General features: G+C 74.9%; 46 protein-coding genes and 2 pseudogenes (2 of these 48 cut by a window edge). 23 read left to right on the top strand and 25 right to left on the bottom strand.

Translation table 11 applies throughout. From position 1 onward, the window contains the following. Window positions 1–65, bottom strand: partial view of an aminoglycoside phosphotransferase family protein gene (locus HCC30_RS24735; protein ID WP_169444984.1) — the 5' end (the start) only. Its footprint begins 1126 nt before the window's first position; 65 of the gene's 1191 nt are visible here — the first part of the coding sequence; its start codon is at window positions 63–65; its stop codon lies off the left edge, out of view. A gap of 315 nt (window positions 66–380) precedes the next feature. Here HCC30_RS24735 and HCC30_RS24730 point away from each other — a divergent pair, with 315 nt between their 5' ends. Next, on the top strand, window positions 381–1919 hold the full coding sequence (locus HCC30_RS24730; RefSeq protein ID WP_169444983.1) for a hypothetical protein: 1539 nt from the start codon (window positions 381–383) through the stop codon (window positions 1917–1919). A gap of 77 nt (window positions 1920–1996) precedes the next feature. On the opposite strand, the gene HCC30_RS24725 is transcribed toward HCC30_RS24730, so the two are convergent. Beyond that, window positions 1997–3532 (bottom strand): SpoIIE family protein phosphatase, encoded by a 1536-nt coding sequence (locus tag HCC30_RS24725; RefSeq protein WP_169444982.1) that lies wholly within the window; start codon window positions 3530–3532, stop codon window positions 1997–1999. Window positions 3533–3874: 342 nt separating this feature from the next. Here HCC30_RS24725 and HCC30_RS24720 point away from each other — a divergent pair, with 342 nt between their 5' ends. From HCC30_RS24720 to HCC30_RS24705, 4 genes are all read left to right on the top strand, one after another. Next, entirely contained in the window at window positions 3875–5353 is a 1479-nt protein-coding gene (locus HCC30_RS24720; RefSeq protein WP_169444981.1) for a HEAT repeat domain-containing protein, read from the top strand. 64 nt (window positions 5354–5417) lie between these two features. After that, window positions 5418–9041, top strand: coding sequence for a hydantoinase B/oxoprolinase family protein (locus HCC30_RS24715; RefSeq protein WP_169444980.1), 3624 nt, complete (start codon window positions 5418–5420; stop codon window positions 9039–9041). Beyond that, entirely contained in the window at window positions 9038–9556 is a 519-nt protein-coding gene (locus HCC30_RS24710) for a GNAT family N-acetyltransferase (RefSeq protein ID WP_169444979.1), read from the top strand. Before HCC30_RS24715 ends, HCC30_RS24710 begins: the two co-directional genes overlap by 4 nt. Window positions 9557–9613: 57 nt before the next feature. Next, window positions 9614–10471 (top strand): alpha/beta hydrolase, encoded by an 858-nt coding sequence (locus tag HCC30_RS24705; RefSeq protein WP_169444978.1) that lies wholly within the window; start codon window positions 9614–9616, stop codon window positions 10469–10471. Between the two features lie 7 nt (window positions 10472–10478). Here the strand turns inward: HCC30_RS24705 and HCC30_RS24700 are convergent, their stop codons facing one another. Next, complete coding sequence (locus tag HCC30_RS24700) at window positions 10479–10766, bottom strand: hypothetical protein (protein ID WP_169444977.1); 288 nt, start codon at window positions 10764–10766, stop codon at window positions 10479–10481. 295 nt (window positions 10767–11061) lie between these two features. Here HCC30_RS24700 and HCC30_RS24695 point away from each other — a divergent pair, with 295 nt between their 5' ends. The 3 genes from HCC30_RS24695 (at window position 11062) to HCC30_RS24685 (ending at window position 18473) form a co-directional block, all read left to right on the top strand. Further along, window positions 11062–12582 (top strand): hypothetical protein, encoded by a 1521-nt coding sequence (locus HCC30_RS24695; RefSeq protein ID WP_346776790.1) that lies wholly within the window; start codon window positions 11062–11064, stop codon window positions 12580–12582. Window positions 12583–12820: 238 nt separating this feature from the next. Beyond that, window positions 12821–13639 (top strand): hypothetical protein, encoded by an 819-nt coding sequence (locus HCC30_RS24690; RefSeq protein WP_169445005.1) that lies wholly within the window; start codon window positions 12821–12823, stop codon window positions 13637–13639. A gap of 37 nt (window positions 13640–13676) precedes the next feature. Continuing rightward, complete coding sequence (locus HCC30_RS24685; protein ID WP_169444976.1) at window positions 13677–18473, top strand: hypothetical protein; 4797 nt, start codon at window positions 13677–13679, stop codon at window positions 18471–18473. A gap of 127 nt (window positions 18474–18600) precedes the next feature. On the opposite strand, the pseudogene HCC30_RS28820 reads toward HCC30_RS24685, so the two are convergent. Further along, window positions 18601–18858 (bottom strand): annotated as a pseudogene (locus HCC30_RS28820) (hypothetical protein); the annotation flags it as partial. Window positions 18859–19093: 235 nt separating this feature from the next. On the opposite strand from HCC30_RS28820, the gene HCC30_RS24675 reads away from it, so the two are divergent. The 4 genes from HCC30_RS24675 to HCC30_RS24660 all read left to right on the top strand — a co-directional run bounded on the left by HCC30_RS24675 (window position 19094) and on the right by HCC30_RS24660 (window position 23471). Then, complete coding sequence (locus HCC30_RS24675; protein ID WP_169444975.1) at window positions 19094–21943, top strand: nitrate- and nitrite sensing domain-containing protein; 2850 nt, start codon at window positions 19094–19096, stop codon at window positions 21941–21943. Continuing rightward, a complete protein-coding gene (locus HCC30_RS24670; RefSeq protein WP_169444974.1) occupies window positions 21940–22371 on the top strand; it encodes a roadblock/LC7 domain-containing protein in 432 nt (143 codons plus the stop codon). The genes HCC30_RS24675 and HCC30_RS24670 overlap by 4 nt, the downstream gene beginning before the upstream one ends. A gap of 76 nt (window positions 22372–22447) precedes the next feature. Beyond that, window positions 22448–22870 carry a DUF742 domain-containing protein gene (locus HCC30_RS24665; protein WP_169444973.1) on the top strand — a complete coding sequence of 141 codons (423 nt, stop codon included), beginning with the start codon at window positions 22448–22450 and terminating at the stop codon, window positions 22868–22870. Continuing rightward, window positions 22851–23471 carry an ATP/GTP-binding protein gene (locus HCC30_RS24660; RefSeq protein WP_169444972.1) on the top strand — a complete coding sequence of 207 codons (621 nt, stop codon included), beginning with the start codon at window positions 22851–22853 and terminating at the stop codon, window positions 23469–23471. The genes HCC30_RS24665 and HCC30_RS24660 overlap by 20 nt, the downstream gene beginning before the upstream one ends. 55 nt (window positions 23472–23526) lie before the next feature. Here the strand turns inward: HCC30_RS24660 and glpK are convergent, their stop codons facing one another. The 4 genes from glpK to HCC30_RS24640 all read right to left on the bottom strand — a co-directional run bounded on the left by glpK (window position 23527) and on the right by HCC30_RS24640 (window position 29683). Further along, window positions 23527–25062: a glycerol kinase GlpK gene (gene glpK, locus HCC30_RS24655; protein ID WP_169444971.1), complete on the bottom strand. Its 1536-nt coding sequence runs from the start codon at window positions 25060–25062 to the stop codon at window positions 23527–23529. 56 nt (window positions 25063–25118) lie between these two features. After that, a complete protein-coding gene (locus HCC30_RS24650) occupies window positions 25119–25853 on the bottom strand; it encodes an MIP/aquaporin family protein (protein WP_169444970.1) in 735 nt (244 codons plus the stop codon). 194 nt (window positions 25854–26047) lie between these two features. Further along, a complete protein-coding gene (locus tag HCC30_RS24645) occupies window positions 26048–27859 on the bottom strand; it encodes an EAL domain-containing protein (protein ID WP_169444969.1) in 1812 nt (603 codons plus the stop codon). Between the two features lie 102 nt (window positions 27860–27961). Next, window positions 27962–29683 (bottom strand): IclR family transcriptional regulator C-terminal domain-containing protein, encoded by a 1722-nt coding sequence (locus tag HCC30_RS24640; RefSeq protein ID WP_169444968.1) that lies wholly within the window; start codon window positions 29681–29683, stop codon window positions 27962–27964. Window positions 29684–29852: 169 nt separating this feature from the next. On the opposite strand from HCC30_RS24640, the gene HCC30_RS24635 reads away from it, so the two are divergent. Both HCC30_RS24635 and HCC30_RS24630 read left to right on the top strand, forming a co-directional pair. Further along, window positions 29853–31028, top strand: coding sequence for a 4-hydroxybenzoate 3-monooxygenase (locus HCC30_RS24635; protein ID WP_169444967.1), 1176 nt, complete (start codon window positions 29853–29855; stop codon window positions 31026–31028). A gap of 44 nt (window positions 31029–31072) precedes the next feature. Then, on the top strand, window positions 31073–32440 hold the full coding sequence (locus HCC30_RS24630; RefSeq protein ID WP_169444966.1) for an MFS transporter: 1368 nt from the start codon (window positions 31073–31075) through the stop codon (window positions 32438–32440). Window positions 32441–32462: 22 nt separating this feature from the next. Here HCC30_RS24630 and pip read toward each other — a convergent pair whose 3' ends face one another. After that, window positions 32463–33419: a prolyl aminopeptidase gene (gene pip, locus HCC30_RS24625; protein ID WP_169444965.1), complete on the bottom strand. Its 957-nt coding sequence runs from the start codon at window positions 33417–33419 to the stop codon at window positions 32463–32465. Window positions 33420–33531: 112 nt separating this feature from the next. Between pip and HCC30_RS24620 the strand changes: the two genes are divergently transcribed. Beyond that, window positions 33532–34887 (top strand): histidine kinase, encoded by a 1356-nt coding sequence (locus tag HCC30_RS24620; RefSeq protein ID WP_169444964.1) that lies wholly within the window; start codon window positions 33532–33534, stop codon window positions 34885–34887. A 17-nt stretch (window positions 34888–34904) separates the two neighbouring features. Here the strand turns inward: HCC30_RS24620 and HCC30_RS24615 are convergent, their stop codons facing one another. From HCC30_RS24615 to HCC30_RS24595, 5 genes are all read right to left on the bottom strand, one after another. Continuing rightward, entirely contained in the window at window positions 34905–35690 is a 786-nt protein-coding gene (locus HCC30_RS24615; protein WP_169444963.1) for a DUF899 domain-containing protein, read from the bottom strand. Window positions 35691–35788: 98 nt separating this feature from the next. Further along, complete coding sequence (locus tag HCC30_RS24610; protein ID WP_169444962.1) at window positions 35789–36622, bottom strand: sugar phosphate isomerase/epimerase family protein; 834 nt, start codon at window positions 36620–36622, stop codon at window positions 35789–35791. Next, entirely contained in the window at window positions 36619–37788 is a 1170-nt protein-coding gene (locus HCC30_RS24605; RefSeq protein ID WP_346776789.1) for a dihydrodipicolinate synthase family protein, read from the bottom strand. The genes HCC30_RS24610 and HCC30_RS24605 overlap by 4 nt, the downstream gene beginning before the upstream one ends. After that, window positions 37785–38936 carry a Gfo/Idh/MocA family oxidoreductase gene (locus HCC30_RS24600; protein ID WP_169444961.1) on the bottom strand — a complete coding sequence of 384 codons (1152 nt, stop codon included), beginning with the start codon at window positions 38934–38936 and terminating at the stop codon, window positions 37785–37787. Before HCC30_RS24600 ends, HCC30_RS24605 begins: the two co-directional genes overlap by 4 nt. A 76-nt stretch (window positions 38937–39012) precedes the next feature. Beyond that, window positions 39013–39630, bottom strand: a complete 618-nt coding sequence (locus HCC30_RS24595) for a TetR/AcrR family transcriptional regulator (protein WP_169444960.1) — start codon at window positions 39628–39630, stop codon at window positions 39013–39015. A 132-nt stretch (window positions 39631–39762) separates the two neighbouring features. Here HCC30_RS24595 and HCC30_RS24590 point away from each other — a divergent pair, with 132 nt between their 5' ends. Then, window positions 39763–40680, top strand: coding sequence for an alpha/beta fold hydrolase (locus tag HCC30_RS24590; RefSeq protein ID WP_169444959.1), 918 nt, complete (start codon window positions 39763–39765; stop codon window positions 40678–40680). Window positions 40681–40687: 7 nt separating this feature from the next. Here HCC30_RS24590 and HCC30_RS24585 read toward each other — a convergent pair whose 3' ends face one another. Further along, window positions 40688–42148, bottom strand: coding sequence for an aldehyde dehydrogenase family protein (locus HCC30_RS24585; RefSeq protein WP_169444958.1), 1461 nt, complete (start codon window positions 42146–42148; stop codon window positions 40688–40690). Window positions 42149–42491: 343 nt separating this feature from the next. Here HCC30_RS24585 and HCC30_RS24580 point away from each other — a divergent pair, with 343 nt between their 5' ends. Continuing rightward, window positions 42492–42653, top strand: coding sequence for a hypothetical protein (locus HCC30_RS24580; RefSeq protein WP_169444957.1), 162 nt, complete (start codon window positions 42492–42494; stop codon window positions 42651–42653). A gap of 10 nt (window positions 42654–42663) precedes the next feature. Here the strand turns inward: HCC30_RS24580 and HCC30_RS24575 are convergent, their stop codons facing one another. The 5 genes from HCC30_RS24575 to HCC30_RS24555 all read right to left on the bottom strand — a co-directional run bounded on the left by HCC30_RS24575 (window position 42664) and on the right by HCC30_RS24555 (window position 46643). Beyond that, complete coding sequence (locus HCC30_RS24575) at window positions 42664–43152, bottom strand: hypothetical protein (protein ID WP_169444956.1); 489 nt, start codon at window positions 43150–43152, stop codon at window positions 42664–42666. A gap of 43 nt (window positions 43153–43195) precedes the next feature. Beyond that, window positions 43196–43543 carry a transcriptional regulator gene (locus tag HCC30_RS24570; RefSeq protein WP_346776788.1) on the bottom strand — a complete coding sequence of 116 codons (348 nt, stop codon included), beginning with the start codon at window positions 43541–43543 and terminating at the stop codon, window positions 43196–43198. After that, on the bottom strand, window positions 43540–44064 hold the full coding sequence (locus tag HCC30_RS24565; RefSeq protein WP_169444955.1) for a hypothetical protein: 525 nt from the start codon (window positions 44062–44064) through the stop codon (window positions 43540–43542). Before HCC30_RS24565 ends, HCC30_RS24570 begins: the two co-directional genes overlap by 4 nt. A gap of 110 nt (window positions 44065–44174) precedes the next feature. Then, window positions 44175–45404: a GDSL-type esterase/lipase family protein gene (locus tag HCC30_RS24560; RefSeq protein WP_169444954.1), complete on the bottom strand. Its 1230-nt coding sequence runs from the start codon at window positions 45402–45404 to the stop codon at window positions 44175–44177. A gap of 57 nt (window positions 45405–45461) precedes the next feature. Beyond that, window positions 45462–46643 (bottom strand): epoxide hydrolase family protein, encoded by a 1182-nt coding sequence (locus HCC30_RS24555; protein ID WP_169444953.1) that lies wholly within the window; start codon window positions 46641–46643, stop codon window positions 45462–45464. 96 nt (window positions 46644–46739) lie between these two features. Between HCC30_RS24555 and HCC30_RS24550 the strand changes: the two genes are divergently transcribed. Next, entirely contained in the window at window positions 46740–47315 is a 576-nt protein-coding gene (locus HCC30_RS24550) for a CGNR zinc finger domain-containing protein (RefSeq protein WP_169444952.1), read from the top strand. A gap of 111 nt (window positions 47316–47426) precedes the next feature. On the opposite strand, the gene HCC30_RS24545 is transcribed toward HCC30_RS24550, so the two are convergent. After that, on the bottom strand, window positions 47427–48881 hold the full coding sequence (locus HCC30_RS24545) for a glyceraldehyde-3-phosphate dehydrogenase (protein WP_169444951.1): 1455 nt from the start codon (window positions 48879–48881) through the stop codon (window positions 47427–47429). A 171-nt stretch (window positions 48882–49052) separates the two neighbouring features. Between HCC30_RS24545 and HCC30_RS24540 the strand changes: the two genes are divergently transcribed. Then, on the top strand, window positions 49053–49274 hold the full coding sequence (locus HCC30_RS24540) for a DUF6011 domain-containing protein (protein ID WP_169444950.1): 222 nt from the start codon (window positions 49053–49055) through the stop codon (window positions 49272–49274). Between the two features lie 19 nt (window positions 49275–49293). Here the strand turns inward: HCC30_RS24540 and HCC30_RS24535 are convergent, their stop codons facing one another. The 4 genes from HCC30_RS24535 to HCC30_RS24525 form a co-directional block, all read right to left on the bottom strand. Further along, a complete protein-coding gene (locus HCC30_RS24535) occupies window positions 49294–51894 on the bottom strand; it encodes an ATP-dependent Clp protease ATP-binding subunit (protein WP_169445002.1) in 2601 nt (866 codons plus the stop codon). Window positions 51895–52115: 221 nt separating this feature from the next. Further along, complete coding sequence (locus HCC30_RS29075; RefSeq protein ID WP_277348042.1) at window positions 52116–52241, bottom strand: hypothetical protein; 126 nt, start codon at window positions 52239–52241, stop codon at window positions 52116–52118. Between the two features lie 18 nt (window positions 52242–52259). Further along, window positions 52260–52589 (bottom strand): plasmid stabilization protein, encoded by a 330-nt coding sequence (locus tag HCC30_RS24530; protein ID WP_169444949.1) that lies wholly within the window; start codon window positions 52587–52589, stop codon window positions 52260–52262. An 83-nt stretch (window positions 52590–52672) separates the two neighbouring features. After that, window positions 52673–53866 carry a sensor histidine kinase gene (locus HCC30_RS24525; RefSeq protein ID WP_169444948.1) on the bottom strand — a complete coding sequence of 398 codons (1194 nt, stop codon included), beginning with the start codon at window positions 53864–53866 and terminating at the stop codon, window positions 52673–52675. A gap of 179 nt (window positions 53867–54045) precedes the next feature. On the opposite strand from HCC30_RS24525, the gene HCC30_RS24520 reads away from it, so the two are divergent. The 4 genes and pseudogenes from HCC30_RS24520 to HCC30_RS24505 all read left to right on the top strand — a co-directional run. After that, entirely contained in the window at window positions 54046–54276 is a 231-nt protein-coding gene (locus HCC30_RS24520) for a hypothetical protein (RefSeq protein WP_169444947.1), read from the top strand. Next, a complete protein-coding gene (locus HCC30_RS24515) occupies window positions 54273–54977 on the top strand; it encodes a hypothetical protein (RefSeq protein ID WP_169444946.1) in 705 nt (234 codons plus the stop codon). Before HCC30_RS24520 ends, HCC30_RS24515 begins: the two co-directional genes overlap by 4 nt. 68 nt (window positions 54978–55045) lie before the next feature. Continuing rightward, window positions 55046–55588, top strand: a complete 543-nt coding sequence (locus tag HCC30_RS24510; RefSeq protein ID WP_169444945.1) for a TetR family transcriptional regulator — start codon at window positions 55046–55048, stop codon at window positions 55586–55588. A 26-nt stretch (window positions 55589–55614) separates the two neighbouring features. Further along, window positions 55615–57209 (top strand): annotated as a pseudogene (locus HCC30_RS24505) (MMPL family transporter); it runs 573 nt beyond the window's last position.

Raw genomic sequence — 57209 nt, 5'->3', positions numbered from 1 at the left:
CCGCCGTAGGGCTGCGCGCGGCGCTGCCGGGGCGCTGCGGACACGGGGGACGTTGCTGGATACATGGGCGAGCAGGATCCCTTCGTGCGCCGACGGGTTGGTGCGCTCCCCGGCCCGGCGGGGCCGGGACCGGTGCGGCGGACGAGCACCCTGGGGAGTGCGGTGCCGTACCGGGCCCGGCCGCCCGTACCGTCGCCGCTCCCGCACGCGGAAGGTGCGGAGCGAGCGGTTCCGGTCCGGGCCGGGGTGGCGCGTTCCTACAGGACACCCCGGCGCGGGTGGCACACCACTTGGCGAACCCTGGCGAACCCTGGCGAATGCTCGCAGGCCCCTTCGCGGGACGGTTAGTGTCAACTCAGCCGAGAACCTGGGGGCTTGACGTGACCAAGGGACCCAACACCCGCCTCGCGGACCTCTTCGGCCTCGCCGGCTGGTCCAAGGGCGAGCTCGCGCGGCTGGTCAACAAGCAGGCGGCGGCCATGGGCCATCCGCAGCTGTCGACCGACACCTCGCGTGTGCGGCGCTGGATCGACATGGGGGAGAGCCCCCGTGATCCGGTGCCGAAGGTGCTGGCCGCCCTGTTCACCGAGCGACTCGGCCGTGTCGTGACCATCGAGGACCTCGGGTTCGGCAAGGCAGGGCGCACCGGGAGACGGCAGTCCGGAAGCGACGGACTCCCATGGGCGCCCGAGCAGACCGCCGCGGTCCTCACCGAATTCACGGGAATGGACCTCATGCTCAACCGACGCGGCTTGGTGGGCGCGGGTGCCGCGCTCACCGCGGGATCAGCACTCACCGCTGCCATGTACGACTGGCTCAGGACGGAACCCTCGTCCCGGCTCGCGCTCCCCCACGACGGCGCCGTGCACACCGACCAGGCGGCCTACGACCTGTACGAGGCGGCCCCCGTGGGCACCCAGGAGGTCGAGGCGCTGGAGCGCTCGGTCGAGGTGTTCCGCGCCTGGGACGCCGCACGCGGCGGCGGCCTCCAGCGCAAGGCCGTGGTGGGCCAGCTCAACGAGGTGGGCGGCATGCTCGCCTACGACCACCCCGGCCACCTCCAGCGCCGCCTGTGGGGCGTCGCGGCGAACCTCGCGGTGCTGGCCGGCTGGATGTCGCACGACGTGGGCATGGAGCCCACCGCGCAGAAGTACTTCATCATCGCCGCGCACGCGGCCCGCGAGGGCGGGGACCGGCCCCGCGCGGGCGAGGCCCTCTCCCGGGCCGCCCGCCAGATGGTGCACCTGGGCCGCCCGGACGACGCCCTGGACCTGATGAAGCTGGCCCGCTCGGGGTCCGGGGAGGAGACCCTGCCGCGCACCCGCGCCATGCTGCACACCATCGAGGCGTGGGCCCAGGCCACGAAGGGCGACGGCCGTCGCATGCGGCGCACCCTCGGCGAGGCCGAGGAGCTGTTCGCCTCGGACAACGGCGACGTCCCGCCGCCGAGTTGGATGCAGATGTTCGACGAGGCCGACCTGCACGGCATGCAGGCCCTGGCCTTCCGCACCCTCGCCGAACACGACCCGAAGGCGGCGCCCACGGCCGAGCACCACGCCAAGCGGGCCCTGGACCTGCGGGGCGACGGACGGCAGCGGTCGAACATCTTCGACTACATCTCGCTGGCCTCCGCCTGCTTCATCGCCGACGACCCCGAACAGGCCGACCGCTACGCGCGGATGGCGCTGCTCGCCATCGGCGAGAACTCCTCGCACCGCACCTGGGACCGGCTCCGCGAGATGTACCGGCTGACGGGCCAGTACGCGGGCTACTCGAAGATCGAGGACCTGCGGCAGGAGATCCAGGCCGCCCTGCCCCGCTCACCGCGCACCTCGGCGGAACGCCAGGTGCCCCCGGGCATCCCGCGGGGGGCCAGGTCCACCAAGGGCGTACCCCGGGGCGGCCTCCGCTCGGTCTGACCGGCGGGGCGGCCTCGGGCCCCGACGACGCGTGCCGGCAAGGGCGTTCGCGTGCGCGCGCCCGCTTCCGCCGTACCTCAGTCGTCGCTGACGCGGGCGACGAGGACGCAGGCGTCGTCCTCGCGCGGCTGGTCGCCGAACACCTCGACGATCGCGCGGACGCACTCCTGCGCCGTGCGGGCCGAGGAGAAGCGGGGGGCGAGCCGCAGCAGGTGCGCCGCACCGGACTGCGGTTCGTCGCCCGCGCGCGGGGCCAGCCCGTCGGTGTGCAGTACGAGGATGTCGCCGGGCTCCAGCCGCTCGGTGCACTCCCCGTAGGAGGACCCCGAGGTCACGCCCAGCAGCACGCCCTCCGGGGGCCGCAGCGCGTGCCCCCCGCCGCCGCGGAACACCAGCGGCGCGGGGTGGCCCGCCTGCGCCCAGGTCAGGGTGCGGCCGCGGGGCTCGTACCGGCAGCACAGCGCGCTGCCGAGGGCGGGCTGGGCCGCCGAGTCGAGCATCTGGTTGAGGTGGCCCATCAGCGTGCCGGGCGCGATCCCGGCGACGGCCATCCCGCGCACCGCGCCCAGCAGCATCGCCATCCCGGAGGTGGCGGCGACGCCGTGCCCGGTGAGGTCACCGGCCGACAACAGGGTGCCGCCGTCGGGGAGTTCGAGCGCGTCGTACCAGTCGCCGCCGATCAGCGGGCTGGTGGTGGAGGGGAGGTAGTGCGCGGCGACGTCGAGCGCGCCGGTGGCGGGGCCGCCGTCCCCGGACGCCTCGGAGAGCCGCAACGAGCCGCGCCAGGGCGGGAGCACCGTCTCCTGCAGCTCGACCGCGACGCGGTGCTCCGTGCGCGCGAGGTGTTCCTCGCGCTCCACCGAGTCGCGGGTCTCGTGCACCGTGCTCTCGCTGCTGCGCAGCGCGCTGACGTCCCGGACGACGGCCCACATGGAGGCGGTGGCGCCGTCGGCGTCGAGCAGCGGTTCGCCGATCATGTGCAGTCCGCGCTCGGTGCCGTCCGGGCGGACGATGCGGAACTCCTGGTCCACGGGCCTGCCGTCGACCAGGCAGTCGGTGACGGCGGCGGCCAGCCGGGGCTGGTCCTCGGGCAGCACCCAGGAGGGCAGTTCGTCGAGGGTGAGCGGGCCGTCCTCCGGGGTCCGGCCGAAGATCGCGTACAGCTCCTCCGACCACGAGACCCGGTCGGTGAGGAAGTCCCAGTCGGCGCTGCCGACCCGGCCCGCGCGCGAGGTGCCCGCGGGCGCGGTACCGGCGGGGGAGAGCGGCGGGAGGCCGTCGGCGAGGGGGCCGTACGCGGCGCGCTCGCCGCCCTCCGCGCCCGGGGCGCAGGCGCCGGGCAGCGGGGCGTACGGCGCGGCGGGCACGCCCTCGCGCAGCTGGTCGAGGTGACCGCCGAGGTTGTCGAGGTGGCGCGCGGCGAGGTCGCAGAGGGCGCGCTGCCAGCGCGTCCGCGAACCGCCCGCGCCCTCTTCGTACGCGTCCGCGACGTCGTCGGGGCGTACCGCGTCGAGGTCGCCGCGGAGGCGGCGGGCCTGCGTGATGAGGGCGTCCAGCGTGCCGCGGTCGGGCGGGCAGGGCACTGAACGGTCCGCATGGAGGTGGGACGGCATGACAGTCTCCGATACGGGATGAGGACTTCATAGACTGTTGCACAGCGTGCGAGCGCCCGTAAGGGATTTGGCAACACACGATCCGGTGGTGCTGCGGTCATATGCCCCGGGCCCTTCGGCGGGCATCCGGAGCGGCGAGCTCCGCAGCCGCCCCGAGGGGTGGCTTCCCGTTCACTTCCCGGTAGGCTCCCAGGGCCCGCTGCCAGGCTCGATCCCGCACCCGCACCGACCCCCGTACGGCCGGAGGAATGCCGGGAGCAGAAGCGGGGACAACGGCAAAGAATGCTGGTCAGCGGAAAATCCCGTTGCCAGTCGAAGACCCCGCACCGGATGCTGACCCTTATGTTCGTCGATTCCGTCGATCCAGACATAGCGCCCAGCGGCACCCTGCTCGGCCTCCTTCAGCGAGGCCGCGGCGACGGTACGCTGCACGCCCTGGCGGCGCCCCGCACCGAAGCGCTCGCCGCGCTTCGTCAGTGCGTCCTGCACGACCCGCGCCGCGACTGGCAGCTGGAGCACCGCTCCCTCTACTACGCGCGGCTGCAAGTCGAGCTCGACGCCGGCCTCGACGCCTTCGAGCAGCACCTCTTCCATCCCGACGACTGTCCCGTCGACGACGGGACCTCCTGTGCCGACTCCGGCACCGAGACCCGCACCGGCCTGTGCCTCTCCGTCCTCGGCCACCTCGTCGGGTACGGCGACGAGGAGGCCCTGCGCCTGCTCCGCCGGTACGCCGCCGCCGGCGCCAACTGGCAGTGGGCGCTGGACGAACTCGCCGTCCGCGACGACGACGAGGGCCTGCGTCCCCTCGGCCCCGCCGTCCTCGCCCGCTTCCCGCACACCCCCGAGGGCGACACGGCCCTCGCCGCCGCCGCGCGTGACGCCTTCGAGCCCCGGCCCTGGCGGCTGTGGGCCGAGGACCCGCAGCGCCCCCGGCAGGCCGAACGGCTGCGCCGCGTCCGCGAACAGGGCTGCTTCGACCGCTGGCAGCGCCAGCTCAGCACCCCCGGGCCGCGCCCCGGCTGGAGCGTCCCCGAGATCCTCGACTGGGCCCAGGACGGGTACGAGGCGCACCCGCCGCAGCACCGCGAGGCCCCCGCGGCCCGCTGCCTCGCCGCCGTCGCCGGGCCGGGGGACCGCCCGCAGCTGCTCGCCGCCGCCCGCGGCCTGCGCGAGGGCGCCCGTGCCGCCGCCGTCCGCCACCTCGCCGAACGCGGCGACCCGGCGGCGCTCGACCTGATCCGCGAGGCCGCCGCCGACCCGTGCGAAAGCGTCGCCCGCTCCGCCTGCGCCTCCTTCGGCCGGATGCGCTCCGCCGCCGCGCTCGACCGGGCCCGGCAGTGGTGCGCCGTGCCGGAAGGCACCCTTCCGGCGGGACTGGCGGCCGCGGCCGCCGAGATGCTCGCCTGCTGCGGCGGACCGGCCGACGCCGAGGCCGTGCTGCACGCGCTGCGGGACACCGTCCGCCGCGAGGGCCCCGACAGCGACCGGCTGCGCCCGCTCGTCGACGGCGCCGGACGGCTGCGGATCGGCTGCGCCGCGCCCGTGCTGCGGCACGTCTACCGGGAGACCGCCTCCTCCCAGCTGCGCGGCCGCGCGGCCGGCGCGCTCGCCGCCACCGACCCGTCCTTCGCCGCCGGATTCGCCGTCGAGTGCCTGTGGGACTGCGAGGAGACGACCCGCGAGGTGGCCGCCGAACACGCGGCCACCGGGGACGAACGCGTCGTCGAACGGCTCCGCAGGCTCGCCACCGACCCGGCCGAGGAAGAGGGCGTGCAGAGCGCCGTGCGTGGCAGGCTCAGCCCCGACGGCGGACGCTGACCCTACGGGCCGGGCTCCTCCGGACCGGGGGAGTCCGGCGCGTAGGACCGCGGAGGTGGTGGCCGTGAGCGGACGCTGGGAGTTCTGGGTCGACCGGGGCGGCACCTTCACCGATGTCGTGGGCACATGCCCCGAGGGCGGTCTCGTCACCGGCAAGCTCCTCTCGCACGACCCGGAGCGGTACCGGGACGCGGCCGTCGAGGGCATCCGGCGGATGCTCGGCTGCCGCCCCGGCGAACCCGTCCCCGGCGAGCGGATCGGCGTCGTCAGGATGGGCACCACCGTCGCCACCAACGCCCTGCTCGAACGGAAGGGCGAGCCCACCGTCCTGGTCACCACCCGCGGCTTCCGGGACGCGCTGCGCATCGCCTACCAGAACCGGCCCCGCCTCTTCGACCGGCACATCCGGCTCCCCGAGGCGCTGTACGACCGGGTGATCGAGGTGCCCGAACGGCTCGCCGCCGACGGCGGCGTGGTCCGGCCCCTCGACGCCGAGGCGCTCGCCGCCTCCCTCGCCGCGGCGCACCGGGACGGCTTCCGCAGCGCCGCGATCGTCCTGCTACACGCCTACCGGCACCCCGTGCACGAGCTTCAGGCCGCCCGGCTCGCCGAGGAGGCCGGCTTCCCCCAGGTCAGCTGCTCGCACGAGGTCAGCCCGCTGATCAAGCTGGTGCCCCGCGGCGACACCACCGTCGTCGACGCCTACCTCTCGCCCGTGCTGCGCCGCTACGTCGACGAGATCGCCGGTGAACTGCGCGGTGTGCGGCTGATGTTCCTGCAGTCCAACGGCGGGCTGCGGGAGGCCGGGCACTTCCGCGGCAAGGACGCCGTGCTCTCCGGGCCGGCCGGCGGCGTCGTCGGCATGGCCCGCAGCTGCGCCGAGGCCGGCCACCACCGCGTCATCGGCTTCGACATGGGCGGCACCTCCACCGACGTCTCGCACTACGCGGGCGAGCTGGAGCGGGTGTTCGGCACGCAGGTGGCCGGGGTGCGGATGCGCGCGCCCATGATGGACATCCACACCGTCGCCGCGGGCGGCGGCTCCGTCCTGCACTACGACGGCGCCCGCTACCGCGTCGGCCCCGACTCGGCCGGCGCCGACCCCGGGCCCGCCTGCTACCGGCGCGGCGGCCCGCTCACCGTCACCGACGCCAACGTGCTGCTCGGCCGCGTCCAACCCGCCCACTTCCCGGCCGTGTTCGGCCCCGGAGGCGACCTGCCGCTGGACACCGAGGCCGTACGGGAGGGCTTCACCGCGCTCGCCGCGCGCACCGCCGACGGGCGCACGCCCGAGGAGGCCGCCGCCGGGTTCCTCCGGATCGCCGTGCTGAACATGGCCAACGCGGTCAAGAAGATCTCCGTGCAGCGCGGCCACGACGTCACCCGGTACGCGCTCGCCGGCTTCGGCGGCGCCGGCGGGCAGCACGCCTGCGCCGTCGCCGACGCGCTCGGCATCGGCACCGTCGTCGTGCCGCCGCTCGCCGGGGTGCTCTCCGCCTACGGCATCGGCGTCGCCGACGCCACGGCGCTGCGCGAACAGTCCGTCGAGGCCGCCCTCACCGAGGAGACCCTCGCGGAGGTGACCCGCCTCTGCGCCCGGCTGGAGCGCCGCACCCGCGAGGAGCTGCGCGCCGACGGCCTCCCCGACGCGGCCGTCACCACCGCCTCCCGGCTCCAGCTGCGCTACGCCGGCACCGACGCGGTCCTCACCGTCCCGCTGGGCGAACGGGACGCCATGGCAGCGGAGTTCGCCGACGGGCACCGCGCCCGGTACGGCTTCACCATGGACCGGCCGCTCGTCGTCGCCACCGCCGTCGCCGAGGCCACCGGCCGGGCCGGACGGCACAGCGCCCCCGCCGTCCCCGGGCCCCCGCGCACGGGCCCGGCGGTACCGGCCGACCGGGTGCGGATGTACGCGGACGGCCGGATGCGCGAGACCCCGCTCCACCGGCGCGACGCGCTGCGCCCCGGCGACACCGTCACCGGGCCCGCGATCGTCGCCGAGGCCGACGCCACCACCGTCGTCGAACCCGGCTGGCGTGCCCTCGCCGGACCGCGCGGGCACCTGGTCCTGGAGCGGGTGCGGCCCCGCACCGGCGGACCGGCCGCGGGCACGCGGGTGGACCCGGTGCGCCTGGAGATCTTCAACAACCTCTTCATGGCCGTCGCCGAGCAGATGGGGGCCCGGCTGGAGAGCACCGCGCAGTCGGTCAACATCAAGGAGCGGATGGACTTCTCCTGCGCCCTCTTCGACGCCCGGGGCAACCTCGTCGCCAACGCGCCGCACATCCCCGTCCACCTCGGCTCCATGGGCGACACCGTCAAGGAGGTCCTCCGCCGCAACCGGGACGCGCACGGGCGCTGCACGCTCCGGCCCGGCGACGTGCGCGCCGTCAACGACCCGTACCACGGCGGCACCCACCTGCCCGACGTCACCGTCGTCACCCCGGTCTTCGGGCCCGGCGGCGAGGAACTGCGCTTCCTGGTCGCCTCGCGCGGGCACCACGCCGAGATCGGCGGCATCACGCCGGGGTCGATGCCCGCCTTCAGCCGCACCGTCGAGGAGGAGGGCGTCCTCTTCGACGACTGGCCGCTGGTGACCGGGGGCCGCTTCCGCGAGGAGGAGACCCGCGCCCTGCTCACCGGCGCCCGGTACCCCTCCCGCGACCCGGAGACGAACCTCGCCGACCTGCGCGCCCAGATCGCCGCGAACGAGAAGGGCATCGCCGAACTGCGCGCCATGACCGACCAGTTCGGCCCGGACGTCGTCCGCGCCTACATGGGTCACGTGCAGGACAACGCCGAGGAGTCCGTCCGCCGCATCATCCCCCGCCTCCGCGACGGCTCCTGCCGCTACGAGACCGACAGCGGCGCGGTGATCCGGGTGGCCGTCACCGTCGACCGCGAACGGCGCGGCGCCGTCCTCGACTTCACCGGCACCTCGCCGCAGAGCGAGGCCAACGACAACGCGCCCGCCTCCGTCGTCACGGCCGCCGTGCTGTACGTCTTCCGCAGCCTCGTCGCCGAGGACATCCCGCTCAACAGCGGCTGCCTGACCCCGCTCGACATCCGCATCCCCGAGGGCAGCATGCTCGCCCCCGTCCACCCGGCCGCGACCGTCGCCGGGAACGTCGAGACCTCGCAGGCCGTCACCGGGGCGCTGTACGCGGCGCTCGGCGTGCAGGCCGAGGGCTCCGGCACGATGAACAACCTCAGCTTCGGCAACGACCGCGTCCAGTACTACGAGACCGTCGCCAGCGGCTCCGGCGCGGGCGAGGACTTCGACGGGGCCGACGCCGTCCAGACCCACATGACCAACTCCCGCCTCACCGACCCCGAGGTCCTCGAACTCCGGTACCCGGTACGCGTCGAGGACTTCCGTGTCCGGCGCGGCAGCGGCGGCGCCGGGGCGCACCGCGGCGGCGACGGCGTGGAGCGCCGGCTGCGCTTCCTGGAACCGGTCACCGTGGCCCTGCTCGGCAACCACCGCCGCGTCCCCCCGTACGGCATAGCGGGCGGCGGGCCCGGGGCGCTCGCCGTCAACACCGTGGAACGCGCGGACGGCCGCCGGGAGGAGCTCGCGGGCCGCGCCACCGCCGAACTCGCCGCCGGTGACGTGCTGATCGTGCGTACCCCGGGCGGCGGCGGGTACGGAACCCCGGGACGGCGAGCGGAGGGAGACCCGTGACAGCGGGAGAGCAGACGGCGACGACGCGTCCGGCGCGGGAGTCCGACCACGGCACCATCGTCGCCTGCGTACAGCGGTGGTGGGGCGACTCGCGCACCCCCGAACAGGCCAGGGAGCTCTCGCTGTTGCTGCCCCGGCTCTTCCTCCAGTTCTTCGCCGGCACCAGCCTGGTCCGCGAGGACGGCACCGGCGTCCGCGCCTTCCTCGTCGGCTTCGACTCGGCGGACGACCCGGAGGTCGCCTACATCCACTTCGTCGGCGTCGACCCGGAACTGCGCGGCCTGGGCGTGGGCCGTGAGTTGTACGAGGCGTTCCTGGGCCGCGCGGCCCGGGCCGGACGCCGGGAGGTTCGGGCCGTCACCTCGCCGGGGAACCACGGCTCCGTCGCCTTCCACCGCGCGATGGGCTTCCAACCGGTGCCCGGGGACCGGGAGTCGGCCGAGGGGCTGCCGCTGCACAGCGACTACGACGGGCCCGGCCAGCACCGCGTGTGCTTCCGCAGGCGGCTCGGCTAGGCTCACCCCGGCCGCGCGGACTCCCGCCGGCCCGGGGCACGCACACGGGGGAGACACATGCCGCAGCCGACCTACGTCCTGGTCCACGGGGCCTTCGCGAACTCCTTCTCCTTCGCGCCGCTCCAGGCCGAACTGGGCCTCCTCGGCCACCGGTCCGTCGCCGTCGACCTGCCGGGACACGGCTTCCGGGCCACCTACCTGCGCGCCTACCAGTCCCCGCAGGACCCGGAGGGCCTCGCCGCCGAGCCCGGTGCCATCAAGGGCGTCACCCTCGCCGACAACGCCGCCTACCTCACCGGCGTCCTCGAACGGGCCCGGCGGAACGGCCCGGTGATCGTCGTCGCGCACAGCCGCGGCGGCATCACCGCCACCGCGGCCGCCAACGCGCGCCCCGAGCTCATCGACCGCCTGGTGTACGTCTCCGCCTGGTGCCCGGTCGAGCTCGACGTCCAGGACTATTACGCCGAACCGGAGATGGCCACGGTCGACGCCGCGGCCCTCGCCCCGCTGCTGGCCGCCGACCCGTCCCGGCTCGGGCTGCTGCGCGCCAACTTCCGCACCGCGGACCCGGAGGCGCTCGCCGCGCTCAAGGCGGCCTTCCTCGCGGACGGCACCGAGGAGGAGTTCCTCACCTTCCTCAACACCTTCCAGCCCGACGAGAACCTGGACGCCGGCACCCCCGACGACCGGGCGCAGGCCGCCACCTGGGGCCGCGTCCCGCGCACCTACGTCCGCCTCGCCGGGGACACCAGCATGCCGCTCGCGATACAGGACCGGCTGATCCGCGAGGGCGACGCCCTGACCCCGGACAACCCCTACGACGTCCGCACCCTGGAGGGCAGCCACCTCAAGTGGCTGACCGACCCGGCCCCGGCCGCCCGCACCCTCGGCGCACTCGCGGCGCTGCTGCCGTAGCCGCCGCTCAGCCCGCGTTGCCGCAGTCGACGTCGGCCTGCTGCATGAAGCCGAGCGGGGCGCCGTTGTCGGCGCGGGAGACGCGGTACAGGTTCGCGTCCGTCGAGACGCCGACCTCCTGGCCCCGCTGCATCGTCCCGATGATCCTGCTGTCGACGCGGTCCTCCGCGTACCGCGGGGCGTCGTGGTGCACGACGGTGCAGATCTGGCCCGCGTGCGCGGTGCCGCCCAACAGCGGTGCGGCAGCCGCCGCGAGGACGAGGGCGCAGGGAACGGCCAGGCGCGGAACGGACATCTCTCGCATCGTGACTCCTCGGGGATCGGTGGGGTACGCGCGTACCGGACACCGGGTACACGAGCCGGGGCGCCCCGCCGTATGACACCCGGTCCGCGGCGCGGGGCACTCCGCGGGCCGGAGGCCGACCCGGCTGCGGGTCCCCGCGCTGAGCTGCGTAAACTGTCGCGTCGGCGGTGAGGTGTGCCGTCCGGGTGCAGCGGCGGCGCGCACCCCGTGCACCGGACAGGAGCGGCGAACCCTGACATCCATGCCGTTTCGGTCGTTGTCCGGGTGACCGCTTAGTGTGTCCGTCGTGACTGAGTACGTCCCGGTGAGCACTCCTCCCTTCGCTTCCCCGGCCCCCGGCCCCGCGGCCGACGAGGGCCTGGCACGCAGGCTGCGCGCGCTCGCCTGCACCGCGCCGCTGCACGACCTGGACGTACGCAAGGCCAACCTCGCCGGTGAGGTGGGGCATTACGCGATGGCCGAGCTGGCGCTCGCCGCGATCGACCTGGTCACCCTGCACATGGACTTCGACACCGGCGCCGACCACGAGCAGATAGTCGCCCGGCTCGTCCCCCGCGCCGCCGCCCAGGCCCCGGGGCACCCCGGCGCCGAGCACGAGCGGGTGGCCCGCTGGGTGCTGGAGAACCTGATCAATGTCGGCAGCGTCGACCGCGGATTCCGCGCCGTGTACGGCACCTTCGACGCCGAGGGCGGCTACGTCCGCCGGGACTACGACTTCAAGCTCGTCGAAGAGGTCCCCGGGCCCGGCGGCGGGGTCTATCTGCGCACCACCGACGAGGCGGTGAACGTCCTCGTCGGCGCCCTCGACACCGACGTCACCAGCGCCCAGATCGCCGCCGAGGTCAAGCTCGAGGTGCTCATCAGCCGCGGCCGGCTGGCCGACGCGCAGCTCGCCGCCGAGCAGGCCAGGTACCGCACCGTCCAGTACTCCGAATCCCTGCGCCGCACCCTGGAGTCCACCCGGCGAAACGTCCGCGCCGTCGACTGGCTCCGCTCCGTGCCCGACATGATCACCGAGGCGCTGGACCACGTCGCCGAGCGGTACCGCCACGAGAACGCGATCCTCACCAACATCCGCAAGGTCAGGGACGAGGCCGAGTCCGAGCGCGGCGCCGACCACAAGCGCCGCGCGGCCGAACTGGTCGACATCGTCAAGGACTGCATCCGCCGGCACACCCAGCTCCAGTCCCGGCTGCTGGAGGCCGGGCCGCTGTTCCGGGCCGAGCAGGACCGCCAGTCCTTCGCCCCGCCCGCCGCCCGGACGGGCACGGACGTCTACGGCCAACTCCTCGCCCCCGTCCTGCCGTTGCCGCTGGAGCACGCCACCCGCGTCACCGACGCCTGGTTCGCGCGCGGCACCGGCCCGCGCACCCCCGGCGCCGTCCGCGTCGGCGACCTCGTCGACCTGCTGCTCACCCCGCCCGCGCCGCGCGAGCACCTGGGTGCCGAGATGCCCGAGCCCGACCTCGTCGCCACCCCGGACGACAGCCGGTTCAGCGAGGAGCAGCTGGAGTCGGCCACCGAACTGCTCGACCTCCCGGCCGACGCGCCCCGCCGCCTCTCCGGACTGCTCGCCGAGGCCCGCGAACGCGACCCCGAACTGCCGTACCTGGTCGCGCTGCTGGCCGTGCACGCGGCGAGCCCGCCGGTCGGCACCGCCTACCGGCAGGGCGAGCGGCAGCTGCTGTTCGCCGTCGACGACGGACAGCAGCTGGACGACCCGGAGTTCGGCGGCGCCGACCTCATCCTCGGCACCGCCGTCCTCGACGCGGCGGGCATGGCAGCCGACCGCTCGGAGACCCCGTGACCCGCCCCCGCCGAACCTCCCGTCCCCGCACCCCAGGAGCGCAGCACCCGTGACCGAGCACCACCCCGACGCACCCGCACCGGCGGAGCCCGGAGCGGTCACCGGCGAGCCCTGGGAACCGGCCCCGGAACCCGAACCGGCCCCGGAACCACCGGAGTCCGGCCACGACGACGAGCCCTTCGCGGAACCGGACCCCGAGCCGGAACGCGAGCCCGAGCCCCGCCCCGGGCCCCAGGCCGTGACCCCGGGGGACGCCTCCGACGCGGCCCGCCTGGTCTCCTTCGGGCTGCACCCCAAGCTGCTGCCCGCGCGCGACGCCGAGTACGACGGGCTGCTGCGCCGGTACCGCGACGAACCCGCCTTCGCGCGCCTCGCGGACGCCGTCGCCACCGGCCTCGGCCTCGTCGTCCTGGAGGTCTCCACACGGGCCGGGATGGCGCTCGCCGCCGACGAGGAGTCCGTCTTCGCCGTCCGCATGGGCGACTACGCGCGCCGCGCCACCGCCGACTCCGCCGACCGCTTCCTGCACGGGCTGGCCCATCTCGCCGTCGCGGCCATGGCGTTCCCCCGCCCCGAGGACCTCGCGGACGACGCGTACATCGGCCGGATCACCGTCAACGGCGTCGACTCCTTCGTCCGGCAGGCCTGCCGGAAGCTGGAGGAGCGGGCCGAGGAGGACGGCGAGAACACCGATCCGGAGACGGGCGCGCCCGGACTGGAGGCGGCCTGGCGGGTGTACGCCCGGCGCAGTGCCACCGGCGCGACCAAGGACGCGCGGCGGCTGGCCGGTTCGACCACCGGCATCATCGCCAAGGCGGTCTCCTTCCTCGCCGACTCCGGCTTCCTCCAGCGCACCGGCGACGACGCGGGCGGCACCTACCGCACCACCCCCCGCTACCAGTTGCAGGTGCGCGACATGGCGGGGAACGCGGCCATGGCCGAGCTGCTGGAACTGGGCGTCGTGCCCGTCAGCGACGGCAGCGCGAGCCTGCTCCCGCCCGACGAGGCCGACGACCTGGAGATCGCCGCCGACGCCGGCCTCCCCTTCCACTCCTGACCGTACGCCCCACCGACTTCACGACGAGAGCCCCGCCATGTACGAGCTGTCCCGGATCCGCCTCTACTCCATCGGGCCCGCCGGTGCGCGCTACGCCGACACCGTGCTGGACCTGCGCGGGGTCGGCGCGCCGGTGCCCAGCCCCGCGCCGACGCAGGCGGACTTCTTCGAGGACGAGCCGACGGGCCCGCCGCGCCGCCCCGCGCCCGCCGGCGTGCTGTTCCTGGAGAACGGCGGCGGCAAGTCCGTCCTGCTGAAGCTGATCTTCTCGGTGATGCTGCCGGGCCACCGCAACACCCTGGGCGGGGCCAGCTCCGGCGTGCTCCGCAAGTTCCTGCTGGCCGACGACTGCGGGCACGTGGCCCTGGAGTGGCAGCACACCCGCACCGGTGAGTCGATCGTCGTCGGCAAGGTCAGCGAGTGGAAGGGCCGCCAGGTCTCCGGCGACCCGCGGAAGTTCGCCGAGGCCTGGTACTCCTTCCGTCCCGGCCCCGGCCTCGGGCTCGACTCGCTTCCCGTCGCCGAGTCCACGGCGCTGCGGCCCTCCTCCGAGGGCGCCTCGGCGGCGCGCGGCCGCCGCCGCACCATGAAGGGCTTCCGGGACGTCCTGACCGAGACCGGCAAGGCGTACCCGAACCTCGACGTGTGCTGGGAAGAGGTCCACGAGCGCTGGAACGAGCACCTCACCGGGCTCGGCCTCGACCCCGAACTCTTCCGCTACCAGCGGGAGATGAACGCCGACGAGGGCGAGGCCGCCGGCCTGTTCGCCGTCAAGAACGACTCCGACTTCACCGACCTGCTGCTGCGGGCCGTCACCGACACCCGGGACACCGACGGCCTCGCCGACCTCGTGCACGGCTTCGCGCACAAGCTCGGCCGCCGCGACGAACTCACCGCCGAACGCGACTTCACCGCCGGCTCTCTCGACCACCTGCGCCGCATCGCCGAGGCGGCCGGGAAGCGCGAGCGCGCCCGCGGCGTGCACGCGGGCGCCGAGTCCCGCACCCGCTCCCTGGCCCGGCAGCTCACCGCGCGCGGCACCCGCGAACGCGGCCGCGCCGCCGAGCTCGCCGAACGCGCCGACGAGGCCGGGCACGCCGTCACCCGGGCCGGCGAGACCCGGTCCCGCGCCTCCCTCGTCGCCGCCGAACTCGCCTACCGGCACGCCTCGCTGGCGCTCGCCGCCGGCGAGAAGGCGGCCGCCTCCCAGCGCCGCGAACTGCTCGACGCGCGCACCCTGCACGCCGCCTGGCAGGCCGCCGAGACGGTGCTCCAGCACCGCTCGGCCGCCGACCGCGCGGCCCGCGTCTCCGCCGCCATCCAGGAGGCCGAACGGGACGCCGCGCCCGCGCTCGCCGCACGCGGCAAGGCCGCGGCCGCGCTCGTGAGGGCCCTGCACAAGGCGGCGGTCGACGGCGAGCGGATCGCGGGCGAGGAGGAGGCCCGTTCGGCCGCCCTCCAGGAGGAGAGCGACGCGGCGCACCGGGACGCGACGGCCGCCGCCACCGAGGCCCAGCGGGCCCGCAGCGAGACCGAGCACCTCCGCCAGCGGCTCAGCGAGGTCGAGGCCGAGACCGCCGAGGCCGTCCGCGCCGGCTGGATCTCCTCCGGCGACGGAACGGCGGACGCGGCCGACGGCACCGGCGAGGGCGCCGACCCGGCCCGCGCCGCGCTCGCCGCCGCCGACGCCGAGAAGACCGCGGCCGCCGCCTGGGAGGAGGCCCGCGAGCGCGCCCGCACCGCCGCCGACCACGCGTCCGAGGCGGCGTCCGAGCACTCCCGCGCCGAACTCGCCGCCGCCCGCGCCGCGGACGCGGCCGAGGCCGCCGAGTCCGCGTACGGCGCCGAGCGCGCCACCGCCGAGGCACTGGGCGCCGAGGAACGGCTTGCCGAACTCCTCGGCCTGCCGCACCCGTCGGCCCCGTCCGAGGGCCACGCGCTCCCCGCCCAGCGCACCGGCGAGCCGGCTCCCGGCCCGGGCCCGCTCGGCGCCGAGGACCTCGACCGCAGCGCCGAGGCGCTCGGCGAGCTGCTGGACGAGTCCGTCGCCGCCTCCGAACGGCAGCTGTTCGACCTGCGCACCGCCGCCGCCGAGGACTCCCGGATGCTCGGCGCGCTCGGCGACGGCGGCCTGCTGCCGCCGGGCCCCGACGTCCTCGCCACCGTCGAGTACCTCGGCGAGCACGGCGTCCCCGCCCTGCCCGGCTGGCGCTACCTCGCCCAGTCCGTCGACCCGGCCGAGCACTCCGCCGTCCTCGCCGCCCGCCCGGAACTCGTCGACGGCGTCGTCATCACCGACCCGGCCAGCCACACCCGCGCCCGCGAGGTCCTCGCCGAGGCGACGCTGCTGCCGCGCTCCGCCGTCGCCGTCGGCACCGCGGCCGCGCTCCTCGCACCCGCACCGGCCGCCGCCGGCCAAGGCGCCGACGAGACCCAGGTGTTCCTGGTCCCGCCGAACCCGGCCATGCACGACGAGCGCGCCGCCGACGACGAGCGGCAGCAGCTGCGCGGCCGCGCGAGCGCCCGCGACGAGGAGATCCGCGCCCTCGCCGCGCGCCTCTCCGCCGACCGCGCCCTCGCGGCCCGGCTCTCCTCCTGGCGCGCCCACTGCCCCGCCGGGCGGCTGCCCGAACTCGCCGCCGCCGCGGCCGACGCGCGCCGCGCGGCCCAGGAGGCGCAGCAGCGCCTGGAGGAGTGCCGCGCCCTCCGCGCCGAGGCCGAGGAGGTCTCGGCCCGCGCCGTCGCCGAACGCGACGAGCGCCAGGCGATGGCGCAGCAGGCCAGCCGCAGCGCCGACGCGCTGGCCGGGCTCGCCTTCCGGCTGCGCGAGCGCGCCACCTGGCTCTCCAGGCTGCGGGAGCTGGCCGACGAGGCCGCCGAGGCGGAGGAGCGCGCGAGCTCCGCCGTCGAGCGCGCGTACGCCGCCGACGAGAACCGCCGCGCGGCCCAGCGCTCCGCCGACGACGCGCACCGCACCGCCCGCGCCCTGCGCGCCGAACGGGCCGAGATCGCGGGCGTCCCCGAGGACCTGGAGGAGGACCGGCCGGGCGCCGAGGACTCCTCACCCGCCTCGCTGCCCGCGCTGCGCGAGGCGTACCGCACGGCCTCCCAGGTGTACGACAAGGTCGGCGTCGGCGCCGACCTCCGCGCCGAACAGGCCCGCGCCGAGAGCGACGAGTCGGCCGCGCTCGCCGCGCTCGACCGGCTCACCAACAAGGTCCGCACCCGCGCCGCCCAGCTCCTGGACGGGCCCGAGGGCGCCGACGGCCCCGCCCGGCAGGCCGCCTCGGCCCGCGCCGAGGCCCTCGTGCAGCAGCTGGAGACCCGCGCCGCCGGAGCCAGCGAACGGCTCGGGCGGCTGCGCGGCGAGGCCGAGCGGCTCGCCCCGGAGGACGGCGAGGCCCACACCGCGCTCCCCGAGGACCGGGTACCGGCCGACGCCGAGCAGGCCCAGGCCCTGCTCCGCACCGCCAACACCGAACTCGCCGCGCGCGAGGACGAGTTGGAGGCGGCCCGCGCCGCGCACGCCGAGCTGGTCCGCGCCCACCGCGCCGCCGAGGACGCCGCGGGCGGCTTCGACGAGACCGCGGCCCTCCTCGCCGACCTGCTGCGCGACCCGCAGCCGGCCGACCGCGAGGAGGAGGCCGAGCGCGCCGAACCGTACGCCGGGACCCTCGCCGAGGCCCGGCAGGCCGCGGCCGAGTCCCGCCGCTCGCTGCGCGGCTGCGCCGCCGACCTCTCCGCCGCCGAGCAGGCCGTACGGGAGGCGAGCGACGTCCTCGTCCGGCACGCCAACTCCACCCGCTACGAACAGGTGCGCACCCCGGCGCGCCAGCAGATCCGCGAACTGCCCGCGGCCGCGCTGCCGGAGCACGCGGCCGCGTGGGCCGAGGCGTTCGCGCCCCGGCTGCGCGTCCTCAGCGACGAGCTGGACCAGCTGGAGCGCAACCGCGACAGCATCGTCGACCGGCTGCGCGGGCTCGTCGAGTCCTCGCTGGCGACGCTGCGTTCGGCCCAGCGCCTCTCCCGGCTGCCCGGCGGCCTGGGGGAGTGGTCGGGCCAGGAGTTCCTGCGCATCCGCATGGACGACCCGGACCAGTCCACGCTCACCGAACGGCTCGGCGAGGTCATCGACGAGGCCACCAGGTCGGCCGTCCGGAAGAACTCCGACCTGCGGCGGGACGGCATGACGCTGCTGCTGCGCGGCGTGCACGCCGCGCTCCAGCCGCGCGGCGTCGCCGTGGAGATCCTCAAGCCGGACGCGGTGCTCCGCGCCGAGCGCGTCCCCGTCGGGCAGATGGGCGACGTCTTCTCCGGCGGCCAGCTGCTGACCGCCGCGATCGCGCTGTACTGCACGATGGCCGCGCTCCGTTCCAACGACCGCGGGGACGACAAGCACCGGCACGCGGGCACGCTGTTCCTCGACAACCCCATCGGCCGGGCCAACGCCACCTACCTGCTGGAGCTCCAGCGCGCCGTCGCCGACGCGCTCGGCGTCCAACTGCTGTACACCACGGGCCTGTTCGACACCACGGCGCTCGCCGAGTTCCCGCTCGTCATCCGGATGCGGAACGACGCGGACCTGCGGGCCGGGCTGAAGTACATCAGCGTCGAGGAGCACCTGCGCCCCGGACTGCCCCAGCAGGACCCGGAGGGCGAGACCGTGCACGGGGAGATCACGGCGACCCGGATGTTCCGCCGCCCCGAGGACCGTCCGGCCGAGGAGCACCGGGCTCCCGCCGAGCCCGGGGAAGCGGCTGCCGCAGCGGCACCGGAGACCCCGGAAGCGGAGCCGGACGCTCCGGCGTCTCCCGCACCGGCTCCCGGGATGTGACGGACGTGTGACGGCCCTGCGGCGGCGACCGCCGCGGAGCCGTCGCGGGCGCAGCGGACGGGCCCGCGGCGGACGGACCGGCCCCGGGCTCCGCGCCGCGCGCCCTGGCCCGGGCCCACGCGCGGTCCCGGGCCACGCTGCTGGGCTCCGAGAGCACCCCGTGCCGCTGCACCCACACCTGCCGGGTGACCCACACGTCCAGCACGCCCCAGGTGGCGGCGATCGTGCCGGCCACCGTCAACAGCCCCATGGGGAAGGCCAGCCACACCCCGGCGAGCGAGCACAGCACCGCCGCCATCAGCTGGACCAGCGTCAGCGCGACGATCACGACGGCGCGGACGGCCGCTCTGCGCACCGGATCAGGCAACCGCGGCTTCGCGTACATGACTTCTTCACTCCCCCTGCACGGCGTTCCCTGCGCACACGGTTCCACGCGGGTGGGCTGCACCACAATCTCGGGGCACGTGTAGGGCATCGACGGACAACCCAGGATGAGGCACCCTGGTGCGCCGGTTGCCCGGCTCGGCCATTCTTACGAGCCGGTGGTCCGCCAGTAGTAAGCTCACGCCGTTTGCTGTCGGAACACGCCCTCGTACGGAGGGAATTACGTAGGGGAGGCCATGCGCTTTCGAGGGAAGTCGATCCGTCGGAAGATCGTGGTGCTGCTGCTCGTGCCGCTGGTTTCCCTCACCACCATCTGGGGTTTCGCCAGCTATCTCACGGGCCAGGAGGCCGGTCACCTGCTGAGCGTCTCGGGCACCGTCGACAAGGTCGGCACCCCCGCCGAGAACACCGCACAAGCCATCCAGAACGAGCGCCGCCAGATCCTGGTCTACCTGGCCGACCCGCGCCGCTCGGACGCCCTGACGCGGCTGCGCAAACTCCAGCGCGACACCGACCAGGAGGTCTTCACCCTCCGCAGCAACGCCCGGGACAGCGGCCTGCGTTCGGACCTCACCGCCGACTCGCGCCGCCGCCTCGACGAGATGACCGACGCCCTGGAGGGCCTGGACAAGATCCGCTCCCAGGTCGAGGACAACACCATCACCCGCGGCGGCGCCTTCCAGGCGTACAACGCCCTCGTCGACCCCTGCTACTCCTTCCTCACCACGCTCAACGGCCTCAAGAACGTCGAACTGGAGACCCAGGGCCGGGCACTTGTGGGCCTCACCCGCGCCCGCGAGTACCTCTCCCGCGAGGACGCGCTGATGGCAGCCGCCATCGCCTCCGGGCAGATGACCAAGGGCGACCGGCGCGCGTTCTCCGACCGCGTCGCCGAGCGCAACCTCACCTACGAGATCAACCTCCAGTCGCTGCCCGCCGAAGAGCGGGAGATCTTCGAGAAGTTCTGGAACAGCACCGACGGACGCACCCTGCGCGCGTACGAGGACACCATCGTCGGCGCGGGCGCCGGCGGCGCCTCCGTCGTCAGCGGCGAACGCTGGGAGAAGGCCACCTCCACGGTGCTGACCACGCTGGAGCGGCTCGGCTACGAGGCGGGCGGCCGCTACCAGCGCCGCGTCGAGCCGGAGGCCACCAAGGTCCTCACCCAGGCCGGACTGATCGGCGTGCTCGGCTTCGCCGCCGTCGTCGGCTCGATCGTCATCTCCTTCCGCGTCGGCCGGGAACTCGTCCGCGACCTCAACGCCGTCCGCAAGGAGGCCAACGAGTCGGCCGGCGTGCGGCTGCCCAGCGTGATGCGCCGCCTCGCCGCCGGCGACGAGGTCGACGTCGAGACCGAGGCGCCCAGGCTGGAGTACCCGCCGGACGAGATGGGCCAGGTCGGGCAGGCGCTCAACACCCTCCAGCGCGCCGCCGTCGAAGCGGCCGTCAAACAGGCGGACATGCGGCGCGGAGTGTCCGAGGTGTTCGTCAACCTCGCCCGCCGCAACCAGGTGCTGCTGCACCGTCAGCTCACCCTGCTGGACACCATGGAGCGCCGCACCGAGGACGCCGACGAGCTCGCCGACCTCTTCCGCCTCGACCACCTCACCACCCGCATGCGGCGGCACGCCGAGGGCCTGGTGATCCTCTCCGGCGCCGCGCCCTCGCGGCAGTGGCGCAAGCCCGTCCAGCTGATGGACGTCGTCCGCGCCGCGGTCTCCGAGGTCGAGGACTACGAACGGATCGAGGTGCGGCGCCTGCCCCGGCTGGCCGTGGACGGCTCCGCCGTCGCCGACCTCACTCACCTGATCGCCGAACTCCTGGAGAACGCCACGGTGTTCTCGCCGCCGCACACCGCCGTGCAGGTACGCGGCGAGCGCGTCGCCAACGGGTTCACCGTCGAGATCCACGACCGCGGCCTCGGCATGCCCGCCGACGCGCTGCTCGACGCGAACCTCCGGCTCGCCGAGACACCCGAGTTCGAACTGTCGGACACCGACCGGCTCGGCCTGTTCGTCGTCTCCCGGCTGGCGCAGCGGCAGGGCGTCCGCGTCTCCCTCCAGCCCTCGCCGTACGGCGGCACCACCGCCGTCGTCCTCATCCCCGGCAGCGTGCTCACCGAGACGCAGGACGGCGCCGACGGCGGCCGCGCCGGGCTCGACGCGGGGGAGGAGACGGGCACGCCCGCGGGCGCCGAGACCCCGGGCCGCAGCGGCCTCGGCGCGCTGAGCCGCGACCCGAAGCCCTCGCTGGAGCGCGGCGGTTCGCCGCGCCCGCTGAAGGGCCCCGTCGAACTGGAGTCGCCGCTCCCGGAGCTGGACGCGCCCGCGGGCGGCGGCCTCTTCGGCAAGGCCGCGGCCGAACAGCACCAGCAGGCCGACGAGGAGACCGAACGCTCCCGCCCCGCGGGCCCCCGCCCCTCGCCCCCGTCCACGGAACCCCCGGTCACGGCGGCGGGGAACGGACGCGGCGAAGCACGCGGCGAGCCCGACGAGTCGTCCGGCCGTCCGGCACCGCTGCCGCGCCGCCGCCGGAACACGCCCGTCCTCGTCTCCGACAACGGCCGCCGCGTCGGCGGCGACCGGCGGGGCGAGCGCGAGGACGACGCCGCCCGGGACCGCACCCGCCGCGCCGGGACCGAGGCCCCCTCGGACCCGAGCCCGGAACCCCGGCGCACCCGCGCCACGGACACCGGGCCCGCGGCGGCCCAGGGCGAGGGCGCCGGCGAGGAGCAGCCCGCCGCCACCGTCGGCGGCCTGCCGCGCCGCGTCCGCCAGGCCAACCTCGCGCCGCAGCTGCGCAAGGACGGCCAGGAGAGCGGCGGCGGGAAGGGCGAGCGCGCGGCGGAGCCGGCGCCCGCGCTGGAGGACCGGGACGCGGACGAGGTCCGCAGCCGGATGGCCTCGCTCCAGCGCGGCTGGCAGCGCGGACGCGCGAAGAACAGCGAGACCGGCGAGAGCTCGGCCGGCACCGGCGGCGCCGCGGGCCCGGAGGGCGACGCGGCGCGGGACACCCGGGGGAACGGCCCCGGGCGTCAGCGGGGGGAGACAGCACCAGGAACGACACCGGAGGGGGACGGTCGATGACCGCACCACAGGCCGCAGCGCAGAACACCTCGGGCACCGGGGAGCTGAACTGGCTCCTCGACGACCTCGTGGAGCGCGTCGGCAGCATCCGCAAAGCCCTCGTACTCTCCGGCGACGGACTGCCCCGTGGCGTCTCGCGGGACCTCACCCGGGAGGACAGCGAGCACCTGGCCGCCGTCGCCTCGGGGTTCCACAGCCTCGCCAAGGGCGTCGGCCGGCACTTCGACGCGGGCAGCGTCCGGCAGACCGTCGTCGAGCTCGACGACGCCTTCCTGTTCGTCACCGCCGCCGGTGACGGCAGCTGCCTCGCCGTCCTCGCCGACGCCGAGTCCGATGTGGGCCTCGTGGCCTACGAGATGACGCTGCTGGTCAAGCGGGTCGGTACGCACCTGAGCACCGCCCCGCGCGGCAGCTCGGACGGCAGGTGAGAGGTGGAGAGGGGCACCCCGCCGGGAGACCGGCGGGACCCGACAAGACGCTGACCGGACGCTGACAGGACGAGGCATGACGGACCGCTGGTTCGACGACGCGGCAGGACCTGTGGTGCGGCCGTACGCCATGACGCGCGGCCGCACCCGGAGCGGAGCCCACGAGGAGCGGCTCGACCTGATCGCTCTCGTGATCGCCGAGGACCCGGAGGCGCCGGACGACGGCGGCCCGGACGCGGGAGCGGACGGGGACGACGCGCTGCTGCACGACACGACCCTCGCCCCCGAGCAGGTCGACATCGTGCTGATGTGCCGCAGCAGCCCCCAGTCCGTGGCCGAACTCGCCACCGACCTCGACCTCCCGGTCGGGGTCGTCCGTGTCCTCGTCGGCGACCTCATCGACGCGGAACTCGTCCGCGTCAGCCGCCCCGTACCCCCGGCCGAGCTGCCGGACGAGAGCATCCTCAGAGAGGTAATCAATGGCCTTCGGGCGCTCTAAGCGCGCGGCACGAAAGAGCGCGCGCACCGAACCGGTGACGCTGAAGATCCTGGTCGCGGGCGGCTTCGGCGTCGGGAAGACGACCCTGGTCGGCGCGGTGAGCGAGATCAAGCCGCTGCGGACCGAGGAGTTGCTGACCGAGGCGGGCCGCCCCGTCGACGACACCGACGGCGTGGAGCAGAAGTCCACGACGACGGTCGCCATGGACTTCGGCCGCATCACCATCAGCGACGGACTGGTGCTGTACCTGTTCGGCACCCCCGGGCAGGACCGCTTCTGGTTCCTGTGGGACGAGCTGTCCCAGGGCGCGCTGGGCGCGGTCGTCCTGGCCGACACCCGGCGGCTGGCCGACAGCTTCGCCGGGGTGGACTACTTCGAGCGCCGGGGCATCCCGTTCACCGTCGCCGTCAACTGCTTCGACGACGCCGAGCGTTACCCGGTGGAGACCGTGCGGGAGGCGCTCGACCTGGACGAGGAGACGCCGGTGCTGCTGTGCGACGCGCGGGAGCGCGACTCGGTGCGGGAGGTGCTCATCTCCGTCGTCGAGCACGCCATGCGCTACAGCGGAACCCACCCGGCCCCCGCCCCCGCCGGCGGCTGACACACGAGTTCCCCGCGCCCCGGAAAAGGGGGCGCGGGGAACCGCGCGACCGGCCCTATCCCGCCGAGTCGTCCGCCCAGCCGAAGCTGCGCTCGACGGCCTTGCGCCACTGCGCGTACTCCCGCTCCCGCTGCTCGGCGCTCATCCGCGGGGTCCACTCGGCGTCCCGCTTCCAGTGCGCGGCGAGTTCGTCCAGGCCGGACCAGACACCGGTGGCCAGGCCCGCCGCGTACGCCGCGCCCAGACAGGTCGTCTCGGAGATCACCGGACGGATCACCGGTACGCCCAGCACGTCCGCCTGATGCTGCATCAGCAGATTGTTGGCCGTCATCCCGCCGTCCGCCTTGAGCGAGGTGATCCGCACCCCCGAGTCCTGGTACATGGCGTCCACGACCTCGCGGGTCTGCCAGCTCGTCGCCTCCAGCACCGCGCGCGCCAGGTGCGCCTTGGTGACGAACCCGGTGAGGCCGGTGATCACGCCCCGCGCGTCGCCCCGCCAGTACGGCGCGAACAGGCCGGAGAAGGCGGGCACGATGTACGCGCCGCCGTTGTCCTCGACGCTGCCCGCCAGTTCCTCGATCTCCGCGGCGTCGCCGATGATGCCGAGCTGGTCCCGGAACCACTGCACCAGCGCCCCGGTGATCGCGATCGAGCCCTCCAGGCAGTACACGGCCTCCTGCCCGCCCAGCTGGTACCCCATCGTCGTCAGCAGCCCGCTGGTGCTGGGCACCGGCCGGGTGCCGGTGTTGAGCAGCAGGAACGAGCCCGTGCCGTAGGTGTTCTTGGCGTCACCCACGCCGAAGCAGGTCTGGCCGAAGACGGCCGCCTGCTGGTCGCCGAGCGCGGACGCCACCGGAACCCCGGCGAACTGCCCGACGGTGCGCCCGTACACCTCCGAGGACGACCTGATCTCCGGGAGCATCGCCGCGGGCAGGTCCATGGCCTCCAGGATCGACTCGTCCCACTGGAGGGTCTCCAGGTTCATCAGCATCGTGCGGCCCGCGTTCGTCACGTCGGTGACGTGCACGCCGCCCTCGGGGCCGCCGGTGAGGTTCCAGATCAGCCAGCTGTCCATGGTGCCGAACGCGATCTCGCCCGCCTCGGCGCGCGCCCGCAGCCCGGGCACGTTCTCCAGCAGCCACATCGCCTTCGGCCCCGAGAAGTAGCTCGCCAGCGGCAGCCCGGTGCGGGCCCGGAAGCGGTCCTGGCCGATGTCGCCGCCCAGCCGGGTGCAGAGCCCGGAGGTGCGGGTGTCCTGCCAGACGATCGCGTGGTGCACCGGCTCGCCGGTGGCCCGGTCCCACAGGACCGTCGTCTCCCGCTGGTTGGTGATGCCCAGCGCGCTCAACTGGTCCGGGCGCAGCCGGGCCTTGGCGAGCGCCCCGGCGACCACCGCCTGCACCTTGGCCCAGATCTCGGTGGCGTCGTGCTCGACCCAGCCGGGCCGGGGGAAGATCTGCCGGTGCTCCCGCTGGTCCACGGCGACGATGCCGCCGCCGGAGTCGAAGACGATGCAGCGGCTGGAGGTGGTGCCCTGGTCGATCGCCGCGACGTAGCGCTCTGTCGTGCCGGAAGTCGTGCCGGAAGTCATGGTGGAAGGTCCCTTGTTCGACGGGATGCGGCGGACGCGGAACGTGCCCGGCCGCCTCAGAAGGCCAGCTGGTAGATCCCGGCCGCCAGCAGCGCCCCGAGGATCGGGCCCGCCACGGGCACCCAGGCGTAACCCCAGTCCGAGGTCCCCTTGTTGGGGATGGGCATCAGGCTGTGCGCGATCCGTGGCGCGAGGTCACGTGCCGGGTTGATGGCGTACCCCGTCGGACCGCCGAGGGACAGACCGATGCCGACGACGAGCAGCGAGACGATCAGCACCTGGGTGCCGGTCTCGGCGAGCGCCTTCGTCGCGCCGAAGGCGAGGATCGGCAGCACCAGCGCGCAGGTGGCGATGGTCTCCGTCGCGAGGTTGGCGGCCGGATTGCGCACCTCGGGGATGGTGGAGAAGATCCCGAGCGTGCCCTGCGAGGTCTCCGGGTCGGCGTTCGCGCCGAACTGCGAGTAGTAGGCGACCCAGGTCAGCACCGCGCCGATGAACGCGCCGAGCAGCTGCGAGCCGATGTACAGCGGCACCTTGCCCCACTCGCCGCTGTCGGCCGCGAGACCGACGGTGACCGCCGGGTTGATGTGGCCGCCCGAGAGCGGCAGGGACGTGTACGCGCCCGCGAGCACGCCGAACCCCCAGCCGAAGGCGATCACGATCCAGCCGGACGCCTGGGCCTTGGAGAAGCGGAGGTTGACGGCGGCGCAGACGCCCGCGCCGAAGAGGATCAGGATCGCGGTGCCGATCACCTCACCCGCGAAGATGTCCCCATTGGAGAATTGGTCCATGCCGGCTCCTAATCCCCGGCCGGGGCCGAGGCGCCGGCCGTCTTGGCGGGTTCGCGTATCCGAGAACGCCCACCGCGTGGAGCCGCGCCGGGAACGGGCCGGCGCGCCGGCTGTCTGCCGTGCCCGCGATCGCCCCGTTCCGCCCGGCTTCCGTGACGAGCGTGACGGCAGTGTTCATCGCAGGTGAGGGACCGTCAAGATTGTGCGCGCACCGGGCGAGCCGGACCGTCCCGGTCGCCCGCCGCCTGACCCGGCACCCGTGCCTGGTCGGGGCCCTCCTCCCCGCGCAGCACCTCGTACCCGCTCTCGCCGGGCCTGCCGCGCACCCAGCTCGACCCGGACAGCGCCTTCGCCGCCTTCTTCAGCGGGGCCAGGCAGGCCGCCGCGTCCGCGGGCCCCTCGACGCCGCCGGGCTCGCAGTGCACGGTGGCCAGCGACATGGTGACCGGCATCCCGCCCGCCGACCAGGGCGTGTCCAGCGCGGCCGCGGCCAGCGCGGCGGGCCCCTCGGGACCGGCGAGCAGCAGGAAGTCGTCACCGCCGATGTGCCCCACCCGGCACTCGGCGTCGCCCTCGGCCGCGGTGGCCAGCGCCTTGCCGACGGCACGGATCAGCTCGTCCCCGGCGGCGAACCCGGCGCCGTCGTTGACCTGCTTGAAGCCGTCGACGTCCAGCCAGCTCAGCGCGAACGCCCGGCCCTGCGCGATGCGTTGCCGCACCTCCGCGTTGACGGAGTCCGAACCGGGCAGCCGGGTCAGCGGGTTCAGCCCGGCCGCCTCCTCCACCCGGGACTCGGCCAGCGCCCGCACGATGTCGGCGAGGTGCACGACGCCCACGCACCGGCCCTCGTCGTCCACCACGGCGACGTCGTCGCCGGTGCGGCTCCGCTCGTCGGCCGCGACCACGTCCAGCGCCTCCCAGGCGGTCGCGCCGGTGCGGACGGTGCGGGGCGGGTCGGCGAGACGCATCGCGGGACGGTCCGCGTGCAGGGCGTGCCCGTACCGGCCGGAGAGGGACAGCAGGAAGCGGGCCCGGTCGACGGTGCGGACCGGGGCGCCGTCCGCGTCGACCAGCACCACGCCCGAGACCTCGGGCGCGCCGGTGAGCAGCGCGCGCACCTCCTCGGCCGAGACGGACACCGGCAACAGGGCCGCGGGCTGGAGGAATTGGGAGACCGGCGGGCCGGCCGGGTCCTGCGGCGGCGCGGCGGGACCGGTACCCGTCGGCCAGTGCACACCCGTCGTGGGCCGGCGCGCGGGCGGCGCGAACAGGTGGCCCTGCGCCAGCTGGGCCCCGGCCGCCCTGGCGGCGGCGCACTGCCGCTCCGTCTCCACCGCCTCGACGGCCAGCAGTGCCCCGACGCCGTCGCACAGCCGCCGCATCGCCGCGACGGCGGCCCGCCGCGCCTCGTGGCCCGGGCTCCCGGACTGCTCCTCGGATGCGTCCTGCCCGCCGTGCGGGTGCGGCCCGTCGTCCTGCGGGACGCGTGCGTCCGCGCCGGGCCCGGGGGAGGTGGGGAGGGACGCGGTGAGGGAGGCGTCGAGCTTGACGATGTCGGGGGAGAGGTCGGCGAGCAGGGTGAGCGGCAGGTCGCCGTCGCCGACGCCGTCGGCGCTGATCCGGAAGCCGTCCTCGCGCAGCGCCCGCACCCCGGCCAGCAGCGCCCGGCGCGGGACGTGCGTGAACGGCGCCCCGACGTCGACGGTGACCTCCCACGGGCGGCGGCCCGCCTCCCGGACGGCCTTGCGCAGGGCCGTCAGGTCGCCGAGCTCGGCGAGGGTCGCGGCGTAGACGTTGACGTGCAGCGGCAGCAGGGTCTCCTGGCGGGCGGCGGCCAGGATGCCCAGGGCCGCGATCTCGCCGTCGAGGCCGGGGGCGCGGCGGGCCGAGGCGAGGACGTTGCCGGTCTCCGGTCTGGCGAGGATCTCCAGCGCTGCCACGGATCCGGTCGCGAGGTTGACGACGGGCTGGAATGCGAAGCGGAGATGGTCCGTCCAGGAAGGCACGGGAGCATGATGACGCCCGCGCACGGGCGGCGTCAGCCGGTTCACCCGTAGTTCACGAGGGATTCCGGAGGGTGCGCCCGCCGGCGTGCGCGGGCCCGCCTGTCAGGAGGTGCGCAGCGGCTGGTGGCGGCCCGCGACGCGGAGGTCGGCCTCCATCGCGGCGGCCGTCTCCCGCAGGTGCGGGAGGAGTTCGCGGCGGGTGTCCTCGGCCGACCCGGTGCCCGAGTGCCGGGCGATGTTGACGGCGGCGAGCACCCGGCCGTCCGCCGCGCGCAGCGGGACGGCGACCGAGCGCAGCCCCTCCTCCAGCTCGTCGCCCACCACGGCGCTGCCCTCGCGGGCCGCCCGCTCGACCAGCGCGGCCAGTTCGGACGGCGCGGTGACGGTGTGCGGGGTGTGCGCCCTGGGGCGGGCCCGCGCCAGCGCGGCAGCCCGCTCCGGCGCCGGGAGCCCCGCGAGCAGGACCCGGCCCATCGCCGTCACGTACGCGGGGAAGCGGGTGCCGGGGGCGATGCTGACGCCCAGCACGCGGCTGGAGTCGACGCGGGCCAGGTACCGGATGTCGGTGCGCTCCGGCTCGTCGAGGACGGTGACGGAAGCGGACTCGTCCACCCGGTCCACCAGGCGCCGCAGATGGGGCTGGACGATGTCGGCGAAGGACAGGCCCGACAGCCGCGCGTGGCCCAGCTCCAGCACCCGGGGCAGCGGCCGGAAGAGCCGCCCGGCCGCCCGCGCGGACCCGTGCGAGGACGGGTCCGTGGCGGCCGCGTACCCGAGGGTCTCCAGGGCGTGCAGCATGCGGCGGGTGGTGGCGCGGGGGAGGCCCGTGGCCTCGGCGAGCGCCGTGAGCGGCAGCCCCGCGCCCCGCGCGCGCCCGAGCGCCCGCAGCACCGCGAGCCCGCGCGCGAGCGACTGCAGATACCCGGCCCCGAGTTCCGCCTTGGCACCGGGCAGGCCGGCGGCGTCCGCGAACCCGCCCCCGCCGTCGGGGCCTTGGACCGGTCCGCCGAGCGCCGCCGTCATCTCCGCCGACGCCTCCCGCAGCCGGGGCAGCACCGCGCGGGCCAGTCCGGGCGCGTCGTGCCGGCTGGTGTGGCTGACGACGCTCAGGGCGCAGGCGGGCGAGCCGTCCGGCCCGTGCACGGGGACGCAGACGGCGACCAGCCCCGGCTCTATCAGCTGGTCGTCCACGGCCCACCCGTCGGCGCCCGCAGCGCCGGCCCGCCGGGCGAACTCCGCCTCGACCGCGCCCGGTTCACCGCCGCCGGCCCCGGGGCGGCGGCGCGGGACGGCGGGGAAGCCCGCGTCGCAGGGGTCCGCCGCGTGCCGCTCGCGCCAGCGCCGCCACCGGGCGGCGTCCCAGGCGGCGGCGAACAGGGCGCCGGGGGCGCAGCGTTCGGCTGGCAGCAGGTCGCCCATGCGGAAGGCGAGGGCCATGGTGCGGCGGCGGGTGGCCTGCGCGACGAACCGGACGCCGTCGCCGTCCGGCACGGCCAGCGACACCGACTCGTCGAGCTCGTCGGCCAGCCGGGCGGCCCGTCCGGCGAGTGCCCCGGGCAGCCCGGAGGCGTCGAGGTAGGCGTTGCCCAGCTCCATCAGCCGGGGTGCCGGTGCCGCCGTCACGCCGTCGAAGTGGACGTAACCGAGGTGGGCGAGGGTGGCGACGACCCGGTCGACGGTCGAGCGCGGCAGGCCGGTGGCGTGCACCAGTTCGGCCGGACGGAAGCGTTCCTTCCCCTGCCCGCCCGGGTCCGCCATCGCCCGCAGCACGGCCAGCCCGCGCTCCAGCGGACGTACGGCCGCCCCGGTCTCCCCTCCCGGCATCGCGCCCCTCCAGCCGTTGGAACTTCGCGCACACCCGTTGACACCGGAATTCCGGTGGACGGAGACTCCGGCGAGCACATTATGAACAGAAGTTCACCAGGCGAACAAGGCGGGGTGCCCGGGCAGTTGAACGCCGCCGCACCCGCCCGCACGGAAGGGGACGACCCCGATGCGCACCACCGTCGGCATCATCGGCGCCGGACCGGCAGGGCTGCTGCTCGCCCGCCTCCTGCACCGCGCCGGAATCGACTCCGTCGTCCTGGAGAGCCGCGACCGGGCCTACGCCGAAGCGCGCCAGCGCGCCGGAATCCTGGAGCAGGGCACCGTCGACGTCCTCCGCGAGTGCGGCGCCGCCGGCCGCATGGACCGCGAGGGGCTCCGCCACGACGGCATCGAACTCCGCGTCGACGGCGCCCGCCACCGCATCGACTTCCCCGCCCTCACCGGCGGCCGCTCCGTCATGGTGTACGCGCAGACCGAGGTCGTGAAGGACCTCATCGCCCTCCGGGCCGAGGACGGCGGACCGCTGCTGTTCGGCGCCACCGCCCTCGCCGTCGAGGACGCCGAGTCGGACGCCCCGCGCGTCCGCTTCACCCACGAGGGCCGCGAGGACGTCCTGGAGTGCCGCTACGTCGTCGGCTGCGACGGCTTCCACGGCGTCTCCCGCACCGCCGTCCCCGCGCACGTCTCCCACGTCTTCGGCCGCGACTACCCGTACGGCTGGCTCGGCGTCCTGGCCGACGTGCCGCCCTCCAGCGACGAACTGGTCTACGCGGCCCACGAACGGGGCTTCGCGCTGCTCAGCATGCGCTCGCCCGAGGTCTCCCGGCTCTACCTCCAGGTGCCCGACGGCACCGACGCCGCGGACTGGAGCGAGCAGGAGATCTGGGAGGAGCTCGACCGCCGCCTCGCCACCCACGACGGCTGGACCCTCCGCCGCGGGCCCGTCACCGCCAAGTCCGTGACCCCGATGCGCAGTTACGTGCACGAGCCGATGCGGCACGGGAACCTGTTCCTCGCCGGGGACGCGGCGCACATCGTCCCGCCCACCGGCGCCAAGGGCCTCAACCTCGCCGTGGGCGACGTCGTCACCCTCGCCCGGGCCCTGGCCCACGAGCGGCGCACCGGCTCCGCCGCCCGCCTGGAGCGCTACTCGGCCGACTGCCTCCGCCGCGTCTGGCAGGCCGAACGCTTCAGCTACGGCATGACGACGATGCTGCACACCGACCCCGGCGCCGACCCCTTCGAGCGGCGGCTCCGGCGGGCCCGGCTCGACCGGGTCGTCACCTCCCGCACCGCGCGCGCCGAACTCGCCGAGCAGTACACCGGGCTGCCCCTGCCCTGACCGAGCTCCACCCCGTCCCGTCCCCGGCAGAAACGAGAGCCGCCATGTCCCCGTCCCCGAACGGTCCTTCGGCCGCGCCGCCGGCGCGGGGCCACGACTTCAGGTCCGTCGCCCCCGTCCTCGCCCTGTGCTGGCTCGCCGTCTTCTTCGACGGGATGGACGTCAACATCTACGGCGCCGTCATGCCGCACCTGCTCGACGACCCGGGCCTCGGCCTCACCGAGAGCGCGGCGGGCAGCATCGGCAGCTGGACCACGGCGGGCATGCTCGTCGGCGCCCTCGCCGCGGGCAACGTCACCGACTGGCTGGGCCGCAGGCCCGTCCTGGTGTGGAGCATCGTCCTCTTCTCCGCCGGCTCCGCGCTCTGCGCGCTCGCGCCCACCGCCGAAGTCTTCGGCGGCGGACGGTTCCTGGCCGGGCTCGGCCTCGGAGGGCTGATGCCCACCTGCCTCGCGATGGTCGCCGAGTTCGCGCCGCCGCGGCGGGCCGCGCTGGCCATGGGCCTGCTGATGACCTCGTACCACGCGGGCGGCATGGCCGCCACCGGCCTTGGGCTCGCCCTCGGCCCGCTCGACCCGCAGCACGGCTGGCGCTGGGTGTTCTGGGCCGGCGCCCTGCCCGCCGTCGTCGCCGTGCCGCTGCTGCTCAGGTACCTTCCCGAGTCGCCGGGCGTGCTCCTCGCACAGGGCCGCCGCGCCGAGGCCGACGCGCTCGCCGACCGGTACGGCATGGCACGCCCCGCCGCCGCCGAGGCGCCCGAAGGCGGGGCAAAGGGCCGGCTCGCCGCCGTCGCCGCGCTGTTCCGCGGCGAACTGCGCTGGGCGACACCGCTGTTCTGGGCCGCGGCCTTCTGCGGGCTGCTGCTGGTCTACAGCGTCAGCACCTGGCTCCCGCAGCTGATGCGCGCCTCCGGCTACGGCACGACCTCCTCCGTCGCCTTCCTGATGGTGATCAACGCGGGCGGCATCGTCGGCATGCTGATCGCCGGACGCACCGCCGACCGGTTCGGCGCGGTACGGGTCGCCGCGATCTGGTTCGTGCTCACCGCCGCGGGCACCCTGCTGCTCACCTTCCCGCTGCCGCTGGCCGTCGCGTACGTCGTCGTCTTCCTCACCGGCATCTGGCTGTTCAGCGCGCTGACGATGGTCTACGCGGCGAGCGACGCCACCTACGGGCCGAGCGAGCGGGCCGCCGGGCTCGGCTGGATCACCGGGGTGGGCCGCAGCGGCGCCATCGTCGGCCCGTGGCTCGGCGGGGTCGTCCTCGCGGGCGGCAGCGCCGGGTGGGGCTTCCTCACCTTCGCGCTCGCGGGCGCCGTCGGCGCGCTGGCCATCGCCCTCGTCCCCGCCGTCCGCCGCCTCGGCCGCGCACCCGCAGCCCGCGAACCGGCACCGGCGGACAACCCGGCCTGAACGGGGGCGCGTCCGGGCCGCCTCAGTGCGCGGCGAAGCGGTCCAGGGCGGCCAGGACGTGGGCGGCGGTGGCGTCGGTGCCGAGATGGCCCGCGTCCTCGACAACGGTCAGCTCCGCGTCCGGCCAGGCGCGGGCCAGCTCCCAGGCCGTGCGCAGCGGGCCGCCCAGGTCGAGACGGCCGTGGATCAGCACGCCCGGGATGCCCGCCAGCCGTCCGGCGTCGCGGAGCAGCGCGCCCTCCTCCAGCCAGGCGCCGTGCGCGAAGTAGTGCGCGGCGATCCGCACCAGCGCCGTCCGCGCCGCGGGCGGCCGGTCGCCGTACGGGCGGGAGGCGTTGCCCGTCTCGCCGGAGAGGACCGCGTCCTCCCAGGCGCACCAGTCGGCGGTGGCCCGCTCCCGGACGGCGGCCTCGGGATGGTTGGTCAGCGCCGCGTAGGCCGCGACGACGTCGCCGTCCGGGGGTGTGCCGGCGCCCGCGAGGAAGCGTTCCCACTGCTCGGGGAAGAACCGGCCCACGCCCCGGTAGAGCCAGTCGATCTCCGAGCGGCGGGTGGTGGTGACGGCGGGGACGACGATCTGCGTGACCCGCTCCGGGTGGGCCTCCGCGTACGCCAGGATCAGCGTCGACCCCCACGAGCCGCCGTACAGCAGCCACCGCCCGATGCCCAGGTGCTCCCGCAGCCGCTCCATGTCGGCGACCAGATGACGCGTGGTGTTGTGCCGCAGGTCCGTGGCCGGGTCGGCGGCGTGCGGGGTGCTGCGGCCGCAGCCGCGCTGGTCGAAGAGGACCACCCGGTACCGCTCGGGGTCGAAGCAGCGCCGGGCGCCCGGACCGCACCCCGAGCCGGGGCCGCCGTGCACGACCAGCGCGGGCTTGCCCGCCGGGTTGCCGCAGACCTCCCAGTACACGAAATTCCCGTCGCCGACGTCGAGCATCCCCGTCTCGTACGGCTCGACCGGCGGATAGAGCGTGCCCATGCGCGGACCTCCCGGGACGGCTAGGGGGCGCGGGCCAGTCAAGCAGACGCCGGGAGCCGGGCGGCAGGGTGCGCGGAGAGCCCGTACGCGGGGTGTCTACCCTCGGTGGACGATGAACGACAGCAGCCGCGCGGGCCGGACGAAGCCAGGACCCGGCGCACAGACGGGAACCGGCCCCGCGGACGCCGGACACCCCACGCCCCCGGACCCCGGCCCGGCCCCCTCGCGGAAGGACGGCCTCCGGGAGCGGTCCCGGAGCCTGTGGCGGGCGGTGCGGAGGCCGGTCGCCGCCGACTGCTGGACCACCGCCCTCGTGCTCCTGCTCTCGGTGTACGCCAGCACCAAGAACCCCTACCTCGGGCCCGCGCCCGAACCGTGGGGCAACCATCTCCTCGCCGCGCTGGGCGCCTTGCCGCTCCTCGCGCGCCGCCGCTTCCCCGTGGCCGTCGCGCTCGTCTCGCTCGCGGGCGCCGTCACCCAGGCGTCCCCCTTCGCCGGGCTCTTCGCCTTCTACGCGGCCGGCGCCTACCGGCACACCAGGAGCCAGGCCCTCACCTGGGCGCTGGCGGGCGTCGGCCTGCTCGCCTTCGCCCCGTGGGACAGCCTCCCGGCGCTCACCCTGGGCGAGTTGGCCGGCTGGCTGTTCCGCTTCGCCGTGCAACTCCTGGTCCCGCTGCTCATCGGCCTGTACGTGCGGGAGCGCCGCGCGGTGCACGCCGCGCTGCTGGAGCGGGCCGAGCGCGCCGAGCGGGAGCAGCGGCTGATTGCGGAGGCCGCCCGCGTCGAGGAACGGGCCCGTATCGCGGGGGAGATGCACGACGTGGTCTCGCACCAGGTGAGCCTGATCGTCGTGCACGCCAACGCGCTGGAGGCCGTCGCCCACGACCCGGAGACCAGCAGGCAGGCGGCCGCCACCATCCGCACGGCGGGCCGGCAGGCGCTGCACGAACTGCGGGAGATGCTCGGTGTGCTGCGGCGCGACGGCGAGGAACCGGCACGCGGCACCGGGTCCGCCGAAGGGACCGGCGACGCCCCGTCCGCCGAGGAGCAGCGGGCGCGGCCCACGCTGGAGCAGGCCGGCGGACTGGTGGCCGCCTCGCGCGCCGCCGGACTGCCCGTCACCCTGCGGGCCGAGGGCGAGCGGCGCACGCTGCCCGACCCGGTGGAGCGCGCCGCGTACCGGGTGGTGCAGGAGGCGCTGACCAATGTGCACAAGCACGCGCCCGGCGCGGAGACCGAGGTCCGGCTCGGCTACGGGCGGCGGGAGCTGCGCGTCGAGGTCACCAACGGGCCCGCCGAGGGCCACGGTCCGGACGCCGGGGGAGCGGACCTGCTGCCCAGCGGCGGGCACGGGCTGATCGGGCTGGGCGAGCGGGTCCGGCTGTCCGGGGGCGCGATCGACACCGGCCCGCGCCCCGGCGGCGGCTTCCAGGTCCTGGCCACCCTCCCGGTGCCGGCCGAGAACTGAGCCGGGCCGAACCGGCGTCAGCAGCACTCCCCTCCGCCCGGGCGCGGGGTCAGCCGGCCCGGCGCGTACGTCGGGCGCTGCGGCCAGCCCGCGGGGGAGTCCTCCCACGCCTCCTGGCGGCCGTACGGGGTCAGGTCGAGGAAGTGGTACGGGGCGAAGAGCTGGTCGAGGCCCCGCGCGTAGGCCGAGTAGGTGTGGAAGACCTCGTCCCCGTCCCGCAGGAACACGCTGTTGCCCGGCAGGTCGCCGCGCATCGCCTCCTCCGGGAAGCCCGAGGCCGACAGCTCCTCCTTGGTGCGGTAGTTGTACTCGACGGGGGCGACGCGCTCGTCCAGCGAGACGTGGAAGTCGTACGGGAAGTCGCCGCCCGCCGAGGAGTACCAGGGGAAGGTCCAGCCCCGCTCGCCGCGGTAGCTCTCGATCGAGGCCAGCGGCGCCCGCGACACACAGACGAAGGTGACGTCCCGCTCCTGAAGATGCGCCAGGAACGCGGGGGTGAAGTGCAGTTCGGCCGCCGCGGTGCAGCTGGGGCAGCCCCGGTCCTCCTCGTCCCGCCACATGAAGTGGTGCACGTACAGCTGGCTGCGGTCGCCGAACAGGTCCCGCAGGCCGACCGTGCCGCCGGGGCCCTCGAAGAGGTACTCCTTCTCGATCCGGACCATCGGCAGTCTGCGGCGCCTGGCGTTCAGCGCGTCCTGCGCGCGGCGCAGCCGCTTCTCCTCGGCCAGCAGCTCCTTGCGGGCCCGGAGCCACTCCTCCCTGCCGACCACGTCGGGGCGCCGTACTCCCTCGGGAAGTGCCATCTCTCCGCTCTCCGTTCTCCGTCGGCCGTCACGCGAGGCGTCACGGGGTGCACGGGGAACGACCGCCGGACCCGCCGGGAATCATCGGCGTCGCTGCCTCACCGCACGTGCCGCACGTACCGTTCGGCGGTCTCGGCCAGGACGCGCGCGCCGTCGCGGGCCCACAGGCCCTCGTTGAAGATCTCCACCTCGACGGGGCCCGCGTAGCCCGCCGCGTCGGCCTGGGCGCGCAGCCCGCGCAGGTCGATCACCCCGTCCCCGAGCTGCCCGCGCCCGGTCAGCACGCCCTCGGGCAGCGGCGTGACCCAGTCGGCGACCTGGAACAGCGCGATCCGTCCGCCGCGTCCGGCCCGCGCGATCTGCCGGGCCAGCCCGTCGTCCCACCACAGGTGGTAGGTGTCCACCGCGACGCCGACCTCGGCGGCGGGGAAGCGCTCCGCCAGGTCGAGCGCCTGCCCGAGGGTGGAGACGGCGCAGCGGTCCGCCGCGTACATCGGGTGCAGCGGCTCGACGGCGAGCGTGACGCCCCGCTCCCGCGCGTACGGGGCCAGTTCGCCCAGCGCGTCCGCGATCCGTTCCCTGGCGCCCGGCAGGTCCCGGCTGCCCGGCGGCAGACCGCCCGCGACGAGGACGAGGACGCCGGTGCCGAGCGCGGCGGCCTCGTCCAGCGCCCGCCGGTTGTCCGCGAGCGCCCGCTCGCGCGCCTGCGCGCCGGGGTCGGTGAGGAAGCCGCCCCGGCACAGCGAGGTGACGGTCAGCCCCGCGTCCCGCACCAGCCGCGCCGCGCGCTCCGGGCCGTACTCCCGCACCGGCCCGCGCCACAGTCCGACGCCGGGGACGCCGAGCCGGGCGAGGTGCTCCGTGAGCTCGGGCAGCGGGAGCTGCTTGACGGTCTGCTGGTTGATGGAGAGACGTGCGTAGTCACCCGTCATGGCCGGACTCCGTGGAGGTCGAGCAGCTGCCGCATGCGGTGCCGGGCGAGGCCCGGGTCGGGGAACAGGCCGATCCCGTCGGCCAGTTCGTAGGCGCGGGCCAGATGGGGGAGCGAACGGGCCGACTGGAGGCCGCCCGCCATCACGAAGTGCTCCTGGAACCCGGCCAGCCAGGCGAGCAGCACCACGCCCGTCTTGTAGTAGCGGGTCGGCGCCGCGAACAGGTGCCGGGCCAGGGGAACCGTCGGGTCGAGCACCGCGCGGAATGCCGCCGTCCCGCCGGTGTCCAGGTGGCGTACCGCGCGGGCGGCGAGCGGCGCGAGCGGGTCGAAGACGCCGAGCAGCGCGTCGCTGAAGCCCTCCGCGTTGCCCTCGACGAGCTCCGGGTAGTGGAAGTCGTCGCCGGTGTAGCAGCGCACCCCCGCCGGCAGCGCGCGCCGCAGCGCCCGCTCGCGCCCGGGGTCGAGCAGGGACACCTTCACCCCGTCGACCTTCTCCGGGTGCGTGGCGACGACGCGGAGGAAGGCGGCGGTGGCCTCGTCCAGGTCCGGGCTGCCCCAGTAGCCCGTCAGCGCCGGGTCGAACATCGGCCCCAGCCAGTGCAGCACCACAGGCTCCGCCGCCTGCCGCAGCAGGTGCCCGTACACCCCGGCGTAGTCCTCCGGGCCGCGCGCCGCGGCCGCCAGCGCGCGGGACGCCATCAGCACCGCCCGCGCACCGGCCGCCTCGACCACCTCCAGCTGCTCCTCGTACGCGGCCCGCACCGCCGCCAGGTCCGCGGTGCCGGGCGGGAGTTGATCCGTACCGGCCCCGCAGACGAGGGCGCCGCCGACGGCCCGCGCCTCGGCCGCCGAACGCCGGATCAGCCCGGCCGCGCCCGCCCAGTCCAGGCCCATGCCGCGCTGCGCGGTGTCCATCGCCTCGGCGACGCCCAGCCCGTGCGCCCACAGGTGCCGCCGGAACGCGAGCGTGGCCTCCCAGTCCAGCCGCGCCGGCCCGTCCGGCGAGGTCTCCGCGTACGGGTCGGCGACCACGTGCGCGGCGGCGAACACGGCGCGCGCACGGGGCGGTTGGGCCACCTCGGTCGGGCCGACGGCGGGTTCGGTGCGCGGGACGTACGTACGCAGCTCCCCGTTCCCGTCCGGGAGCCGGATGCCCGCGCTCACAGGGACAGCTCCGGGACGGCCATCCGGCGGCCCCCGGCCGAGGAGGCCAGCGCCAGTTCGGCCAGCTGCACTCCGCGCGCCCCGGCCACGAGGTCCCAGGGGAAGGGGGTGCCCCGCGCCACGTGCCGGAGGAAGTGCTCCCACTGGGCCTTGAACGCGTTGTCGAACTCCCCGTTGTCCGGCACCTCCTGCCACTGCTCCCGGAAGGAATCGCCCGCCGGAAGGTCCGGGTTCCACACGGGCTTCGGCGTCACCGACCGGTGCTGCACGCGGCACCCGCGCAGCCCGGCGACGGCCGAACCCTCCGTGCCGTCCACCTGGAACTCCAGCAGCTCGTCCCGGGCGACGCGCACCGCCCACGAGGAGTTGATCTGCGCGACGATCCCGCCGTCCAGTTCGAGGACGCTGTACGCCGCGTCGTCCGCGGTCGCCGCGTACGGCTCGCCCCGCTCGTCCCGGCGGCGCGGGATGTGCGTCGTGGCGAGCGCCTGCACCGAGCGGACCGGGCCGAACAGCTCGTGCAGCACGTACTCCCAGTGCGGGAACATGTCGGCGACGATGCCGCCGCCGTCCTCCGCGCGGTAGTTCCAGGACGGGCGCTGCGCCTCCTGCCAGTCGCCCTCGAAGACCCAGTAGCCGAACTCGCCGCGCACGGACAGCACGTGGCCGAAGAAGCCGCCGTCCACCAGCCGCTTCAGCTTCCGCAGCCCCGGCAGGAACAGCTTGTCCTGCACCACGCCGTGCCGGACGCCGGCGGCCCGCGCGCTCCTGGCCAGCTCCAGCGCGCCCGCCAGGTCCGAAGCGGCCGGCTTCTCCGCGTAGACGTGCTTGCCCGCCGCGATCGCCCGGCGCAGCGCCTCCTCGCGGGCCACTGTCACCTGTGCGTCGAAGTAGACCTCGACGGACGGGTCGGCGAGCACGGCGTCCAGGTCGGTGGACCACTCGTCCAGCCCGTACCGTCCGGCCAGTTCCGCCAGCGCGTGGCCGCGCCGGCCGACCAGCACGGGTTCGGGCCACAGCACCTCGCCGTCCCCCAGGTCGAGCCCGCCCTGTTCGCGGAGTGCCAGGACCGATCTGACCAGGTGCTGGCGGTGGCCCATCCGTCCGGTGACGCCGTTCATGGCGATCCGCACCGTCCTGCGTGTCACGTGACCCGTCCTCCTCGTCCGTCCACCGGATACGACCCGATACGTACCCGCCGAGGAGAGCTGTGCCCCGTCCGCGTCAGCCCGTTCGCTCCCCGTCCCGGAAGAGCCGGCCGAGCTGGTGGCGGAGGACGGCCGCGGCGGAGCCGGGGTCCCGCTGGCCGCTGAGGACGGCGGTGCCGAGCCCGGCCGACAGGGCCAGCAGGGCGACGGCCTCGGTCCGCGCGTCGAGCCCCGGCTCGGTGAGGCCCTGCCCGGCCGCCTCCTCCAGCAGCCCGGCGACCAGGTCCTCGGCGGCGTCCGGCCTGCTGAGGAAGGGCTGCGCGGCCAGCGCCTCGTCCGTCACGGCGAGCACCGCGTACGAGGTCCAGACGAGGTGGAAGGTGCGGCTCTCCTCGTCGGCCGGCAGCGAGACCATGAGCAGCGCGTCGATCTTCTCGCGCGGGCCCGGGTCCTCCCCGGCCTCGGCGAGCCGGGCGGCGACGCGGCGGCCGAACTCGTCGGCGAGGTACTGGAGTCCGTGGTGCAGCAGCTTCTCCTTGGTGTCGAAGTAGTACTGCACCAGCCGCACCGACACCCCGGCCTCCTCGGCCGTGTCCCGCATCCGCACGGCGTGCAGCCCGCGCCGCCCCGCCACCCGGACGAGGGCCGCGGCGATCTCCCCGCGCCGCTCGTCGTGGTCCACACGCCTGCTCATCGGCCGGTCTCCTCCTCGCTGGCTCCGGTGCGCGCGCGGGCCGCCGGGGCCCGCACCCTGAGATGGTACCGCCGTACCACCACAGTGGTACCGTCGTACCACGAGAGAGTGACGCTCCCCAGGAGGTGCACCGTGTCCGAATCCGTGACCCGCGAGGGTGTCCCGGCCGACGTCGGCCGCTACGTCGACGAGGCGCTGCGCGACCGCTACTTCGCCGCCTGCGACGCCGTCTACGCGCTGGGCGCGCCCGCCGTCGCGGAGACCGACGTGGAGACCCGCGCGGGCACCACCCACGTCTACCGGTACGGGCCGACCGAGGGGCCGGCGGCCGCCCGCACCCCCGTCGTCCTGGTGCACGGCTCGGGCAGCTGCTCCGCGATGTGGTACCCGAACACGCCCGCGTTCGCCGCCGAACGCCCGGTCTACGCCGTCGACACCCCCGGCGACCCCGGCCGCAGCGTCCAGCGCGAGGCCGTCCACCAGCCCGAACGCGCCGCGGCCTGGCTGGAGGAGACGCTCGACGGGCTCGGTCTCGACCGCGTCCACCTCGTCGGCAGCTCCTACGGCGGATGGCTCGCGCTGAACCAGGCGCACCGCGCCCCCGGCCGCCTCGCCTCCGTCACCCTGCTCGATCCCGGCGGGCTGGAGAAGGTCGGCCTCCGCTTCTTCGCCTGGATCTTCGCCGGCTACTTCGCGACCTTCGCGCCCCGCGCGCTGCGCCCCCGGCTGGCCGCCTGGCTGGAACAGCCCGTCCTCGTCGTCCCCGAACTGCGGGCCATGATCCGCGCCGGGGTGCGCGCCCACCGCATCCGGCGCCCGGCGCCGCTCCCGCTCACCGAGGACGAACTGCGCACCCTCCGCACGCCGTTGTACCTGGTGCTCGGCGAGCGGAGCCTGCTGGTGCACCCCCGGCGCCAGGCGGAACGGGTGCCGCGGCTGGTGCCGGGGGCGCGCGCCGAGATCGTCCGCGCCACCGGGCACGGGCCGCAGATCGACCACGCCGAGCAGGTCAACCGCCGGATCCTGGACTTCCTCGACTCCGTCGGCTGACCGGGGGTCAGAACGGGTACTGCGCCTGCTCGGTGGCCAGGGTGACCCAGCGGGTGTTGGAGAACGCCTCGATGCCCCAGCGCCCGCCGAACCGGCCGTACCCGCTGGCCTTGAACCCGCCGAACGGCGCCTGCGGTTCGTCCGCCACCGACTGGTCGTTGACGTGCACGATCCCGGTGCGGATCCGGCGGGCGACGCGCAGCCCGTGGGTGCCGTTCTCCGTGATGACGCCGGCGGTGAGCCCGTTCTCGGTGTCGTTGGCCAGGGCGACGGCCTCGTCGTCGGTGCCGAAGGTGTCGATCACGCACACCGGGCCGAACGCCTCGCCGTGGTACAGCTCCGCGTCCCGCGGCACGCCGGTGAGCACCGTCGCCGGGTGCACCGCGCCCTCGGGCTCGCCGCCGCCGGTGAGGACGGTGGCGCCCTTGGCGACCGCGTCCGCGACCAGCGCGGCGACCCGGCGGGCCGCGTCCCGGCTGACCAGCGGGCCGATCACGGTGCTCGGCTCGCCCGGGTCACCGGCCGGGAGGCCGCTCACCTTCTCGGCGAGCCGGGCGCTGAACTCGCCGGCCAGCGACTCGTGCACCAGGACCCGGTCGCCGGACATGCAGATCTGCCCGGCGTTCATGAAGACGCCGAAGGTCACGGCGTCCACCGCGTAGTCCACGTCCGCGTCGTCGAGGACGACGACGGCGTTCTTGCCGCCCAACTCCAGGACGGCGGGCTTGAGATGGCGCGCAGCGTGGGTGCCGATGATGCGGCCGACGTGCGTCGAGCCGGTGAAGTTGACCGCCCGCACCCGGGGGTCGGCGACCAGGGTCTCGGCGATCTCCGCCGCGTCCGCCGGGTCGTTGGTGACGACGTTCAGCACGCCGTCCGGGAGCCCGGCGTCCCGCAGCACGTCGGCGACGAACAGGCCGCAGGCCAGCGGCGCGTCCTCGCTGGGCTTCATCACCACCGTGTTGCCCGCGGCGAGCGCGGCGGCCACCGAGCGCACCCCGAGGATCACCGGCGCGTTCCACGGCGAGAAGGCCGCCACCACGCCGACCGGCTCCCGCACGGCGAGGCCGAGCTTGCCCGTCTCCTGCGAGCTGAGCACCTCGCCGCGGGGCGCCGTCACGGCGGCGCCGGCCTCGCGGAGGATGTTCGCGCCCAGCCGCACGTTGAACAGGGCCCAGGGCCGGGCGCCGCCCGCCTCCCGCGCCATCAGCTCCACGGCCTGCTCGCCCCGGGACTCCAGCAGGTCGGCGGCGTCCAGCAGGATCTTCCTGCGGGCGAAGGGGTCGAGCGCTGCCCAGGCGTCGAAGGCGGCCTGGGCCGCGTCCACGGCGCGGGTGACGTCCTCGGGTCCCGCGGCGGCCACGGTGGCGTACACCTCGCCGGTGTAGGGGTCGACGTCCTCGGCCGTGCGTCCGGAGGCGGCGGGGGAGTCCTTGCCGTCGATCAGCAGCTCGCGCTGGAGGGTCATGAGACGGGGTCCTTCGGGGTGCGGGGGCGGTGCGGTGCGGCCCGGGAGCGACGGCCGCAGGGCCTTGTTCGCCTGGTGAACTCGCGTTCACTCGGACCTGCCCGCAGTGTCCGCCCGTTCCCCGGGCGCGTCAACGCGACCCGGCGGGCGGCTGTCACCCCCGGCTGCGGGACGCCGAAAACCCCGGCGCGGAAAGGGAGTTGGCGCGGGCGCGAACCGGGAAGACTCCGGGGAACCCGCGCGACGGCGGCGCCCCGGGGCGCCCCACCCGTCCCGGGGAGTTCATCGGGTGGCCGGCGCACGCGCGTGTCCGTGCCGCCGGCCCGACGCGGAAGGGGGCCGCGTGACGGAGGTCGTCGTGGTGGTGCTGGGGGCGCTCCTGCTCCTGTACCTGACCGGGCGCTACGGGCGCTCCGAGGACGAGGACGACGCCGGGGACGGGAGCGGCGCCGCGCCCCGCACCACCCTCCCCGGCAGGGGCAGGAGCGGCGGAGGCGACGGCTGAGGGGGCCGGGCTACTCCCCGGCGTAGTTCCCGTTGCTCCAGGCGAAGACCTGGCCGCCCTTCTCCAGGACGCGGAACTCGTACATCTCCGAGCAGTCGGCGCGCCCGTCGCCCTCCTCCGGCTCCGCCGTGAACCAGGAGGCGCGCAGCTTCGGGCCCTCGACGAAGCCGCCGGCCCTGCATTTCTTCAACTCGCCCGGGTCCAGCGGGGTGTCGCCGAGGTCGAAACGTATGAGCTCCGCGTTCCCCGTCGTCTCGATCTTGACCTTCACCTCGGTGGCGTCCTCCGGGACCCAGCCGGGGAGGACGAACCTGCCCTCGCCGTCCCCGGATTCCGGCGCTTCGGCCGCCGTGGGGAACGTCTTGACGCGCTCCTTCAGAACCACGTCGTTGAACGTGTCGGGAAAGCTCTCGTTGTGTTCCTTCAGCATCGGGGACCCGACGGTGAAGAGCCCCCACAGCAGGACACACGCGGCCACGGCGATCACAGGTCGTTTCATCCGCCCATTGTCCACGGGGCGCCGGACACCCCTCCGGCCGGGCTCAACTCCCGTCCGCCCCGGCGGAGTCGACGGCGCCCGCGCCCGCCTGCCGGGCCGCGGACGCGAGCTCCTGGAGGGCGTCCAGATGCCGGGCCAGTGCCTCGTGCCCGTCCGGGGTGAGGGAGAGCCAGGTACGGAAGCGCCGGCCGACGGACCCCTTGCGGATGTCGAGGTAGCCGACGGTCTGGAGATTCGACGCGGCCTTGCTGAGCACCGAGTCGGACACCTGGCAGTAGTCCCGCAGGGTCCCGAACTCGGCCTCCTCGCAGGCGGACAGGAACGCGGCCACGGCCAGCCGGGTCGGATGCCGGAACGCCCCGTCCAGCGCGCCGGGCGCCGGGGACGTCACGCGAGCTCCCGCAGCTTCCGCCGGACCGTGACGTTCCGCAGGACGCACTGGCCCCAGGTCCACAGCCCGAGCGCCGTGCCGGTGATCCCGAGCGACACCTGCTCGCCGAGGCCCAGGGCCAGCGTGCACACCCCCCACACTCCGGCGAACACCACGACCCCGGCCACCGCGGCCCCCCGCCGTCGGCTGTGCGAGCGCGGCACCAGCACGCCCGAGCGGCGGCGCCGTATCCGCCCGAGCGCGATCGCGGCCAGCAGGACCGGCAGGCCGACCAGGGGCCACAGGCCGATCCCGTCCGCGTCGTACACCGCGCCCATGCCGATTCCGTAGGCCGACAGAAGGAGCGCGCCCGCCGGGCCGTACCAGGCGGGCGACAACTGGGCCTGGAGCAGGGCCCGTTCGCGCGCCGCCTCGGCCTCCCGCAGGTCGCCGCTCGCGGCGGCCGCCGCCTCCGCCCCTCCCAGGGCGTCGGTCTCCCCGGCGGGTGCGGGTGCTGCGGGGTCGCCGTGCTGTGCGGGCATACGGGCCTGGCCTTTCGTGAGCGGAGCGCGCGGCGGTCCGGCGACCGCCGCGTACTTGCCACTCTTTCAAGGACTTTCCAAAAAGGAAAGCCCGCTGTGGGGGCGGGAGTTCAGGCCGTCCCGGGGGCGAGGGGACCGTCCGCGCCGAAGGCCAGGGACGCGAAGCGTTCGCCGATGCGGCGGTGGGTGGCCGCGTCCGGGTGGAGACCGTCGGGCAGCGGGAGTTCGGCGAAGTCGGCCTCGCCGTACAGCTCCCGCCCGTCGAGGTGGTGCAGGTGCGGGTCCTCGGCCGCGCGCTGGGCGACGACGCGGGCCAGCTCCTCCCGGATGACGTTCAGCGTCAGCTTGCCGCTCGCCCGCTCCGCCGGGTCCCCGGCCGCGCGGAACCGGATGCGCCCCTCGTCCATGCCGCTGAAGTCGGGGACGCCGGGCCCCGGGGTGTCCTCGTGGATGGGGCACAGGACGGGCGAGATCACCAGCAGCGGGGTGTCCGGATGCCCCTCGCGGACGGTGTCGAGGAAGCCGTGCACGGCGGGGGTGAAGGCGCGCAGCCGCATCAGGTCGGCGTTGACCACGTTGAGGCCCAGCTTGAGGCTGATCAGGTCGGCCGGGGTGTCCCGCAGGGCGCGGGCGGTGAACGGGTCGAGCAGCGCGGCGCCGCCCAGGCCGAGATTGACCAGCTCGACGCCGCCCAGCGAGGCGGCCAGCGCGGGCCAGGTGCTGGTGGGGCCCGCCGCGTCGGAACCGTGGCTGAGCGAACTCCCGTGGTGCAGCCACACCGGGCGGCCGGTCTCGCCGAGCGGCGGCGCGGGCTCCACGGGGGCGTCGGTGCGCAGCGCGATCAGCCGGGTGATCTCGTTGTACGGCAGCCAGATCTCGACGTGCTTGCTCCGCGCGGGCAGGCCGGTGAACCGGACGGTGCCGGGCGGCCCGGGCAGGGTCTCGGCGGTGCCCGCGGTCATGTCGATCCGCAGCACGTTCCCGCCCGGGACGCTGTCCTCCCCGGCGGGGCGGCCGTCGACGAGCAGCTCGTACCGCCCGTCCGGGCGCTCCGGGGCGCCCACGTAGCTGTTCCTGGTGCGGTGCGCGTCCAGCTCGACGACGGTGGCCCGGGTGCGGAACGCCAGCCGGACGCCCGAGGGCTGGGCCTCGGCCATCGCCACCTGTCCGTCGGGGAACTGGGCGCGGGCCCGCGCGGGGAGCCGGTGCGGCAGCAGCCCGTCCGGGGTGGATTCCACCTCCAGGGCGCCGCGCAGGAGCGGGGCGGTGACGGGGGTGGTGATCAGGTCCGCCGATCCGGGGGAGGGGGAGCCGGAGGCGGGGTCGTGCGGAGAGTTCATGGGCTCACCCTGTCAACCGCACACCTGTTCCGCACCTCCTTTCCGGCACGGCCGCGCTCACCGAGGAGCGGCCAGCACCGCCGCGAGACCCTCCCGCAGGTCCTCGACGAAGTACCCGGGAACCTCCAACGACGGGAAATGGCCCCCGGCTTCGGGAGTCCGCCAGCGGACGATCCGCCGGTACCGCTCCTGTGCCCAGGGGCGGGGGCACTTCTCGATGTCCCGGGGATACACGGTGATCGCCGTCGGGACGTCGACCCGGAGGCCGGGGTCCAGGGCGTTGATCCCGCCGTGGCTCTCACCGTAGATACGGGCCGCCGACGCACCGGTCCGCGTCAGCCAGTAGAGGGTGACGTCGTCGAGCACGCGGTCCCTCGACAGCGTCTCGAACGGGCTGTCCTCGGTGTCCGTCCACTCGGCGAACTTGTCGAGCATCCAGGCGAGAAGGCCGACCGGAGAGTCGACGAGCGAGTAGCCGATGGTCTGCGGCCGGGTCGCCTGCTGCTTGGCGTACGCCGCGCGGTGGCTCCAGAAGTCGCGGGTCTCCTCGGCCCACCGGCGCTCGGCCGCCGTCAGCCCGTCCGTCGTCAGCCCCGGCGGTGCCTGTGCCAGCGTGGAGTGGATGCCCAGCACGTGCTCCGGGAACCTGCTGCCGAGGACGGTGGTGATCACACCGCCCCAGTCCCCGCCGTGGGCGGTGAACGTGGGGTACCCGAGCCTTCCCATCAGCTCCACCCACGCGGCCGCGATCCTCTCGACCCCCCACCCGGTGGCGTCCGGCCTGTCGCTGTATCCGAAGCCCGGCAGTGACGGGACCACGACATGGAACGCCGGCGCGGCCGGGTCCTCCGGCTCCGCCAGTTCGTCCACCACGTCGACGAACTCGGCCACGCTCCCCGGCCAGCCGTGCGTCAGGATCACCGGGGTCGCGTCCGCGCGTTTGGACCGGCGGTGCAGGAAGTGGATTCCCAGACCGTCGATGACCGTGCGGAACTGGCCGATCCGGTGGAGGCGCTCCTCGAAGGACCGCCAGTCGTATCCGGTGCGCCAGTGGTGCACCACGTCGACGAGATCGGCGAGGGGGACGCCCTGCTCCCAGCGCCGCGCGCCGGGTGCCGAGCCGCGGACCGTCTCGGCCTCCGGTAGCCGCGCCGCGGCCAGCCGCGCGCGCAGGTCGTCGAGTTCGGCTTCCGCCACGTGGGATGCGAATGCGTGCACGTCGCCGGTGGGGCGGGACATGAGACCTCCTGGCCGTCGCGGAACCGGCCACTCGTGAACCGGCTATGGCGGTTCTACCCTGGCTCTCGGTTCATGGCAACCGGCTATGGTGGTTCCATGTCCGCTGCATTCCCCGAGTTCCGCCTCGGCACCGTGCTGGCGACCAGCTTCACGGGGACGCTGTCGGAGCGTCACGGCGAGCCGGTGGAACGCATTCCCGCACCGCACCGACTCGTCGACTGGCTGGCGGTGTACGGCCTCGCCGTGGACTCCTGCACCGCTGCCCAGCTCGAACGGGCCAGGGAACTGCGGGAGTCGGTCCACGCCGCCGCGACGGCGGCCGCGCTCCGGGAGGCTCTGCCCGCCCCCGCCGTCCACGTCATCAACGAGCACAGTGCCCGGGGGCGGGCCGCGGCGGTCCTGACGCCCGAGGGCGAGCGGCGATGGCGGCTCGGCCCGGATGCGCAAGTGGCGGACGCCCTCGGCGTGATCGCCGCCGACGCGGTCGGCGTCATCGCGGGCGAACGGGACGGCAGGCTGGCCCTGTGCGCGTCGCCCACCTGCCGGGCCGCCTTCTTCGACACCAGCCGGAGCCGCACCCGCAGATGGTGCGACATGAACACCTGCGGGAACCGCCAGAAGAAGGCGCGCTTCCACGCCGGCCGGCGCACCGGCCCCGCACCGACGACGTGACGCGCGGCCGGCCGGGTACGACGAGCACCGCCCGCCCTCCGTGCCGCCGGACGTGAGGCGGTAGTACGGAGGACGGGCGGTGTCAGCGGCGTCGTGGCACCCGGAGGGTGATCAGACCGCGGGCGCGGGGTACGTCGGGTACTCCACGCCGGAGACGTGCTGGACGACCCGGATGACCTGGCACGAGTAGCCGAACTCGTTGTCGTACCAGAGGTAGAGGATCGCGTTGTCGCCGTCGACCTTGGTGGCGCCCGCGTCGACGATCGAGGCGTGGCGGGAGCCGATGAAGTCGTTGGAGACCGCCTCCGGGGAGTCGGTGAAGTCGATCTGCCGCTTCAGCGGCGAGGTCAGCGACACCTCGCGGAGGTGCTCCAGGACGTCCTCGCGGGAGGTCTCGCGCTCCAGCTGGAGGTTGAGGATCGCGATCGAGACGTCCGGCACGGGCACCCGGATCGAGCTGCCGGTGATCTTCGCCTGGAGGTCCGGCAGCGCCTTGGCGACGGCGGAGGCGGCACCGGTCTCGGTGATCACCATGTTGAGCGGCGCGGACCGGCCGCGGCGCTCGGACTTGTGGTAATTGTCCAGCAGGTTCTGGTCGTTGGTGAACGAGTGGACGGTTTCCACGTGGCCGCGGACGACGCCGTACTCGTCGGCCATCGCCTTCAGCGGCGGGACGATCGCGTTCGTCGTGCAGGAGGCGCAGGACAGGATCTGCTCGTCCGGCTTGATCATGTCGTGGTTGACGCCGTGCACGATGTTCGGGACGTCGCCCTTGCCCGGCGCGGTGAGGACGACCTTCTCGACGCCGGGGCGCAGGTGCGTGGAAAGGCCCTCGCGGTCGCGCCACTTGCCGGTGTTGTCGATCAGGATGGCGTTCTTGATGCCGTGCGCGGTGTAGTCGACCTCGGACGGGTCGCCCGCGTAGATCACCTTGATCTCGTTGCCGTTGGCGATGATCGTGCTGTTCGCCTCGTCGACGGTGATCGTGCCCTGGAACTGGCCGTGGATGGAGTCACGGCGCATCAGGGAGGCCCGCTTGACCAGGTCGTCCGCTGCCGAACCGCCGCTGTTGCGGACGACGATGGCGCGCAGCCGCAGACCGTTGCCCGAGCCGGCCTTCTCGACCAGCAGCCGGGCCAGGAGGCGGCCGATGCGGCCGAAGCCGTAGAGCACGACGTCGCGCGGCTCACGGCACTCGATCTTGTTGGCGCCCGTGGCCCCGGCGACGGCCTCGGCGGTGAACTCCTCGACGGACAGGCCGCGTTCGTCGGCCCGGTAGGTCTCGGCGAGCAGCGCGATGTCGATCTGCGAGGGACCGAGGTCGAGGGTGGTGAGGGCCTGCAGGAAGGGCATCGTCTCGGTGACGGAGAGTTCCTCACCGGCGATCTGCCGGGCGAAGCGGTGCGTCTTGAGGATGCTGACCACCGACTTGTTCACCAGGGAGCGGCTGTGCAGCAGGACGGTGACGTCCCGCTCGCGGTGCAGCTTCCCGATGAGCGGGATCATCGACTCCGCGATTTCCTCGCGGTTCTTCCAGTTGGTGAACGAGTCGTCTTTGACAGTCACAGTGATCTAACTTTCGAGCTAGGCGGCGCTCACATGTTAACCCGACTACCGGCCCGGTCGGTCAAGCGGCGTCCTGTGAGCGGGAGATCACGGTCGGATACCGGTCACTAGCCGGTCATTCCGGGACAGACCCCGGCAGCGCCCCGGCCGGGGTCTGATAGACCGGACGCCATGAACGACGAGCGCGCCGCGCACGAGGAACCCGTGCCCCTCCCCGGCACCGACCCCGAGGAGGGACGCCGCGCCGTGTGCCGCATGTGCGGCCAGCCGCTGCGGGACCGCACCTCCCGCATGTGGGGCCTCGGCCCGGACTGCCGCACCAAACTCGCCGTCCGCATCGCCCCGCGCCCCGACGGGCACGAGGTCGAACAGGACCGCCTCCCGGGCCTGTGACCCTCCGCCGGGACGGCCCTCAGTCGCTTCCGCCCGCCGGCTGCTCCTGCCGGAAGTCCAGGCGGTCGCCCTCCACGTCCACCAACAGCCGCTCGTGCGGGGCCAGTTCACCCCGCAGCAGCTTGCGGGAGAGCTGATTGGTCACCTCGCGCTGGATCGTGCGCCGCAGCGGCCTGGCACCGTACTCGGGCGCGTAGCCGCGCCGCGCGATCCACTCCACCGCCTCCGGCGAGAACGTCACCTCCACGTCCTGCGAACGCAGGTGCTGCCGCGTCTCGTCCAGCAGCATGTCCGTGATCTGCCGCAGCTGCTCGTCGGTGAGCTGGTGGAAGATGACGATCTCGTCGATGCGGTTGAGGAACTCCGGGCGGAAGTGCTCGCGCAGCGGCCGCAGCACCCGCTCCTGACGCGCCTTCTCGTCGCCCTCCGCACCGTCCCCGAAACCCAGCCGCGGGCCGCGCCCGGTGATCGCCTCCGAGCCGAGGTTGCTGGTCATGACGATCACCGTGTTGCTGAAGTTGACCGTCCGGCCCTGCGCGTCCGTCAGCCGCCCGTCGTCCAGCACCTGCAGCAGGATGTTGAACACGTCCGGGTGCGCCTTCTCCACCTCGTCCAGCAGGAGCAGCGCGTACGGGTTGCGGCGGACCGTCTCGGTGAGCTGCCCGGCCTCCTCGTGGCCCACGTACCCGGGCGGCGCCCCGACGAGGCGGCTCACCGTGTGCTTCTCCTGGTACTCGCTCATGTCCAGCCGCACCATCCGGTCCTGGCTGCCGAACAGCGCCTCGGCCAGCGCCCGCGCCAGCTCCGTCTTGCCCACACCCGTCGGGCCGAGGAACAGGAAGCTGCCGATCGGACGGTCGTGACTGGCCAGCCCCGCGCGCGAGCGCAGCACCGCGTCCGCGACCGCCGTGACCGCCTCGTCCTGGCCGATGACCCGCTCGCCCAGATGCTGCTCCAGGCCCAGCAGCCGCTCCCGCTCCTCCTGCGTGAGACTGCTCACCGGGATGCCCGTCTGCCGGGACACGATGTCCGCGATCGCCTCGACCGTCACCTCGGCGAACTCGTCGTGCGGGCGGTGCGCTTCGCCGTCCTGGCCCATCCGCCGCTCGATCTCGTTCAGCCGGTCGCGCAGCTCCTTGGCCCGCTCGTAGTCCTCGGCCGCGACCGCCTGGTCCTTGTCCCGCCGCACCTGCTCCGCCTCGCGCTGCAGCGCCCGCACGTCGCCGCTGCGGGTCGAGGAACGCATCCGGACGCGGGCGCCCGCCTGGTCGATGAGGTCGATCGCCTTGTCCGGAAGATGCCGGTCCGGCAGGTACCGGTCGGACATCTCCACCGCGGCGACCAGCGCCTCGTCGGTGTAGCGGACCTGGTGGTGCGCCTCGTACCGGTCCCGCAGGCCGCGCAGGATCTCCACCGTGTCGGCCGTCGTCGGCTCCGGCACCAGCACCGGCTGGAATCGCCGTGCCAGCGCCGCGTCCGCCTCGATGTACCGGCGGTGCTCCTCCAGCGTCGTCGCGCCGATCACGTGCAGCTCCCCGCGGGAGAGCGCCGGCTTCATCATGTTGCTGGCGTCCATCGACCCGCCCTCGGTGCCGCCGCCCGCGCCGACGACGGTGTGCAGCTCGTCGATGAACACCACGATCTCGTCGCTGCGGTCGCGGATCTCGTCGATCAGGCCGGTCAGGCGCTCCTCGAAGTCGCCCCGGTACCGGGTGCCCGCGACGAGCGCGGAGAAGTTCAGCTGGATCACCCGCCGGTCCGCGAGGTTGTCCGGGACCTCCCCGTCCGCGATCCGCTGCGCCAGCCCCTCCACCACGGCCGTCTTGCCCACCCCGGCCTCGCCGATCAGCACCGGGTTGTTCTTGCCCCGCCGGGCCAGCACCTCCACGGTCTGCTCGATCTCCTCGTCCCGCCCGATCACCGGGTCCATCCGCCCCTCGCGGGCGACCTGGGTGAGATCACGGCCGTACTTGTCGAGGTTCGGCGTCCGGCTGGGGGCGCCGCCGGGACGCTGCCCGCCGCCCGCCCAGGGCCCCGGACCTCCGCCCTCCCCGCCGGGGCGAGGGCCGCCGGGCCCCTGACCGCCCCCCGGCCCGTTCTCCGGACCGAACGGCCCGTACGAGCCGAACGGTCCGAAGTGCGCGGCCGCGTCCAGGATCCGCCCCGCCGTCGACTCCTTGTTCGCCGCCAGCGCCATCAGGATGTGCTCAGGGCCGATGTACGAGGCCCCGGCGGTACGCGCCGCCTGCTGGGCCTCCATCAGCGCCCGCTTCGCGGCCGGGCTGACCGAGACCGAACTGCGCGACGGCCCCTCGTCCGCGTGCGCGTCGATCTTCTCGGCCAGCGCGTCCGGGTCCGCCCCCGCGCGCTGCACCATGCCCCGCGTCGGCTCCGAGGACAGCGCCGTCCGCAGCAGGTGCTCGGTGTCCAGATCGCTGCTCCCGTGCTGGGCCGCGTACCGGGCCGCGCCCGAGACCAGCTGCCGGGCCGGCTCGCTCATCAAGTGCAGGAAGTCGTAGTAGCGCGAGTCCGGACGGGGGCCGCCCGCGCCGCCGCCCGCCCCGAAGAACCGGGAGAGAAAGTCGCCGAGCGGATCGCGGCCGGAGTTTTCGGGACCCATGGAACTCATCGCATCCACCTCTCGGACCGGCGGGGAGCGTGCCGGAAGATCGGCCCTTCAACGGTCTGGGCCCGGGTTCCCCGCCCCGCACCGCCGACACCTCCACCCTGCGTGGCGGCGGCACGCCCCGCGCACGGGCTGGACGGGCGGGCCCACCACCCGACCATCGCACGGCACCCCGGCCCGGGCCTCCCGCCGGGCTCCGCCGGGGTGGGCGCAGGTCAGCGTCCGCCGGTCCTCCGCGAGGCGCCGCGGAGCAGCCGGGACAGCAGCTTGAACGGCAGGGAGGCCGCGCCGGAGACGGCGGCGCCGGCCGCCCGCAGCACGTCGGCGAGCGCGCGCAGCACGAAGACCCCGGGTCCCGGTCAGCGGCCGACGGCCCGGGCGAGCTGTTCCTTGGTCATCTTGGAGCGGCCCTCGACGCCCTTCTGCCGGGCCTCGTTGTAGAGCTGGTCCCGCGTCGGGCTCACCGGGCCCTTGCCTTTGCCCGACCGCTCGCCGCCGCGCTCCGGCGCCGGCTTGTCCCGCGTCGAGGTGCGGCTGGCGCTGCGGGACTCGCCCGCCTGGGCGCGCTCCTTGTTGACCGTGCGGGCCGCGATCTCCTCCGCCCGGCCCTCGGAGGCACCGCGCCGCTTCTGGCCCTCCTTGATGTGCTCGTACTGCCGCTCTCGCTTCGCGTTCGCACCCGCGGGCATGGTTCCTCCCGGTCTGCCGGTGGTTCGTCGGGGACGACCTGTTCCGCTGCCGGGTACCGCGCAGCCGGACCCCGAAACGGGGCTCACGCCCCCGGCGCGTCCCCGCCGCCGGTCTCCGGCCGCGTCCACGGGAGCCGCGCCCGCAGCCGGAAGACCCCGTCCCGCACCCCGTACTCCAGCTCCCCGCCGGTCAGTTCGGCCCGCTCGGCGAGCCCGACGAGCCCCAGCCCCGCCCCCGGGACGACGCTCCCGCCCGCCCCCACCGGGTTCTCCGCCCCGACACTGAGGCCCTCGCCCGGGGCGCCGGAGAGGGTGACGGTGACGGGGGCGCCGGGGGCGTGCTTGCGCGCGTTGGTGAGCGCCTCCTGGACGATGCGGTACGCCGTGCGGCCCGTGGTGGCGGGCAGCCCCTCGGCGGGCGCCGTCCGGTCGCGCAGGGTGACGTCGGCGCCGGCGTCCCGGGACTCGGCGGCCAGCCGGGCCACGTCCGCGAGCCCGGGCTGCGGGCGCTCCGGTGCCGCCGGGTCCGGCTCGGGGGCGCGGAGCACGCCGATCACCTCCCGCAGGTCCTGCAGCGCCTGGTGCGCGCTGCTCCGGATCACCCCGGCCGCCGACCGCACCTCCGCCTCGCCCGCGCCCGGGTTGAACTCCAGCGCCCCCGCGTGGACGCTCAGCAGCGACAGCCGGTGCGCCAGCACGTCGTGCATCTCGCGGGCGATCTCCTCGCGGGCCTGCCGCCGCGCCTCGGCCGCCGCCTGCCGTGCCCGCGCCTCCCAGGAGGCGACCAGCGCGCGCCGCGAGCGCACGTACAGACCCCAGCCGAAGGCGCAGGCCACCAGCGCGAAGTAGGTGAACGCCGAGCCCGTCGCCTTCTGTTCGGCGTGCTCGGCCTCCGGACCGCTCAGCAGGAACACCGTGAACTGGACGAGGGAGATCGAGGCCACCGCGGCCGTCAGCCGCCGCGAGCGGTACGCGGCCACGGTGAACAGCACCACGAGCGTGGCCCCGGTGACGAAGTGGAAGAACATGCCCGTCACCAGCAGCAGCACGGCCAGCGGCACCGGCCACCGCCGGCGCAGGAAGACCGAGGCGCAGGCGAGGGCGCCGACCGCCTGGTCGACGAGCAGCCAACTGCGCGGCGTCTCCGGGTCGATGACGACGCTGTCGGCGGTGACGACGGAGAACACCGCGGCGAACAGGAAGAAGCCGATGTCGGCGAGCCAGTCGCGCGGGGTGCGGCCGGCACCGCGGAACGGCCTGGTGCGGAGCGGGGGCATGCCGTCGAATGTACGGCCGGGGCGCCGCCGCGCACGGGAACGGGCACCGCCCCGAGACCTTCGGACGACCCGCCGTAGACCTTCGGACGACAACCGGGCCGCCCCCGGATACCGGCGTCGCACGGCCCGCTGCCTTCGGCCGACGCCGGGCCCCCGCCGCGGTCCCTAGCGTCGCGGACATGAAGAACGTACTCGGATTCCTCGGCGCCGTCCTGATCCTCCAGGGCCTGGGAGCCCTCGGGCAGGAGCTGCTGGGCTGGTTCCGGCTGTGGGGACTGGTGCGCCGCGTCGGCCTGTTCAGCGGCTACGAGCTGTACGCCGGGATCGGCCTGGTGGTGCTCGGCGCCGCCGTGATCGGCGCGGGCGAGTCCCTGGGCCGCCGCGCGGCCGGGCCCCGGGAGCGGGCGTGAGCGCCGCGCGGACCACCGTCGCCGAACGGGTCCGGCTGACCGCGGCGGCGCTGACCCTCGCCGGGGCGGCGGCCGGTGCGCTGCTGCCGCCGCTCGCCGCATGGCTCCTCGGGCTGCCCTGGTCGCCGGTGGACGGCCCGGCCCGGCTGGTCACCTCCGTGCCCGAACCGTGGCGGACCGGCGGCGCGGCCGCCGTCGGCCTGCTCGGCGGGCTGGCCCTCGGCCTGCTCGCGGCGCACGAGGCGCTCACCGTCCGGGTCTCCGACGCGGACGTGGAGCTCGACGTCCGCGACGCGCCCCGCACCTTCACCCGGGCCGGGACCGGCCTCGCCTTCCGCGACGCCGGCCGGCTCGTGCTGCTCGCCCCCGACGGCACCGAACTCGCCCGTGAGAAGAGCGGGTTGAACCCGCAGCGCCTCGCCGCCGCCTTCACCGCGCACGGCTGGCCGTGGGCGGACGGCGACCCGTACGGCGCGGACTTCCGCCGCTGGGTGCGCGGCGCCGCGGGCCTCCCGGCCGGCGCCGATGCGCTGTTCGCCGCCCGCGAGCGCGCCCTGGGCGCGAAGGGCGACGCCCGGGACGCCCGCGAACTCCGCGCCGAACTGGCCCGGCTGGGCCTGGTCGTGCGCGAGGAGTCCACCCGCCAGTACTGGCGCCACGCCACCCCCGTCGCGCCGTCCCCGGACACCTCGGGCGGGTGACGCGTTTCACCCCGAACCGGCTGTCCGATCGGTCAGTTCTGACCGATCGGACAGTTACGCTCGACGGCATGGCACGTTCCGCTACCGCCCTGCGGGGACAGATTCTCGAATCGGCGCTGGACCTCTTCGCCCTGCACGGTTTCCGGGGCGCCTCGCTCCAGGACATCGCCACGGACGCGGGCTGTTCCAAGGCGTCGCTGCTCTACCACTTCGCCAACAAGGACGCGATCCTCACCGAGCTGCTGACCCCGGCGGGCGCGGGCCTCGCGGAACTGAACGGACAACTCGCGGCCCTGGACGGCGAGGAGGCCGTCACCCGCGCCGTGCACGGCTACGTCGACCTCGCCCTGAGATTCCGCCGGGAGCTGCGCATCCTCCTGGAGGACCTGCCCCGCATGGCCAGCCACCCCGCGCTGGGCGTGGGCGACCTGGCCGAGGGACTGCTCACCGCCATGGCCGGCGGCTCCTCCGACGCCGAGGCACGGGTGGCCGCGCACATGGTGCTCGGCGGCGTCTTCGTCACCAGCGCCGGCGACATCGACGTACCGCACGAGGTGCTCCGCGACGGGATGATCCGCAGCGCCCTGCGGACGCTCGGCCACGACCACTGAACCACCGAGGAAAGACGACACTTCGCATGGCGACCCTGCTGTACCGGCTCGGCCGGTTCTCCTTCCGCCGACGGGGGCGCGTCACCGCCGTCTGGCTGCTCCTGCTCGCCCTGCTGGGCGGGGCTGCCGCCGCGTTCAGCGGCCCGACCACCGACAAGTTCACGATGCCGGGCACCGAGTCCCAGCGCGCCATGGAGTCCCTCGCCGAGGAGTTCCCCCAGGCCAGCGGCGCCACCGGCACCATCGTCCTCACCCCCGAGGGCGACGGGAAGCTCAGCCCGTCCGCCGTCGCACCCGTCGTCCGCGAGGCCGCCGACGTACCGGGCGTGACCGCGGCGACGGACCCGTTCAAGACCGGCTCCGTATCCAAGGACGGGCGCTACGCGCTCGTCCAGGTCCAGTTCGACAAGCCCGCGCAGGACGTCACCGACGCGCAGCGCGAGGCGTACGAGTCCGCCGGCGCCGACGCCGAGGGCCTGCGGGTGGAGCACGGCGGCGAGGTGATGACCGCTCAGCCGGAGGTCGGCTCGACCGAGATCCTCGGCGTCCTGGTCGCCGCCGTGGTCCTCGTGATCACCTTCGGCTCGCTCGTCGCCGCCGGAATGACCCTGGTCAACGCGCTGGTCGGGGTGGCCGCCGGAATGGCCGGACTGTACGCGCTCAGCGGCGTCGTCGAACTGACCTCCACCGCGCCGATCCTCGCGCTGATGCTGGGCCTGGCCGTCGGCATCGACTACTCGCTCTTCATCACCTCCCGCTACCGCCAGTTCCTCGCCGAGGGCAAGGAACCCGAGGAGGCCGCGGGCCGCGCGGTCGGCACCGCCGGCTCGGCCGTGGTCTTCGCGGGCGCGACGGTGGTCATCGCGCTCGCCGGACTCGCCGTCGTCGGCATCCCGTTCCTCACCGTCATGGGCCTGGCGGCCGCCGGCACCGTCGCGGTCGCGGTACTGGTCGCGCTGACCCTGCTGCCCGCCGTCCTCGCCTTCGCGGGCCGCAAGGTGCTGCCCCGCAAGGAACGTGACGGCGCGAAGGCCGCGTCCGGCGAAGCCGCCCGCGAGGGCTTCGGCTTCCGCTGGGGCCGCTGGGTGACCCGGCTGCGGGTCCCCGTGCTGCTCGTCGGCATCCTCGGCCTCGGCGTCCTGGCCACCCCCGTGCAGGACATGCGCCTCGCCCTGCCCGACGCGGGCACCGCCGCCGAGGGCTCCTCGCCCCGTGAGGCCTACGATCTGATCAGCGAGGCTTCGGCGAGGGCTTCAACGGCCGCCTCGTCGCCGTCGTCTCCGGCGACGACGCCAAGTCCACCGGCGCCGCGGCGAAGCAGGCGGCCGGCATCGTGCAGAAGACCGACGGCGTGCTCGCCGTCGCCCCGCCGCAGCTGAACGAGCAGGGCACCACCGCGCTGCTCGCCGTCATACCCGAGTCGGGACCGACGGACAAGGCGACCGAGGACGTCGTGCACGACCTGCGCGACCGGCTCGACGGGGTCGGCGGCGCCGACATCGCCCTCACCGGGGCCACCGCGCTGGGCATCGACGTCTCCGCGAAGCTCGCCGACGCGCTCCCCGTCTACCTGCTGCTGGTCGTCGGCCTCTCGGTGCTGCTGCTGATGCTGGTGTTCCGC

Source organism: Streptomyces sp. HNM0574 (genome assembly GCF_012726235.1).
In the GTDB taxonomy this organism is placed as follows: domain Bacteria; phylum Actinomycetota; class Actinomycetes; order Streptomycetales; family Streptomycetaceae; genus Streptomyces.
Note: the sequence above shows the minus strand (reverse complement) of the source record. Positions and strands in the feature narration are given on the sequence as shown.

Bases quoted from the DNA above. Each gene is read 5' to 3' on its own strand.
- HCC30_RS24725 (WP_169444982.1), bottom strand. From the start codon at position 3,532: ATGCCGTCCCACCTCCATGCGGACCGTTCAGTGCCCTGCCCGCCCGAC.
- HCC30_RS24720 (WP_169444981.1), top strand. From the start codon at position 3,875: ATGTTCGTCGATTCCGTCGATCCAGACATAGCGCCCAGCGGCACCCTG.
- HCC30_RS24705 (WP_169444978.1), top strand. From the start codon at position 9,614: ATGCCGCAGCCGACCTACGTCCTGGTCCACGGGGCCTTCGCGAACTCC.
- HCC30_RS24700 (WP_169444977.1), bottom strand. From the start codon at position 10,766: ATGTCCGTTCCGCGCCTGGCCGTTCCCTGCGCCCTCGTCCTCGCGGCG.
- HCC30_RS24685 (WP_169444976.1), top strand. From the start codon at position 13,677: ATGTACGAGCTGTCCCGGATCCGCCTCTACTCCATCGGGCCCGCCGGT.
- HCC30_RS24675 (WP_169444975.1), top strand. From the start codon at position 19,094: ATGCGCTTTCGAGGGAAGTCGATCCGTCGGAAGATCGTGGTGCTGCTG.
- HCC30_RS24670 (WP_169444974.1), top strand. From the start codon at position 21,940: ATGACCGCACCACAGGCCGCAGCGCAGAACACCTCGGGCACCGGGGAG.
- HCC30_RS24665 (WP_169444973.1), top strand. From the start codon at position 22,448: ATGACGGACCGCTGGTTCGACGACGCGGCAGGACCTGTGGTGCGGCCG.
- HCC30_RS24660 (WP_169444972.1), top strand. From the start codon at position 22,851: ATGGCCTTCGGGCGCTCTAAGCGCGCGGCACGAAAGAGCGCGCGCACC.
- glpK (WP_169444971.1), bottom strand. From the start codon at position 25,062: ATGACTTCCGGCACGACTTCCGGCACGACAGAGCGCTACGTCGCGGCG.
- HCC30_RS24650 (WP_169444970.1), bottom strand. From the start codon at position 25,853: ATGGACCAATTCTCCAATGGGGACATCTTCGCGGGTGAGGTGATCGGC.
- HCC30_RS24640 (WP_169444968.1), bottom strand. From the start codon at position 29,683: ATGCCGGGAGGGGAGACCGGGGCGGCCGTACGTCCGCTGGAGCGCGGG.
- HCC30_RS24635 (WP_169444967.1), top strand. From the start codon at position 29,853: ATGCGCACCACCGTCGGCATCATCGGCGCCGGACCGGCAGGGCTGCTG.
- HCC30_RS24630 (WP_169444966.1), top strand. From the start codon at position 31,073: ATGTCCCCGTCCCCGAACGGTCCTTCGGCCGCGCCGCCGGCGCGGGGC.
- pip (WP_169444965.1), bottom strand. From the start codon at position 33,419: ATGGGCACGCTCTATCCGCCGGTCGAGCCGTACGAGACGGGGATGCTC.
- HCC30_RS24620 (WP_169444964.1), top strand. From the start codon at position 33,532: ATGAACGACAGCAGCCGCGCGGGCCGGACGAAGCCAGGACCCGGCGCA.
- HCC30_RS24615 (WP_169444963.1), bottom strand. From the start codon at position 35,690: ATGGCACTTCCCGAGGGAGTACGGCGCCCCGACGTGGTCGGCAGGGAG.
- HCC30_RS24610 (WP_169444962.1), bottom strand. From the start codon at position 36,622: ATGACGGGTGACTACGCACGTCTCTCCATCAACCAGCAGACCGTCAAG.
- HCC30_RS24595 (WP_169444960.1), bottom strand. From the start codon at position 39,630: ATGAGCAGGCGTGTGGACCACGACGAGCGGCGCGGGGAGATCGCCGCG.
- HCC30_RS24585 (WP_169444958.1), bottom strand. From the start codon at position 42,148: ATGACCCTCCAGCGCGAGCTGCTGATCGACGGCAAGGACTCCCCCGCC.
- HCC30_RS24575 (WP_169444956.1), bottom strand. From the start codon at position 43,152: ATGAAACGACCTGTGATCGCCGTGGCCGCGTGTGTCCTGCTGTGGGGG.
- HCC30_RS24565 (WP_169444955.1), bottom strand. From the start codon at position 44,064: ATGCCCGCACAGCACGGCGACCCCGCAGCACCCGCACCCGCCGGGGAG.
- HCC30_RS24560 (WP_169444954.1), bottom strand. From the start codon at position 45,404: ATGAACTCTCCGCACGACCCCGCCTCCGGCTCCCCCTCCCCCGGATCG.
- HCC30_RS24555 (WP_169444953.1), bottom strand. From the start codon at position 46,643: ATGTCCCGCCCCACCGGCGACGTGCACGCATTCGCATCCCACGTGGCG.
- HCC30_RS24550 (WP_169444952.1), top strand. From the start codon at position 46,740: ATGTCCGCTGCATTCCCCGAGTTCCGCCTCGGCACCGTGCTGGCGACC.
- HCC30_RS24540 (WP_169444950.1), top strand. From the start codon at position 49,053: ATGAACGACGAGCGCGCCGCGCACGAGGAACCCGTGCCCCTCCCCGGC.
- HCC30_RS24535 (WP_169445002.1), bottom strand. From the start codon at position 51,894: ATGGGTCCCGAAAACTCCGGCCGCGATCCGCTCGGCGACTTTCTCTCC.
- HCC30_RS24530 (WP_169444949.1), bottom strand. From the start codon at position 52,589: ATGCCCGCGGGTGCGAACGCGAAGCGAGAGCGGCAGTACGAGCACATC.
- HCC30_RS24525 (WP_169444948.1), bottom strand. From the start codon at position 53,866: ATGCCCCCGCTCCGCACCAGGCCGTTCCGCGGTGCCGGCCGCACCCCG.
- HCC30_RS24520 (WP_169444947.1), top strand. From the start codon at position 54,046: ATGAAGAACGTACTCGGATTCCTCGGCGCCGTCCTGATCCTCCAGGGC.
- HCC30_RS24510 (WP_169444945.1), top strand. From the start codon at position 55,046: ATGGCACGTTCCGCTACCGCCCTGCGGGGACAGATTCTCGAATCGGCG.